Source organism: Simiduia sp. (genome assembly GCF_058345725.1).
On sequence record NZ_JBTUOC010000003.1, the window covers coordinates 1 to 57,671 of the forward strand.

At 53.4% G+C, this 57,671-nt stretch carries 53 protein-coding genes and 3 tRNA genes (1 of these 56 running past the window's edge); 44 read left to right on the plus strand and 12 right to left on the minus strand.

Annotated features, from left to right (window positions below; genetic code table 11):
• Nucleotides 1-319 precede the first annotated feature (319 nt).
• Nucleotides 320-1,246 (plus strand): tRNA 2-thiocytidine(32) synthetase TtcA, encoded by a 927-nt coding sequence (ttcA, locus tag ACW8F6_RS00360; protein WP_491573845.1) that lies wholly within the window; start codon nt 320-322, stop codon nt 1,244-1,246.
• Between the two features lie 23 nt (nt 1,247-1,269).
• Here the strand turns inward: ttcA and ACW8F6_RS00365 are convergent, their stop codons facing one another.
• Together ACW8F6_RS00365 and ACW8F6_RS00370 are read right to left on the minus strand one after the other, a co-directional pair.
• Nucleotides 1,270-1,692: a hypothetical protein gene (locus ACW8F6_RS00365; RefSeq protein ID WP_491573846.1), complete on the minus strand. Its 423-nt coding sequence runs from the start codon at nt 1,690-1,692 to the stop codon at nt 1,270-1,272.
• Nucleotides 1,693-1,987: 295 nt separating this feature from the next.
• Nucleotides 1,988-2,476, minus strand: coding sequence for an Lrp/AsnC ligand binding domain-containing protein (locus tag ACW8F6_RS00370; protein ID WP_183909953.1), 489 nt, complete (start codon nt 2,474-2,476; stop codon nt 1,988-1,990).
• A 205-nt stretch (nt 2,477-2,681) separates the two neighbouring features.
• Here ACW8F6_RS00370 and ald point away from each other — a divergent pair, with 205 nt between their 5' ends.
• On the plus strand, nt 2,682-3,800 hold the full coding sequence (ald, locus tag ACW8F6_RS00375; protein WP_491573847.1) for an alanine dehydrogenase: 1,119 nt from the start codon (nt 2,682-2,684) through the stop codon (nt 3,798-3,800).
• Between the two features lie 177 nt (nt 3,801-3,977).
• Complete coding sequence (locus tag ACW8F6_RS00380) at nt 3,978-6,416, plus strand: putative bifunctional diguanylate cyclase/phosphodiesterase (protein WP_491573848.1); 2,439 nt, start codon at nt 3,978-3,980, stop codon at nt 6,414-6,416.
• Here ACW8F6_RS00380 and ACW8F6_RS00385 read toward each other — a convergent pair.
• Nucleotides 6,406-7,134, minus strand: a complete 729-nt coding sequence (locus ACW8F6_RS00385) for a 16S rRNA (uracil(1498)-N(3))-methyltransferase (protein WP_491573849.1) — start codon at nt 7,132-7,134, stop codon at nt 6,406-6,408. The two genes, ACW8F6_RS00380 and ACW8F6_RS00385, sit on opposite strands and share 11 nt — an antisense overlap.
• Nucleotides 7,135-7,154: 20 nt before the next feature.
• Nucleotides 7,155-7,231: transfer RNA gene (locus tag ACW8F6_RS00390), tRNA-Arg, on the minus strand.
• A 68-nt stretch (nt 7,232-7,299) separates the two neighbouring features.
• Here ACW8F6_RS00390 and arsS point away from each other — a divergent pair.
• Genes arsS through ACW8F6_RS00405 form a run of 3 tightly spaced genes read left to right on the plus strand, consistent with a single transcriptional unit; the run spans nt 7,300 to nt 9,657 of the window.
• Complete coding sequence (gene arsS / locus ACW8F6_RS00395) at nt 7,300-8,301, plus strand: arsenosugar biosynthesis radical SAM (seleno)protein ArsS (RefSeq protein WP_491573850.1); 1,002 nt, start codon at nt 7,300-7,302, stop codon at nt 8,299-8,301.
• Nucleotides 8,294-9,028: a TIGR04283 family arsenosugar biosynthesis glycosyltransferase gene (locus tag ACW8F6_RS00400; protein WP_491573851.1), complete on the plus strand. Its 735-nt coding sequence runs from the start codon at nt 8,294-8,296 to the stop codon at nt 9,026-9,028. The genes arsS and ACW8F6_RS00400 overlap by 8 nt, the downstream gene beginning before the upstream one ends.
• 8 nt (nt 9,029-9,036) lie before the next feature.
• Nucleotides 9,037-9,657: a TIGR04282 family arsenosugar biosynthesis glycosyltransferase gene (locus tag ACW8F6_RS00405; protein ID WP_491573852.1), complete on the plus strand. Its 621-nt coding sequence runs from the start codon at nt 9,037-9,039 to the stop codon at nt 9,655-9,657.
• A 321-nt stretch (nt 9,658-9,978) separates the two neighbouring features.
• Here ACW8F6_RS00405 and ACW8F6_RS00410 read toward each other — a convergent pair whose 3' ends face one another.
• Nucleotides 9,979-10,440 (minus strand): flavodoxin family protein, encoded by a 462-nt coding sequence (locus tag ACW8F6_RS00410; protein ID WP_491573853.1) that lies wholly within the window; start codon nt 10,438-10,440, stop codon nt 9,979-9,981.
• A 77-nt stretch (nt 10,441-10,517) separates the two neighbouring features.
• On the opposite strand from ACW8F6_RS00410, the gene ACW8F6_RS00415 reads away from it, so the two are divergent.
• The 14 genes from ACW8F6_RS00415 to ACW8F6_RS00480 all read left to right on the plus strand — a co-directional run bounded on the left by ACW8F6_RS00415 (nt 10,518) and on the right by ACW8F6_RS00480 (nt 23,235).
• On the plus strand, nt 10,518-12,950 hold the full coding sequence (locus tag ACW8F6_RS00415; RefSeq protein ID WP_491573854.1) for a DNA internalization-related competence protein ComEC/Rec2: 2,433 nt from the start codon (nt 10,518-10,520) through the stop codon (nt 12,948-12,950).
• A 137-nt stretch (nt 12,951-13,087) separates the two neighbouring features.
• Nucleotides 13,088-13,681 carry a MotA/TolQ/ExbB proton channel family protein gene (locus ACW8F6_RS00420; RefSeq protein ID WP_491573898.1) on the plus strand — a complete coding sequence of 198 codons (594 nt, stop codon included), beginning with the start codon at nt 13,088-13,090 and terminating at the stop codon, nt 13,679-13,681.
• Entirely contained in the window at nt 13,682-14,119 is a 438-nt protein-coding gene (locus ACW8F6_RS00425; RefSeq protein WP_491573855.1) for an ExbD/TolR family protein, read from the plus strand. It begins immediately after the preceding gene.
• Between the two features lie 5 nt (nt 14,120-14,124).
• The gene (gene lpxK / locus ACW8F6_RS00430) at nt 14,125-15,177 is read left to right on the plus strand and encodes a tetraacyldisaccharide 4'-kinase (RefSeq protein WP_491573856.1); all 1,053 of its coding nucleotides are present in this window, start codon (nt 14,125-14,127) and stop codon (nt 15,175-15,177) included.
• A gap of 83 nt (nt 15,178-15,260) precedes the next feature.
• Nucleotides 15,261-16,031: a 3-deoxy-manno-octulosonate cytidylyltransferase gene (kdsB, locus tag ACW8F6_RS00435; protein ID WP_491573857.1), complete on the plus strand. Its 771-nt coding sequence runs from the start codon at nt 15,261-15,263 to the stop codon at nt 16,029-16,031.
• A gap of 1 nt (nt 16,032) precedes the next feature.
• Entirely contained in the window at nt 16,033-16,524 is a 492-nt protein-coding gene (locus ACW8F6_RS00440) for a low molecular weight protein-tyrosine-phosphatase (RefSeq protein ID WP_491573858.1), read from the plus strand.
• Nucleotides 16,521-17,546, plus strand: coding sequence for a UDP-N-acetylmuramate dehydrogenase (gene murB, locus ACW8F6_RS00445; RefSeq protein ID WP_491573859.1), 1,026 nt, complete (start codon nt 16,521-16,523; stop codon nt 17,544-17,546). Before ACW8F6_RS00440 ends, murB begins: the two co-directional genes overlap by 4 nt.
• On the plus strand, nt 17,524-18,147 hold the full coding sequence (locus ACW8F6_RS00450) for an alpha-ketoglutarate-dependent dioxygenase AlkB family protein (RefSeq protein WP_491573860.1): 624 nt from the start codon (nt 17,524-17,526) through the stop codon (nt 18,145-18,147). The genes murB and ACW8F6_RS00450 overlap by 23 nt, the downstream gene beginning before the upstream one ends.
• 179 nt (nt 18,148-18,326) lie before the next feature.
• Nucleotides 18,327-18,980, plus strand: coding sequence for a response regulator (locus tag ACW8F6_RS00455; protein WP_491573861.1), 654 nt, complete (start codon nt 18,327-18,329; stop codon nt 18,978-18,980).
• Nucleotides 18,981-19,061: 81 nt separating this feature from the next.
• A complete protein-coding gene (gene uvrC, locus ACW8F6_RS00460) occupies nt 19,062-20,957 on the plus strand; it encodes an excinuclease ABC subunit UvrC (protein ID WP_491573862.1) in 1,896 nt (631 codons plus the stop codon).
• 47 nt (nt 20,958-21,004) lie between these two features.
• Entirely contained in the window at nt 21,005-21,565 is a 561-nt protein-coding gene (gene pgsA / locus ACW8F6_RS00465; protein WP_491573863.1) for a CDP-diacylglycerol--glycerol-3-phosphate 3-phosphatidyltransferase, read from the plus strand.
• 156 nt (nt 21,566-21,721) lie between these two features.
• Nucleotides 21,722-21,795 (plus strand) — tRNA-Cys (locus ACW8F6_RS00470).
• Nucleotides 21,796-21,854: 59 nt separating this feature from the next.
• Nucleotides 21,855-21,941, plus strand: a tRNA-Leu gene (locus ACW8F6_RS00475).
• 412 nt (nt 21,942-22,353) lie between these two features.
• On the plus strand, nt 22,354-23,235 hold the full coding sequence (locus tag ACW8F6_RS00480; protein WP_491573864.1) for a hypothetical protein: 882 nt from the start codon (nt 22,354-22,356) through the stop codon (nt 23,233-23,235).
• A 259-nt stretch (nt 23,236-23,494) separates the two neighbouring features.
• On the opposite strand, the gene ACW8F6_RS00485 is transcribed toward ACW8F6_RS00480, so the two are convergent.
• The 6 genes from ACW8F6_RS00485 to flgA all read right to left on the minus strand — a co-directional run bounded on the left by ACW8F6_RS00485 (nt 23,495) and on the right by flgA (nt 28,324).
• Nucleotides 23,495-23,707: a hypothetical protein gene (locus tag ACW8F6_RS00485; protein WP_491573865.1), complete on the minus strand. Its 213-nt coding sequence runs from the start codon at nt 23,705-23,707 to the stop codon at nt 23,495-23,497.
• Nucleotides 23,708-24,555: 848 nt separating this feature from the next.
• Nucleotides 24,556-25,509, minus strand: a complete 954-nt coding sequence (locus tag ACW8F6_RS00490; protein ID WP_491573866.1) for a hypothetical protein — start codon at nt 25,507-25,509, stop codon at nt 24,556-24,558.
• A 308-nt stretch (nt 25,510-25,817) separates the two neighbouring features.
• The gene (locus tag ACW8F6_RS00495) at nt 25,818-26,552 is read right to left on the minus strand and encodes a flagellar brake protein (RefSeq protein ID WP_491573867.1); all 735 of its coding nucleotides are present in this window, start codon (nt 26,550-26,552) and stop codon (nt 25,818-25,820) included.
• Between the two features lie 4 nt (nt 26,553-26,556).
• A complete protein-coding gene (locus ACW8F6_RS00500) occupies nt 26,557-27,033 on the minus strand; it encodes a flagella synthesis protein FlgN (RefSeq protein ID WP_491573868.1) in 477 nt (158 codons plus the stop codon).
• A gap of 114 nt (nt 27,034-27,147) precedes the next feature.
• Nucleotides 27,148-27,444: a flagellar biosynthesis anti-sigma factor FlgM gene (gene flgM, locus ACW8F6_RS00505; protein ID WP_491573869.1), complete on the minus strand. Its 297-nt coding sequence runs from the start codon at nt 27,442-27,444 to the stop codon at nt 27,148-27,150.
• A gap of 181 nt (nt 27,445-27,625) precedes the next feature.
• Nucleotides 27,626-28,324, minus strand: coding sequence for a flagellar basal body P-ring formation chaperone FlgA (gene flgA, locus ACW8F6_RS00510; RefSeq protein ID WP_491573870.1), 699 nt, complete (start codon nt 28,322-28,324; stop codon nt 27,626-27,628).
• A gap of 213 nt (nt 28,325-28,537) precedes the next feature.
• Here flgA and ACW8F6_RS00515 point away from each other — a divergent pair, with 213 nt between their 5' ends.
• The 13 genes from ACW8F6_RS00515 to flgL all read left to right on the plus strand — a co-directional run bounded on the left by ACW8F6_RS00515 (nt 28,538) and on the right by flgL (nt 44,192).
• The gene (locus tag ACW8F6_RS00515; RefSeq protein WP_491573871.1) at nt 28,538-29,488 is read left to right on the plus strand and encodes a chemotaxis protein CheV; all 951 of its coding nucleotides are present in this window, start codon (nt 28,538-28,540) and stop codon (nt 29,486-29,488) included.
• Between the two features lie 66 nt (nt 29,489-29,554).
• Nucleotides 29,555-30,403 (plus strand): CheR family methyltransferase, encoded by an 849-nt coding sequence (locus ACW8F6_RS00520; RefSeq protein ID WP_491573872.1) that lies wholly within the window; start codon nt 29,555-29,557, stop codon nt 30,401-30,403.
• A gap of 297 nt (nt 30,404-30,700) precedes the next feature.
• Nucleotides 30,701-31,105, plus strand: coding sequence for a flagellar basal body rod protein FlgB (gene flgB, locus ACW8F6_RS00525; protein ID WP_491573873.1), 405 nt, complete (start codon nt 30,701-30,703; stop codon nt 31,103-31,105).
• 2 nt (nt 31,106-31,107) lie between these two features.
• Entirely contained in the window at nt 31,108-31,545 is a 438-nt protein-coding gene (gene flgC, locus ACW8F6_RS00530; protein ID WP_491573874.1) for a flagellar basal body rod protein FlgC, read from the plus strand.
• Nucleotides 31,546-31,557: 12 nt separating this feature from the next.
• Nucleotides 31,558-32,268 carry a flagellar hook assembly protein FlgD gene (locus ACW8F6_RS00535; protein WP_491573875.1) on the plus strand — a complete coding sequence of 237 codons (711 nt, stop codon included), beginning with the start codon at nt 31,558-31,560 and terminating at the stop codon, nt 32,266-32,268.
• A gap of 20 nt (nt 32,269-32,288) precedes the next feature.
• A complete protein-coding gene (locus ACW8F6_RS00540) occupies nt 32,289-34,751 on the plus strand; it encodes a flagellar hook-basal body complex protein (protein ID WP_491573876.1) in 2,463 nt (820 codons plus the stop codon).
• Nucleotides 34,752-34,886: 135 nt separating this feature from the next.
• The gene (flgF, locus tag ACW8F6_RS00545; protein WP_491573877.1) at nt 34,887-35,630 is read left to right on the plus strand and encodes a flagellar basal-body rod protein FlgF; all 744 of its coding nucleotides are present in this window, start codon (nt 34,887-34,889) and stop codon (nt 35,628-35,630) included.
• Between the two features lie 70 nt (nt 35,631-35,700).
• Nucleotides 35,701-36,486, plus strand: a complete 786-nt coding sequence (gene flgG / locus ACW8F6_RS00550) for a flagellar basal-body rod protein FlgG (RefSeq protein WP_491573878.1) — start codon at nt 35,701-35,703, stop codon at nt 36,484-36,486.
• Between the two features lie 13 nt (nt 36,487-36,499).
• Entirely contained in the window at nt 36,500-37,183 is a 684-nt protein-coding gene (gene flgH / locus ACW8F6_RS00555; RefSeq protein WP_491573879.1) for a flagellar basal body L-ring protein FlgH, read from the plus strand.
• Nucleotides 37,180-38,298 (plus strand): flagellar basal body P-ring protein FlgI, encoded by a 1,119-nt coding sequence (locus ACW8F6_RS00560; RefSeq protein WP_491573880.1) that lies wholly within the window; start codon nt 37,180-37,182, stop codon nt 38,296-38,298. The genes flgH and ACW8F6_RS00560 overlap by 4 nt, the downstream gene beginning before the upstream one ends.
• A gap of 2 nt (nt 38,299-38,300) precedes the next feature.
• A complete protein-coding gene (gene flgJ / locus ACW8F6_RS00565) occupies nt 38,301-39,326 on the plus strand; it encodes a flagellar assembly peptidoglycan hydrolase FlgJ (protein ID WP_491573881.1) in 1,026 nt (341 codons plus the stop codon).
• A gap of 81 nt (nt 39,327-39,407) precedes the next feature.
• A complete protein-coding gene (gene flgK / locus ACW8F6_RS00570) occupies nt 39,408-42,581 on the plus strand; it encodes a flagellar hook-associated protein FlgK (RefSeq protein ID WP_491573882.1) in 3,174 nt (1,057 codons plus the stop codon).
• 9 nt (nt 42,582-42,590) lie between these two features.
• Nucleotides 42,591-44,192 (plus strand): flagellar hook-associated protein FlgL, encoded by a 1,602-nt coding sequence (flgL, locus tag ACW8F6_RS00575; RefSeq protein WP_491573883.1) that lies wholly within the window; start codon nt 42,591-42,593, stop codon nt 44,190-44,192.
• A gap of 2 nt (nt 44,193-44,194) precedes the next feature.
• On the opposite strand, the gene ACW8F6_RS00580 is transcribed toward flgL, so the two are convergent.
• The gene (locus ACW8F6_RS00580) at nt 44,195-44,503 is read right to left on the minus strand and encodes a hypothetical protein (protein WP_491573884.1); all 309 of its coding nucleotides are present in this window, start codon (nt 44,501-44,503) and stop codon (nt 44,195-44,197) included.
• Between the two features lie 570 nt (nt 44,504-45,073).
• On the opposite strand from ACW8F6_RS00580, the gene ACW8F6_RS00585 reads away from it, so the two are divergent.
• The 11 genes from ACW8F6_RS00585 to ACW8F6_RS00635 all read left to right on the plus strand — a co-directional run.
• A complete protein-coding gene (locus ACW8F6_RS00585) occupies nt 45,074-47,209 on the plus strand; it encodes a flagellin N-terminal helical domain-containing protein (protein ID WP_491573885.1) in 2,136 nt (711 codons plus the stop codon).
• A 299-nt stretch (nt 47,210-47,508) separates the two neighbouring features.
• The gene (locus ACW8F6_RS00590) at nt 47,509-49,605 is read left to right on the plus strand and encodes a flagellin N-terminal helical domain-containing protein (protein ID WP_491573886.1); all 2,097 of its coding nucleotides are present in this window, start codon (nt 47,509-47,511) and stop codon (nt 49,603-49,605) included.
• A gap of 63 nt (nt 49,606-49,668) precedes the next feature.
• The gene (locus tag ACW8F6_RS00595; protein ID WP_491573887.1) at nt 49,669-50,049 is read left to right on the plus strand and encodes a flagellar protein FlaG; all 381 of its coding nucleotides are present in this window, start codon (nt 49,669-49,671) and stop codon (nt 50,047-50,049) included.
• Between the two features lie 90 nt (nt 50,050-50,139).
• Nucleotides 50,140-52,161: a flagellar filament capping protein FliD gene (gene fliD, locus ACW8F6_RS00600; protein WP_491573888.1), complete on the plus strand. Its 2,022-nt coding sequence runs from the start codon at nt 50,140-50,142 to the stop codon at nt 52,159-52,161.
• A 71-nt stretch (nt 52,162-52,232) separates the two neighbouring features.
• Nucleotides 52,233-52,628, plus strand: coding sequence for a flagellar export chaperone FliS (gene fliS / locus ACW8F6_RS00605; protein ID WP_491573889.1), 396 nt, complete (start codon nt 52,233-52,235; stop codon nt 52,626-52,628).
• A 128-nt stretch (nt 52,629-52,756) separates the two neighbouring features.
• A complete protein-coding gene (fliS, locus tag ACW8F6_RS00610; protein ID WP_491573890.1) occupies nt 52,757-53,128 on the plus strand; it encodes a flagellar export chaperone FliS in 372 nt (123 codons plus the stop codon).
• Nucleotides 53,129-53,291: 163 nt separating this feature from the next.
• Nucleotides 53,292-53,540 carry a hypothetical protein gene (locus ACW8F6_RS00615; RefSeq protein ID WP_491573891.1) on the plus strand — a complete coding sequence of 83 codons (249 nt, stop codon included), beginning with the start codon at nt 53,292-53,294 and terminating at the stop codon, nt 53,538-53,540.
• 32 nt (nt 53,541-53,572) lie between these two features.
• Nucleotides 53,573-53,965 carry a flagellar export chaperone FliS gene (fliS, locus tag ACW8F6_RS00620; RefSeq protein WP_491573892.1) on the plus strand — a complete coding sequence of 131 codons (393 nt, stop codon included), beginning with the start codon at nt 53,573-53,575 and terminating at the stop codon, nt 53,963-53,965.
• Between the two features lie 402 nt (nt 53,966-54,367).
• Nucleotides 54,368-55,804: a sigma-54 dependent transcriptional regulator gene (locus ACW8F6_RS00625; RefSeq protein ID WP_491573899.1), complete on the plus strand. Its 1,437-nt coding sequence runs from the start codon at nt 54,368-54,370 to the stop codon at nt 55,802-55,804.
• A 150-nt stretch (nt 55,805-55,954) separates the two neighbouring features.
• Nucleotides 55,955-57,196, plus strand: coding sequence for a sensor histidine kinase (locus ACW8F6_RS00630; RefSeq protein ID WP_491573893.1), 1,242 nt, complete (start codon nt 55,955-55,957; stop codon nt 57,194-57,196).
• Nucleotides 57,193-57,671 carry the start of a sigma-54-dependent transcriptional regulator gene (locus ACW8F6_RS00635; RefSeq protein WP_491573894.1) on the plus strand. Its footprint extends 946 nt past the window's final position, so only the first 479 of its 1,425 coding nucleotides appear in the window; the start codon lies at nt 57,193-57,195; the stop codon falls past the right edge of the window. Before ACW8F6_RS00630 ends, ACW8F6_RS00635 begins: the two co-directional genes overlap by 4 nt.

Sequence of the window (57,671 nt, forward strand, 5' to 3'; positions counted from 1 at the left end):
GGTCTTCTCGGTCACTATTGGGGACCTCGGGGGCGGGCAGCCCCTCTGGCAATCGGATTTTTTGCAAAACGGCGTGCAAAAGACTCATAAGTTCATCTCTACAGCTGGGCGGGTCGGACTTCGGCACATTGGCCGGTTATAGGCTTTAGAGCAAAGCCTATGCCAGCTTTTAACGGTGTGTTTTCAAAGGCTTAGCGCTGCTTGTAGGCGCTTCGAGCGGCAGCGGTTTGCCGCTTTGGGGCAGCGAGGCAGCAGCTGTTTCCCGCAGCGCTTAAAATCCGTACAATGGCGCCCCCAAAATCCCGGCAGGCCACTGACCATGCAAGATGTAGCGGAACGCAAAGACAAGTTGGAATTTAACAAGCTGCAAAAGCGACTGAGGCGGCAGGTGGGCTCTGCCGTTGTGGATTTCAACATGATTGAGGCGGGCGACAAAATCATGGTGTGCCTGTCGGGCGGCAAAGACTCCTACGCCATGCTCGACATCTTGATGAGCCTGCAAAAAACCGCCCCTATCCATTTCGAGTTGGTGGCCGTCAACCTGGATCAAAAACAGCCTGGTTTTCCCGAACACGTCTTGCCGGAATACCTGCGCGCTGTGGGCGTGCCTTTCCACATACTTGAAAAAGACACCTACTCGGTGGTTAAAGAAAAAATCCCCGAAGGTAAAACCACCTGCGGCCTTTGCTCGCGCTTGCGGCGCGGTACTTTGTACAGCTTCGCCGAGAAGATTGGCGCCACCAAAATCGCGCTGGGCCACCACCGCGACGACATGGTGGAAACCTTGTTTCTAAATATGTTCTACGGCGCCAAGCTGTCTGCCATGCCGCCTAAGTTGCGGGCCAGCGACGGGCGCAACATCGTGATTAGGCCCTTGGCCTATTGCAAAGAGTCAGACCTGTCGGCATTTGCCGAGGCAAAAGGATTTCCCATTATTCCCTGTAATTTATGTGGCTCTCAGGAGAATCTCCAGCGCCAGAATATTAAGCAGATGCTGAGCGATTGGGAACGCAGCCACCCGGGGCGTATCGAACAAATTTTTGGCGCCATGCAAAATATAGCGCCGTCACAGCTGGCCGATAGGGCGCTCTTTAATTTTACAGATCTCAGTATTGATCGCTCCGGTGAGCGTGCGGCCTATGCCTTTGACGATGCGTCTGTCACCGACTGGAGTGACGGCGAAATGCCTCAGACCAGCGCCAGCCCCACAACAGGGGTGCAGTTTATCGACGCGGTAAATCTGTAGCTCAGCGTTTAACGAGGCGTACGTCAGGCGGCGAGGTGGGCGGGCGAATTAAAGGCGGCTTGCAGCAATTGGGCGTCGGATCGCTGGGGGTTGTTAGCCACTTCGCGCGCAATAATCAACCAGGCAATGGCGGTGGAATAGCGCAGATTGGTAATCAACTCATCATCGGGGCCGCTCAAGAAAGCGCGCTGCGAGGCGAGCCCGCGAACGGTAGAGGCCAAATCCGGTTGGTGAACTAGGTGGGTATCCCAAATATCGCGATGTTGCGCCGAGGTAATACGGTACAGCCCCAGCCCGCTGGCGGGCTCTAGGCACAAGTGGTGGCCAAGATCAGAGGCCAGCGCCGCTTGCATCAACAAATTTTCTGCCCGCGGGCTCGGTTGCTGCAACAGCGCTAGTGTTGGCCTGATGATATGTGCCAGTAATTCTGGTTCGCAAATTCCCATGCTACATCTCCGGCGATTGTGACACGCCTAATTCATGGCTCTACCTGTCAAAGGTGTAGACCTGCTTGTCTGAAAAAGCCAGCGATTAGTCGTTCAGATCTGAAGTTAAATGAACAACTTGCCGGCGAAACCTCAAAATCCCTTTAGCAATGTGCCCAGTCGGTTTTTTTGACGCTTTGGCCTTAATTCGGGCATTTACAGAAAGTTGATCAAATTTTGTGCCAACAGCGCAGGGAAAAGTAGGGCGCTGAAAACCAGTGGATTTCACTGGCGGGGCGCTAAACGTCGGCGCGCATTAAGGGCGTTGGTAACGAACGGGAACCTCTAGCGTCTCCTTTACTTGCTCCATGACCACGTAGCTGGTGCACTCCTGAACGCCGGGCAGGGTCAGCAATGTTTCTCCGTAAAACTGCCGGTAGGCTGCCATGTCTGCCACGCGTGCTTTGATTAAGTAATCAAAATTGCCCGAAACCAAATAGCACTCCTGAATTTCCGGCAGGCTGGCTGCGGCTTTACGAAAGTCGTCAAAAATATCCTGGGAGGATCGCACCAGGCTGATCTGCACGAAGACCACCAGCGCAGCATCCAGAAATTCGGGATTCACCATAGCGGCATAACCTTGAATGACGCCGTCGCGCTCCAGCCGTTTCACCCGTTCCATACAGGGGGTGGCGCTTAAACCCACTTGCCGCGAGAGGTCTGCATAGGAGGTGCGGCCATTTTTCTGGAGTACGCGAATGATGTTTTTGTCGATAGTGCTAAGTTCTTTTGCGCGTTTTTTCATACTTTTTGTGCCCTTAAAGATATGGCCTGATAAGTAACCGATATATTAGATGAAAACACTAAAAATCATAATTTGGCAGTTTTATCCACTGCAAAGTATGAAAAATAGCCAAGGAATCACCTGTGTCGCCTGACTATACTTCGCGTCATCAATAACCACAACGGGCGCCGCACTCCGTCGCCCCGGCGAGAGACAGAGGTGATTTATGCTAATCGGTGTACCTAAAGAGATTAAAAACCACGAATACCGCATCGGTCTGACCCCAGCTGGCGTGAAAGAGCTGGTGATGAATGGCCATCAGGTGATGGTTGAAAACAACGGCGGTGCGGCCATCGGATTTGAAAACGATCAGTACCTGGCAGCCGGTGCCACTATCATCGATACCCCCGAAGAGATCTTTGCCAAGGCAGAGATGATCATCAAAGTTAAAGAACCTCAGCCCAACGAGTGCCGCATGCTCCGCCCGGGCCAACTGCTGTTCACCTACCTGCACTTGGCGCCCGATCCGCAGCAAACCGAACTACTGGTTGCCTCGGGCGCGACGGCCATTGCCTATGAAACCGTTACCGATGCGCGCGGCGGTTTACCGCTGTTGGCGCCAATGTCTGAAGTTGCCGGCCGCATGTCAATTCAAGCCGGTGCTCACCACCTGGAAAAAGCTCAGGGCGGCTTGGGCGCCTTGTTGGGCGGCGTACCCGGTGTAGCCCCCGCCAAGGTCTTGGTTATCGGCGGTGGCGTTGTGGGTACGCAGGCTGCACGCATGGCTGTGGGTATGGGTGCCGACGTGACAATCCTGGATCGCTCGCTGCCACGCCTGCGCCAGCTCGACACGGAATTCGACGGCCGTTTGCGCACTGTCTATTCCACCGCTGACGCCGTAGAGCAGTACGCAATTGAAGCTGATCTGGTCGTGGGTGCCGTACTGATTCCCGGCGCTGCAGCGCCTAAATTGCTGACCCGCGACATCATTAGCCGCATGAAGAAAGGTGCGGTAGTTGTGGACGTGGCCATCGACCAGGGCGGTTGCTTCGAAACCTCAAAAGCCACCACGCACCAAGAGCCGACCTATGTTGTGGACGATGTGGTGCACTACTGCGTGGCCAACATGCCCGGCGGCGTTGCGCGGACCTCCACCATTGCGCTTACCAATGCCACACTGCCTTTTGCTGTCGCGCTGGCGAACAAAGGCGCTAAGCAGGCGCTGCTCGACGATGCACACCTGATGAACGGATTAAACGTGCACGACGGTAAGATCACCTACAAGGCTGTGGCCGATGTGTTGGGCTACGCCTTTGTCGAGCCAAAAACTGCACTGGGTGCCTAGTTATTGAACAATCTGTGAGACCTTAGCGAACAATTTCGCGGCCGCTCTTTAAGGGCGGCTTTTTTTTGCCTCTAACATTGCGCTAGCCTTTGTCAGAGAAGGGCAAGACAGCTACTCTTATAAGCGCTGGATATAATGTCCGGCCTCTTTCAGCCTTGGAAAATAAGAACGCCTATTGTGAATACCCCACTGGCCGACCACTCTTTTAAAGGGATATCCTTTCGCCTAGCCAAAGTGGGGGTTGTGTTGGCGTTCATTCTTGGGCTATCCATGAGCTCCATACAGCTTTACCTCGATCTGAAAGGCAACGAAGAAGCCCTGGAAAACCTGATCAACCGGGTGATTGAGGTAACCACACCACCCGCTGCGCGCGCGGTACACACTCTCGACGACGACCTGTCGCTCGAAGTCGTCAACGGCTTGTTGGCGTACGATTTTATCTACGAAGTGACCATTTCCGATGAATTGGGCAGCGTGCTGGCCTCGGGCAGCGAACCCCGTCCGGAAACCTCCACCCGCTGGTTGACGCGCTTTATCGCCGAGGACAGCCGCAGCTATGTGGCGCGCTTAACCATACCCGGTTACGGTGATTCGGTGGCGGGCACTATTCGATTCACGGTGGACGTGGACGTGGCATTGGCGCCATTTTTTGAGCGCTCTGGCCTGATTTTAGGTGCGGGCATGCTGCGCAATGCCATTCTGGTCATACTGTTGTTTTTTGCCTTTCACATCATGCTCACCCGGCCATTGATTCGTTTGGTGCGGCAAATGAGCAACATAGACCTGGATAAACCCGGAGCTTCTCGCATTGATTACGTGGCCGATCACCGCGATGACGAGTTGGGGCAACTGGTATCTACGACCAACAAATTACTGGATTTAATGGAACTGTCGCTGGCTAAGCGCCGAGCGGTGGAGCTGGCACTGAGGCGCAGCGAAGAGCACATTCGTCAGATTATCGACAATTTGCCGGTGATGGTGGGCGCGCGCAATCGCGACGGCAACTACATATTTGCCAATAAGGCACTGGCCGCTTTTGTGGGGAAAAGTACCGGCGAAATGCAAAATTGCCATGTGAGTGACTTGCTGCCGTTTTATCTCAATGATGTCGCGCGCTTAACGGAGATAGATCGCCACGTCATTGAAGGCGAAGTGGCCAGCGAGGTAATGGAGGAAAACTTCCGCAGTGCCGATGGCAAGCAGGTATTTTTGCAAACACATATCATGCCGATGGATTTCTACGATGAACGGGTTGCCCTGATCGTATCCACCGACATATCCGAGCGCAAGCAGGCCCAGTTTAAAATGGAATTTATGGCCTACCACGACGCGCTAACCAATTTACCCAACCGCGTGCACCTGGTTGAGCGCCTCGAGCACGAATTGCGCCGCGCCCGACGCCACGGCTACCACGGTGCGCTACTGTTTATTGATCTCGACCATTTTAAAACCATTAACGATTCGCTTGGGCACCCGGTGGGTGACGAAGTTTTAATCCAAGTATCTGAGCGGCTGCTAAAGTCTGTGCGCGAAGAGGACTTGGTGGCACGCCTGAGCGGTGATGAATTTGTGGTCGTACTCACCGTGCTCGATCAGGATATTTCATTGGCGGCGCTCAAGGCCGCAGAGGTGGGAGAAAAAATTCGCCAGCGCATTTCAGAACCTTATATTTATGATGAGATGGAGCTGCGTTTGAGCGGCAGCGTTGGTATTGTGGTCTATCCGGAAAATGAAAGCAGCGTGCACGAGTTGATACGCTACGCAGATACCGCCATGTATCAGGTTAAAGAGCGCGGCCGCGATGCCATTGAGTTTTTCAATGCCGATATGGCAGACAAAGTTAGCCAGCAATTGTTGATGGAGGGGGATTTACACCGCGCGTTGGAGCTGGGCCAGTTTGAGCTTTACTACCAACCCAAAATCGACTGCAATACCTTGGCCACAACGGGCGCTGAGGCGCTGCTGCGCTGGAGTCATCCCGAAAAAGGTTTTATTTCGCCGGCCGATTTCATTCCGGTGTTGGAGACGTCGGGGCTGATTGTAGGTGTGGGCGAGTGGGTGCTGGAAGAGGCCTGTAAAAGCCTGGTGGCCTGGCAGGCTGCGGGCTTGTGGCGAGCGGGTATGCGATTGAGTGTAAATATTAGCCCGCGTCAGTTCCGGCGCAAAACTTTTGTACAAGATGTTTTAGGCATTTTATCCAAATACGAATTGCCCGAAGAATCCCTGGATATGGAAATTACCGAGGGCGTTGTCATTCAAAATATTGATGAAACCATTACTACTATGGGTAAGCTGGCCAATGCCGGGGTGAGCTTTTCATTAGATGATTTTGGTACCGGCTACTCTTCAATCAGCTACTTAAAGTCGCTACCGGTTAATACGCTGAAAATCGACCGAAGTTTTGTGCGCGATATTGTCGACGATAAAAATGATCGAGTACTGGTTGAAACGATCGTTACCATGGGCTGTTTACTGGGTATGGATGTGGTAGCCGAGGGGGTTGAAGAAGAACCCCAGTTGGATTTGCTTAAAAAATACGGATGCCATTTTTATCAGGGCTACCTGACTAGTCCGGCCATTCCCTTCGCCAAGTTTGAAAACTGGCTTAAGAAATAATGGGGTAAAGTTTGGCCAGCAGTACAGGCAGGGCCGTTTCGACGCGTAAAATTCTCGGGCCTAGACCAATGGCGTTAAAACCTATCTCCTGCAACTTTTCCACTTCGTAAGGCACGTAGCCGCCCTCCGGACCAATGGCCAGATAGCAGTGCTGATTGAGGCTTATCTCCCTGGGGCAGGGCGGAGCCTGGTAGGGATGGGCTACATAGTTTTGCGTCGTTTTTACACGCTCTGCCAGTTCGTCTTCCACAAACGGTTTGAAACGCTTGGCAATTTCGATGGAAGGCATGTGCGTGTCTTTGGCCTGTTCCAGTCCAAGAATCAATTGTTCGCGGACATTGTCTGGAGCCAAAAAAGGCGACTGCCAAAAGCTTTTTTCAACTCTGGCGCTATTCACCAAAATAATGTGCTTTACCCCCATGGTTGCGGCAGTTTGAAAAATTCTGCGCAACATTTTCGGACGTGGAAGTGAAAGCACAAGTGTTAATGGCAGGGCAGGGGGCGGATTGTCGGTTAGGCAAATTTCCGCCAAGGCTATGCGGTCTGGGGTTACCTCTGTAACAATAGCTGTTCCCATTCGTCCATTGATTTGACCCACACGCAGGCAGTCGCCGGGTGCAACCTGTTGAATGGTGCGCAAGTGTGCCGCGCGACGACCCTGCAGCAAGGCGCGCTCGGGAGTGATAAAGTCCTCGGTGTGGAGCAACAACAGATTCATGGCAGGTCAAGGCAGTAAAATGGCGTCCCCGAGACGATTTGAACGTCCGACCTGCCGCTTAGGAGGCGGCTGCTCTATCCAGCTGAGCTACGGGGACCTGGGCGCCAATTGTAATGAATTTCATCTAGGGTGCAATCGATAAGCACGCCAAACAAGGTATATCCGATGTTAGATACCAAGCATTTACTCACCCCCACAGACTTTCCCTCCATTGTGCGTGGCAAGTTGCATACTCTGCAGGTGAATTTGGGGTATCTCTGCAACCTGAGCTGTACCCATTGTCACGTCAATGCGGGACCTAAGCGGACTGAGCTAATGTCGCGCGAGACAGTGGATTTGATTTTGGCTTTCACTGAGCAGAATGCCATTGGCTGCGTTGATTTGACCGGCGGAGCGCCCGAAATGAATCCGCATTTTCGCTACTTGGTGGCGGCGCTACGTGCGCGCGACGTGCAGGTGATCGATCGGTGCAATCTCACTATATTGCGCGAGCCAGGCTATGAGGATATGGCGCAATTTCTGGCTAACCAGGGTGTCCACATTGTGGCCAGCTTGCCCTGTTACGAGGCCAAAAATGTGGCGCAACAGCGCGGCAAAGGCGTGTACGAGCTATCCATAGAGGCGCTTCAAGCGTTAAATACGCTGGGCTATGGCAAGGGTGGCCCTCTTAAACTCGACCTGGTGTACAACCCTAACGGCGCTTTTTTGCCGCCGCCGCAGGGTGCACTACAGGCCGACTACAAGCGGGCCCTGGGCGACAAATACGGCATTGTGTTCGACGAACTGTTAACCATCACTAATATGCCCATCAGTCGCTTTGGCAGCCAGCTGCAATCAAAGGGCACCTTTGGTGAATACTTGAAGTTGCTTAAAGATAATTTCAGCGCAACAAATTTAGACAACGTGATGTGCAAGGGGTTAATCAGTATTGATTGGCAGGGGCATGTGTACGACTGCGATTTTAATCAAATGCTGGAAATGCCTATGCTGCCGCACGGTCAGCAGCCGGGAGGTCGTGATTCAGCCCACATAGCGTCCGATAGGCCGCTGTTACACCTGCAGGATTTGCTGGCGATGTCGTTAGAGGGCGCGCCCATCGTGGTTGCCGAACACTGTTACGGTTGTACGGCGGGGCAGGGCAGCAGTTGCGGGGGCGCGCTTGGTTAAGCTGAGTATTGTTCTTCCCGTGTATCGCGAGGGCGCCACGCTCATCAATCTGTTAACGCGCCTGCAAACATTGCGTGCACAGGCGGTGGAGATCATTGTAGTGGACGGCCACGGCGCCGATGCCAAGCTGACAGAAGTGCAGGCGCTATGTGATCAATTGCTGGTGACGGAGGCGGGCAGAGCGCACCAAATGAACGCCGGCGCGCGCGTTAGTCGCGGCCGGTGGTTGCTGTTTTTGCACGCCGACAGCCTCTGCTCGCCCGACCTATTTGCGCCCTTTTTGACTGGCGCACCTGGGCAGTGGGGTTTTTTTTCGGTGGCGATTACGCCGCGCAGCCTGCCACTGGATTTGGTGGCCTTGATGATGAACTGGCGCTCTCGATTGACCCGTATTGGCACGGGCGATCAGGGATTGTGGGTGACGCGCGCATTGTTCGAGCAGGTTGAGGGGTTTCCGGTTCAGTGGCTCATGGAGGATATTGCCCTGTGTAGCCTGCTAAAGCGTCGTGCGGCACCTTCGTGGTTGCCCGGCAAATTGCAAACTTCAGCAAGGCGGTGGGAACAACAGGGCTGGCTGCGTACCGTGTTATTCATGTGGTGGTTGCGCGCTCTGTATGCGTTGGGAGTGCACCCTAATCGACTGGCCGCTAGCTATTATCCTCAGCGGACGTTTCATGCTGCTACGATTTGCACCGACAACTCTCGCGGGGCGGCCGGTAAGCCATGAAGGGCTGTGTGATTCAATTTGCGAAGGCGCCGGTGGCAGGCAGGGTCAAAACCCGGTTACAGCCCACCTTAAACATTGAGCAGTCGGCCCAATTGCACCGCCAATTGGTGTTGCACTGTCACGCTCAGCTAGCGTCTTGGTGTGAGCGAGGGAATGCCGCACAGGTGCTCGCGATCACGCCCGAGCCACACCCTTTTTGGCGGGAATTCCCCAATACCCTTTTGTGGTCGCAACCCGAAGGTGATTTGGGGCAGCGTATGCGGGCGGCAGTGACCTGGGGGCTGACCTGGGTCGATTGGGTTATTTTAGTGGGCAGCGATTGTCCAGCGCTGGATGAAGACTATATGCAGCAGGCCGCACAGGCGCTAGCGGCTGGCGCACCGCTGGTAGTTGGCCCAGCCGATGATGGCGGTTATGTGCTTATCGGCATGTCCCGCCTTCAACCCCTGTTTGACGGCGTTGATTGGGGGGGCGATCGGGTGTTGGCACAGACGCTGCGGCACGCATCGGCAGTGGGCGTTTCGCCGATGCTCTTGCCGACCTTACCCGATATCGACCGACCAGAAGATTTGCATCGCTTGGCAAAGTGGTCGCACTTGGCGGGTTGGGCACGATTTGACCAGATATAGGCCGTTACTTTTATGCACACGGTATGTTTTTGGTTACTTTCTGCGCGCGGCGCTCGTTTTGCGCGCACAATGCACTAAATAAAGTCATCTAACTTATTGATTTATAAGAATTACTGGCGTGGGCTAAAAAATCGTCAAGTTGTAACCGAGCCAGTAATTGCGGTGTCTGGCGCTATCTGCTCAAGCATTACCCCCAGAGTTATCCACAGATATTGGGGAAAAACTCTCTGCACCTTGCTCAATCCTGATCGGCTGCTCAGCTTTGTTACCAGCCAATGCGCATGCAATTAACGGTAATTCAAACCATTGAGGGTGAGCACTTCAGAAAATGCCGAAAGCCAGCCCCGTGGCAAGTGTTTGCCCCAATGTGCGTGCCGCTTCCAGGTGCTGAGCAGTGATTTCGCCGCGGCAAATAACGGGCTCTGCTACGGGCAGTAGCGGGTAGCCTTTCGCGATGCGCTGGATTTCCCGCACTGCGCCGGTGCCGTCATTGCCCGCAGAAATAAAGATGCCGTAGGGTTTGTTGAGCGCATAGGGCTCTGCGGGATAATAGGTTCGGTCGAAAAAGTCCTTAAGTGCGCCACTCATATACCCGAAGTTTTCCGGCGTGCCAAACAGTAGGCCATCGGCCCACAGCAAGTCCTCCAGATGTGCATCAAAGGCGCGCACGAGGCGTGTAGAACATTCGCTTTCTGACTGAGCACCACTCAGTACGGCCTGTGCCAGTTGGCCAGTGTTACCCGATTGGGTGTGGTAAACGATCAGTAGTTTTTTAGTGCTCATGGGGTGGGCTTTCGGTGCGCGGGTGAGGGCGTTATAGTTGAGGTTACTCGTGACTATGCGTTGAAACAAGGACGGTTATGCGCATAAATCTCCTGATAGTCTGCTCTGTGCTGGCGAGCTTAGCGCTCTGGCCTAAGTTGCTACCTTTGCCGGTGCTGTTAGTTTGTGTTGCGCTGCTCGCCTGGCTCGCCATAGGGCAGGCAAGGCGACCGCTACCGCTAAGCCACTGGCGCACTCGAACCAGTGCGTTGTTATTGGGGTTGCTGCTCGCCCATTGGCACGGCGAGCGCCACTTGGTAAACCTCATCTCCAGCGACTGCGCGGGGCAGAATCTGGCGCTCGAAGGTTCGATCATCGACCTACCTCACACACGAGAATCCCCCAGAGGCGTGGTTACGGGCCTTGCGTTCTACATTGAGGCCGCCTCGCTTCGCAGCGCGACAAATAACCGATGTCATCCAGCTGATCTGATCGGACGCCGCGTGCGCTTGACCTGGTATGGGGCGCCCTCCGTTGCGGCCGGCGAACGCTGGCACTTGATTGCAAAACTTCGGCGTCCCCGCGGGCTCGTCAATCCACAGGGTGCCGATTATCAGCTGCGGCTAATGCGCCAGGGTTGGTCTGCCACTGGCAGTGTTCAGTCGGGACAGCGCCTGTTGGGTGCGCCGGTAAGTTTTGATCGCCTGCGCGATCAGTGGCGTACTTTTGTGAGGGCTCAGCTCTCCGACCCAGACCAAATCGCCATGTTGACGGCTTTATCAGTGGGTGAGCGACGCGGAATTTCTGATGCAGTGCAGCAGCTATTGCGGGTCACCGGCACGGCACATTTATTGGCCATTTCCGGTCTGCACGTGGGCATGTTGGCGCTTGCGGGGTTTTTACTGGGGCGTGTATTTCTCAGTGTGGGCGTGTTAGTCATTCCCCCAACTTGGCGGCCCTACGTCAGTGGCCGGGGATTGGCTGTGTGCCTGTCGTTACTTTGCGCGGCCAGTTACGCTGCCCTAAGCGGATTTGCGCTGTCTACCCAGCGCGCGCTGTTGATGGTGGTGTTGTTGCACTTGGCACGCTGTTTATGGTGGCGCTGGAGCCTCTGGGATGTGTGGCTCATGAGCTTGGTGGCTGTCTTGGTGGTCGATCCGCTGCACGCAACTGATCCGGGGTTTTATCTGACGTTTGGTGCGGTTGCCGTCTTGCTGCTGGCCCTCGGTGGGCGCCGTTACCTGGGGGCTCGGTGGCAGCGTCGATTGCGCCAGACGTGGATGCCTCAATGGTGGGTATTTGTGGGTTTGCTGCCGCTCAGTGTGGTGTTGTTCGGCGGCGTTAGTTTGGTGTCGGTGCTGGCCAATAGCCTGGCAATCCCCTGGGTTACGCTCACCATCGTGCCGCCCTTACTGCTTGCGTTTGCATTGGTGTCGGTAGCGCCTGTGCTGGCCGCTGGTCTAGTAAAGTTGGCGGCGCAGAGCACGGAATTACTGTTGCGCGGGTTGGCGAGCCTCAGTGGCAGCGGTGCAGATCAGGGGTGGTGGACAGTGGCGGCGACGCCGTTTCAGGGGGTGTTATTGGTCGGCGCCTGTTTGCTGCTGTTGTTGCCTGCGTCCATAAAACTGCGCGTCATTGGCCTGGGAAGTATTGGCGCGATGGCGCTGCTGTACGGACTCATGCTAAGTCACAGTTACCCGCCGGCGCGGCAAATCACACTGTTTGACGTGGGGCAGGGCTTGGCGCTGTTGGTGGAGGTAGACGGCAAGCGGCTGCTTTACGATACCGGGCCGCCATTGAGTCAGCGTTTGGCCGCCGCCGATACAGCGATACTGCCGTATTTGAAAGCCGAAGGCGTCAATCGGTTGGAGGTGCTGGTGATCAGCCACAACGATGCAGATCACGCCGGCGGTTTGGGCGCGCTGTTAAACACGGTGGTCGTGGAGGAAGTCTACGCCGGCGAGGCCCCGGCGCTGCGCGCACGCCTACATGGGGCCGCCGCTAGCGGGGCCAATGCAGTGGCAACAGCCGCTGATCGCATCCGCAATTGCCATTCCCGGACGCGCCCCCGCCTCTTGGCGCGGGGGGTGGCCTTTTACTTTTTGCCGGCGGGCGCGGCGTTAGCGGGTAACAACGCATCCTGTGTGATGGTGCTGGATTTTCCCGACTTGCGGCTGGTGGTGCCGGGCGATATAGATCTCGCCCGCGAATTGGCGCTGGTACCTGCGCTTCGTCAGCTTGCTAGCAATGCCAGGCACACGCTTTTGGTCGCTCCTCATCACGGCAGCCAGTCTTCGTCCAGCTACGGTTTATTGGGGGCTTTAAATTGGCCGGTCGTATGGGTCAGTGCGGGCTATGGCAGCCGCTATGGTCATCCTCACCCAGCGGTGCTGAACAAGTACCGGAATCTGGGCTTGGCGGTGCAAAATACGGCACGCGCCGGTGCCATACAGCTTTATTGGAAGCCGGGCCAGCCGGTACAGGTTCGCACCTGGCGCAATTATGGGAAGCGCTTCTGGTTTGAGCGCTAAACAGCCCCAAAGCCTTGTGGTAGAGTGTCGACCAATTTGAGCGCGCGTCGCACTTTTGTATCAATCATTAATCTCTGTATGGGTATAGAGCTTAGGAGCGTGAAGTGATAGAGATTTTCCTTTCCGGTGGCTGGCTGATGTGGCCAATTCTCTTTTGTTCTATGGCGGTTGTGGGCATTAGCCTTGAACGTTTCTGGACCTTGGACGCTAAGAAAATCGCGCCGCGCCATTTATTGGCACAGGTTTGGGGTTGGATAAAAAACAACCAGCTCGATGCCCCAAAAATCAAAGAGCTGAAACAGTCTTCCGAACTGGGAAAAATTTTGGCCGCAGGCCTTAGCAACTCGCGCCACGGCCGCGACATTATGCGCGACACCATTCAAGAGGCCGCCGGTGAAGTGGTGCACAATTTAGAGCAGTATTTGGGCGCGCTAGGAACCATAGCGGCGGTGGCGCCACTGTTAGGTTTGCTGGGTACCGTGCTCGGGATGATCGATGTATTTACCACTATTACCCTGCAGGGCACCGGCAATGCTGGCGCGCTGGCGGGTGGAATTTCGCAGGCGCTGATTACCACTGCCGCGGGCTTATGCGTAGCCATTCCCGCCATGATTGCGCACCGCTATTTTATTCGAAAGGTGGATTCACTGGTGGTTATCATGGAGCAAGAGTCCATCAAATTAGTGGATGCGTTGCACAGCGATCGCCGCGTTGAAGGCAAGGGACATTAAATGAGCAGCGCTGTTCAATTCCGTCGCTCTAAGCGGGAAGAGGATTCGGTCAATTTAACACCGTTGATTGACGTGGTTTTTTTGCTGCTGATTTTTTTCATGGTATCGACCACTTTCACCAAAGAAACGCACTTATCGATCGATCTGCCCGAGGCGAAAGGGGAGTCGGCTGAATCTTTGCCCGAGCAAATTGAAATTCTTATTCACTCCGATGGCAGCTACGCGATTAACGGTGTGACCTTAGTGGATAAAAAATTGCCCACGCTATTGCGCGCACTGCAGAGCGCCGGTGAAGGTAAAACCGATACGCCTTTAATTATCACCGCCGATGCGGCAACACCGCACCAGGCAGTGGTTACCGCCATGGATGCCGCAGGTCAACTCGGTTTTGTACACCTGAGCCTGACCACCAGGCGCCCAGAAAGCCCCGCTGAGTAATTGTCGTGCAGGCTTTTCTGCAGCGGGCCTGGTACCAGGGGGATAAGCGGTGGTGGCTATTGCTACCGCTACTTTGGCCGCTCAGTTTAATGGTGGCAGGGCTCGCTAGGTTGCGTCGCTGGAGGCTTCAGGCTGCGCAACGCCAGGCGGCAGGTGCTGCAGGCCCAAAAATTCCGCTAGTAGTTGTAGGCAATATCTCCCTGGGCGGTACGGGCAAGACCCCGTTGATCATTGCCTTGGTAGACGCCCTGCAGGCGGCTGGCTGGCGCGTTGGCATTATCAGCCGGGGCTATGGTGGTAATGCCCGCCAATTTCCACTTCCGGTCTCAGGGGACACAGCCGCTGAGGTCTGTGGCGATGAACCTAAATTACTCGCGCAGCGTACCCAGGTGCCGCTTGTGGTTGATCCAGATCGAGTGCGTGCAAAAAATTACCTGCTTGCGCAGTACGACTGCAACTTAGTGCTGAGCGACGATGGCCTGCAGCATTACCGTTTGCCGCGCGATCTTGAAATAATTGTGATTGATGGCGCGCGCGGATTGGGCAACGGTTTGCGCTTTCCGGCTGGTCCCCTGCGCGAATCGGCCGACCGATTGGCAGAGGCGGATTTTTGCGTCGTAAATTGCGCCGGCCCGCTGCACTCGAGCTTGACGCAGGGCGCGGTACAAGAAATCTGCGCACAAGCTGCCAATATGATCTTGGCGCCGGTGGCATTGGTGAACCTGGCAACGGGCGAAGAGCGGCGCGATTTCTCGCTATTGCAAGCGGAACAATGGCAGGCGGTGTGCGGTATCGGTAATCCGTCGCGATTTTTTTTCACTTTGGATCAATTGCATTGCCAGTATTTGCCTCACAGCTTTCCCGATCACCACGCCTTTGTGCCATCGGACTTTGCGGCCTGGGGTGATGCACCGGTGCTGATGACCGAAAAAGATGCCGTAAAATGTAAAGCCTTTGCGCGGCCGAACTGGTGGTATGTGCGGGTGGCGCCACAATTATCCGCTGGTTTTACGGATCAATTGTTAGCGCGTTTGCAGCCATATTCTGCCGGTACTTAAACAATTTTTGGCGCCCAGTAGGCTGGGCGTCGTCGATAGATATTGGATAGATTGATCGCGGATTTTCCGCGCCAGGACACACTATGAGCTTTACTGTCATTATTCCCGCGCGTTACGCCTCCACCCGCCTGCCCGGTAAACCTCTGGCGGATATCGCCGGGCAATCCATGATCAAGCGCGTTGTGGGGCAGGCGCGCCTATGTGGTGCCGCTCAAGTGGTTGTAGCCACCGACGATGCCAGAATACAGCAGCACCTAGCCGATTTTGGCGTGCAGGTGTGCATGACCCGGGCCGATCATGTGTCGGGTACCGACCGCCTGCAAGAGGTCGCGCAACAATTGGCCCTGGCCGATGATGCCATCGTGGTGAATGTTCAGGGCGATGAGCCGCTGATTCCGCCGGCCGTTATCGACCAGGTGGCGGCCAATCTGGCCGCCAACACGCAAGCCTCCGTGGCCACCTTGTGCGAGCCAATCCACCAAGCCAAAGACTTGTTTAATCCCAATGTCGTAAAGGTCGTGGCAGACCACGCGGGGTTGGCGCTGTATTTTAGTCGCGCGCCCATGCCGTGGGCGCGCGATGCCTTTGCCGGTGTAGAGGTCGCCTACGCCGGGGCGCTACCGGCTGGGGCTGCCTTTGCCAGGCATGTGGGAATCTACGCCTACCGCGTGGGGCTATTAAACCAATTTGTTGGGTGGCCCCAGGCGCCGCTAGAGCAGTTGGAGTCGCTAGAACAGTTGCGCGTGCTTCACTATGGTCACCGCATCCATGTGGCCGAGGCCTGTGAATCAGTACCTGGTGGCGTGGATACGCCAGAGGATTTGGCCCGGCTGTCGGCCCTGCTAGGAGGTTGAAATGAAAGTGCGCGTGTTGATGGTGTGTCTGGGCAATATTTGTCGTTCGCCCACGGCCGAAGGTGCCTTGCGCGCAGCGCTTGCAGAGCAGCAATTGGATCACTGTGTCGAAGTGGACTCGGCTGGCACAGCGGCGTGGCACGTCGGCAAGGCGCCGGATGCCCGCAGCCTGGCGCACGCCCGCGCGCGCGGTTTAGAGTTGTCGCACCTGCGCGCTCGACAGGTTAATGTCGCTGACTTTGAACACTTTGATTACCTGCTTGCCATGGACAAGCAAAATTTGGCAGACCTGCAAGCGCTGAAGCCTGCGGGCAGCAAGGCCAAGCTGGCGCTGTTGCTGAGTTTTGCCAACGCCGCACAGAGTCTGGAAGTACCGGACCCCTATTACGGTGGTGCAGAGGGGTTCGACGCCGTGCTAGATCTGGTCACCGACGCCGCGCAGGGATTTATTCAGCACCTTAAACAACACGAATTGCGGCTGCATACTCTGTGAAAATTCTCCAAAACGTCGACCTTCAAAGCCGCTGCACCATGGCTACGCCAGCCTTGGCGGAACATTTTGCCGAGGTGACCGATTCCGAGCAGGTACCGGCGTTGCTGGCCCATGCGCGGGAACGGGGCTGGCCTTTGTACGTGTTGGGCGGCGGCAGTAATACCGTATTGCGGGGCAATCTGCCCGGCCTAGTACTGCAGGTGGCAATGAAAGGTATTCACGCAAGGCCGGTATTTGCAGGTGTCCAGGTAACTGCCGCTGCGGGTGAGTCCTGGCAGTCGCTGGTGGATTATTGTGTGGCCGCAGGTTATTGGGGGGTTGAAAACCTGAACCTCATTCCCGGCACGGTAGGTGCGGCGCCCATCCAGAATATTGGCGCCTATGGCGTCGAGCTGGCAGACAGGTTTGTGTCGCTTTCGGCCCTGCGCGTGCGCGATGGCACCCTGTGTCAGTTTAATCGCGATGACTGCCAGTTTGCCTACCGGCAGAGCCGCTTTAAAAACACCGACGAAAGCTACCTGATTACCGAGGTGACGTTGCAGTTAAGCGTGGCACCCCAGCCGGTGCTTAGCTACCCCGGCTTGCGCGATGCTTTGTCGTTGTCGGACGGTGCAGATCCTCGCGACACCTTGACGCCAGCCAGTGTGGCACAGGCCGTGGCCGCGCTCAGACGGGCTAAGTTGCCAGATCCCGCACATGTGCCTAATAGCGGCAGTTTCTTTCACAACCCTGTCATTGAAGCCGAGCAAGCCGATCGATTGCAGGCGGAACATCCTGCGCTGATTCGATACCCCCTGGCCGATGGCCGGGTTAAGTTGGCCGCCGGCTGGTTAATTGAACAGGCGGGATTTAAAGGTGTCGCGCGCCAAGGCGTGGGCGTGCACAGTGGGCAGGCGTTGGTATTGGTGAATCCGGGCCGTAAACCCGGTGCCGAGGTCCTGGCGCTGGCCCAGGAGGTTGCCGAAGGAGTGTTTCAGAAATTTGGCGTCAGGCTTACCATTGAACCACAAATCCTGCCCTGAACAGCGCGCACTGCTGGGGGGCACTTTGCAGTATTGGCCCAGCTATCTCGCACAAGATCAGGCCGCGAGCCTATTCATCGAACTGCGCGACCGATTGCCCTGGGAGCAGCCCCGTATTCGCGTGTACGGCAAGTGGCATTTGGTGCCACGGCTGAGCCTTTGGATGGGCGATCCGTCGGCCAGCTATCGCTATTCGGGGCAGGTGTTTATGCCGCATCCCTGGCTGCCTGCACTCTGGTCTCTGTGCGACGGCCTCAATGCGCAGCTAGCGGCAGGCTTCAACAGCGTATTACTAAATTATTACCGCAGTGGTACGGATGTCATGGGTTTTCACGCCGACAACGAGCCCGAGCTGGGGCCAGATCCGACCATTGCCTGCATCAGCTTAGGTGCCGCGCGCGAATTGCGGTTTCGCCACCTCGCGCGCCAGGCGCCCAGCTTTAACCAGTTATTGCACAGTGGTTCGCTCCTGGTCATGGGGCCGGGCGTGCAGCGACAGTGGTTGCACGGGCTGCCAAAGCGGGCCAACACCGGGCCGAGAATCAGTCTGACCTTTCGTCGGGTTGTAACATCCATCGATCATATTGGCGGTTCAGCGTAAGTGAACCACTTCACATTGACTGGTCAATTTTGGGCGTCAGTGGTACATTATTCTGTCTGGTAAGCGGGAAAGCCCTTAAAATTGTGTAACGGCGAGTGTGTTACGGAAGTAAGCGGCGAGTCAGTAGGGATAAGAAAAACAGGCACACGTCAGGTGTGCGAGTCTTTGGGGACTAACTCTTGATCAAAATACTGGTAGTCGATGACCATGATTTGGTGCGCACCGGGATTGTACGCATGTTGTCTGATGTTGAAGGCATTCAGGTGGTGGGCGAAGCCGAAAGTGGCGAAGCTGCCATCACGCTCACAAAAGCACTGTCGCCGCACGTTATTTTGATGGATGTGAAAATGCCAGGCATGGGTGGTCTAGAGGCCACTAAAAAGCTGCTCCACTGGCATCCCGAGGTGCGCATTGTGGCTGTGACGGCCTGCGATGACGACTTGTACCCGCAGCGCTTGCTGCAGGCCGGCGCTGCCGGATATATCACCAAAGGTGCAGACCTAAAAGAAATGATTGAAGCGGTGCACACAGTGACCCGCGGCGAAATTTACATGAGCAATAATATTGCCCGTCAGCTCGCCATGAAAAATTTTGGTGGTCGCAAAGGCGAGCAGTCGCCCTTTGAACTACTTTCCGAGCGCGAGCTGCAAACGGCTTTGATGATTGCAAACGGCCAAAAGCCAACCGACATCGCCGTAACCTTTAATGTCAGCCCGAAAACGGTGAATACCTATCGCTATCGGATATTTGAGAAGTTGAACATCAGCAGCGATGTCGAGTTAACCTTAATGGCGGTGAAACACCACGTTCTGGACCCTGAGTCGGTTTTGTAAACGCGGATTTTTATGCAACGCCCGGGCAGGTTCCCGGGCGTTTTAGTTTTTGAATCCTATATGCTGGAAAATGCACCTGTTGTGAATACCGAAAATCCAACGCCAGAGGTCGCCACCAACACACCTGCCAATCCGCAACAAGCTGCACTTGCGGATACGCCCAATGGCGAATCTTTTGACGCAAAAACCTTCGTAAAAACACTGCCAAAAACGCCCGGCGTCTATCAGATGTACGATGGGGCAGGGCACATTCTCTATGTTGGCAAGGCAAAAAATCTGAAAAGCCGTGTGGCGAGTTATTTTCGCGCACAGGGCTTGTCGCCAAAAACCGAAGCGCTGGTGGCCCGCATTGGTTCTATGCAAGTGACGTTAACAGAGACGGAAGTCGAGGCGCTGCTGCTGGAGCAAAGCCTGATCAAGGCCCAGCGGCCGCCGTATAATATCTTGTTGCGCGACGATAAGTCCTACCCCTATATTTTTATTTCCAGCAAAGACACCTACCCGCGCCTGGGTATTCACCGCGGCGCCAAACGCAAGCGGGGCGACTACTTTGGTCCATTTCCCGGTGCCAGCGCCGTGCACGACAGCATTAATTTTCTACAGAAGGCGTTTAAGCTCCGAACCTGCGAGGACTCGGTATTCTCTAACCGCTCGCGCCCCTGTTTGCAGCACCAGATTGAGCGCTGTTCTGCGCCCTGTGTCGAACTGATATCGCCTGAAGACTACCGTGCAGATTTGGCCCACGCCGAGCAATTTCTGCGCGGGAAAAGTAATGAAGTAATTACGGCATTGGCGGATCAGATGGAGCAGGCCTCGCTGGCGCTGAACTTTGAGCGCGCGGCCCAGTTGCGCGACCAGATTGCCGCCTTGCGCAGTGTGCAAACGGAATCCTCTGTTGACAATCAATCGGGCGACGTGGATGTGATTGGCCTGGCAGCCGAAGCCGAACGCGTTTGCGTGCATTCTCTCTTTGTACGGCAGGGGCGAATCCAGGGCAGTAAAAGTTATTACCTGAAGTACCACCTGGGCGAATCCGAAAGCGACTTGCTCATGTCTTTTTTGTCCCAGTGGTATTTGGCGGGCGGCGACCGGGACTTCCCGCGGGAAATTATTGTCCCTCAGGCACTGACCGGCGCAGAGCTGCTGACCGACGCCATAGGTAAGGCGGCTGGTCGCAAAATTACTATCACGTGGCAAGTGCGCGCCTATCGTCAAAATTGGCAAAATTTAGCCCAATCGGCGGCGCGTCAGAATCTGGCCTCGGATATGGCGGCAAAATCCAGCATGGTGCAGCGCTATGAGGCATTGCAGCAGGTGCTGGGGTTGGAGTCACTGCCCGAGCGACTGGAGTGCTTTGATATCAGCCACAGCAGCGGTGAAAAAACCGTGGCCTCGTGTGTGGTGTTTAACCAGGAGGGGCCGCTGAAATCCGATTACCGGCGTTTCAATATCGAAGGCCACACACCCGGTGACGACTACGCCGCCATGGCCCAGGCACTCAGCCGGCGCTACACACGCGTGCAGAACGAGGGCGCTAAACTACCCGAACTGCTCATTGTGGACGGCGGCAAAGGGCAGCTGAGCATTGCACGCACCATCATGGCGGAGCTGGGCTTGTCGGATGTGCGCCTGTTGGGTGTGGCTAAGGGCACCACCCGAAAAGCGGGCTTTGAGACCTTGATAGATGGCCAGCGTGAGTTCACGCTCGATGGCCAACACAGTGCCTTGCACCTTATTCAAGCAATCCGCGACGAGGCCCATCGCTTTGCCATCACCGGCCACAAGCAGCGCCGCGATAAGGCCCGCAAAGTCTCTAAACTGGAAGAAATTCCAGGGGTGGGCCCACGGCGGCGGCGCGAGCTGTTGCGGCACTTTGGTGGCTTTCAGGAAATTGCCCGCGCCTCGGCGGCAGATCTTGCACGGGTGCCCGGAATCAGTAAAAAACTGGCCGACGATATTTACACTGCCCTGCATTGAGGGTACCTTGCCCGATTGATTTTCACTGGAAGTATCAGCCGCACCTTATGACATTGGCCAATCAGCTCACGCTTGCTCGTATCGCACTCATCCCACTATTTGTTGTGGTGTTCTATTTGCCCTATAAATGGAGTTACCCTGCGGCCGCGATCATCTTTTCACTGGCGGCAATCACCGATTGGTTAGACGGCTACATCGCCCGTCGTTACCAGCAAGCCACAGAGTTCGGCGCCTTTCTCGACCCAGTTGCCGACAAGCTCATGGTGGCGGTGGCGCTGGTATTACTTGTTGGCGTGCATGAGAGCCCGTTGCTGGCCATTGCGTCGGCCGTGATCATCGGCCGTGAAATCGTCATTTCTGCGCTGCGCGAGTGGATGGCCGAGCTGGGTAAGCGCTCCAGCGTGGCGGTGTCATTTCTGGGCAAGATAAAAACCGCCGCCCAAATGGTGGCGCTGATCATCCTGCTGGCCTTTGAGCCAGAAAGCCACCCTCAGGCACAGCTGGCAGGTTACTTTTTGATCTACCTGGCGGCAGGCCTTACGCTTTGGTCGATGTTTATCTACCTTAAAGCCGCCTGGCCACTGATGAATATGAGCCGCAAGGCGTAATTGCTTGACACCACCAGCCTGCGCAATAGAATAGCGCGCTCCCAAGGCCAAGCGGCGGCGGGTAGGGTGCTAGGTAGTAATTAATCAGTTTTAATTAACCTAAGTATCAGAAAATATTGCATTTTTTATGAATGCTCGGCTACAATGCCGGCCCTTGGCGCGATAGCAAAGCGGTTATGCCACGGATTGCAAATCCGTTGAGCCCGGTTCGACTCCGGGTCGCGCCTCCATTTTTCGCTTCAATCAACCCTGGTTGCAGCCCCCGCAGGCAAGCACTTGCCCGCCCACTGCCCGAGTGGTGAAATTGGTATACACAGGAGACTTAAAATCTCCCGACCTCACGGTCGTGCCGGTTCAAGTCCGGCCTCGGGCACCATTTATACTTCGCAAACACTTCCGCAGTTAAACCTCAATCAGTGCACTGTTGTCCCCGGGGACTTGAACCGGTGAGGTTCATTAAATGCGACCAGCATTTAGAACAAGGAGCGCCAGCGACGCGGCCCGCAGGGCGCTAATAGCCCTTAGGTTATTAGCGTTAACCCGGCCTCGGGCACCACTTACTAGGCAGCAGTTTCGAGCTAATCGCTGCTCTTAGACATCAGTCCCCAACCGCCTGACTGCCTCAATCCCCAAGAAACTGGCGGTGCCGCTACCGCTGGCGTGACAATTTTCCTGAACCAGTATATAAACCTTTCTGGCTAGTTTAGGCAGTGATACGACGTTGGCAGCAAATCGAGAAGCTGCCTAGTGGACGTGAATTTCGATAGACACACCGTAGGAATACAGCGATGAAAGGGATGTGGCGTTGGTTGACCGGCTGTTTGAGGTTTTTACTATTCGGCAAATCTACTGGCTATTCTTTATCCAAGAATGTCACATTCATTAGAATTGTTGTTGCTGGAGTGTCTTTATCTGCCGCGTCCTTTTTGGCCATCCTGGTCTCGCATGGCAATTACAATGTCTGCTTTGAGTCTGAGTGCTTTAATGAATTTCGAGAGCGTTTTTCATTTTCGTTCTGGGTCGCAGCGTCCTTCTCTGCGATAGCAGTAATCTGGATAGCTGTTGTAAAAAGCTCGCAGGCAGATGCCGCCTTGACTTCAAGTAATTTTTACGCCCACCGAAAGTTCTTTGACGAAGTGTTGCGTGAAGAGCTGAAGGAGAATAATCTCGAAGTTAAAAGCGTAGACTTCTTATATCAAATATGTTTTCCGAACAATAGCGTCAATTATGTGGTTTATGAGGCGGAGTCTAGTCGTAGAGGTTCGAATGACTTTACTCATGTACTTAATCGGCTCCGCGAATTAAACCAATTGATATCCGAACAAAGATTTTTTAGTAGGCCAGCTAATCGAGGTTCAGAGGCTGAAAGCTTTAAGTCGACCAGCCCGATTGAAGATATTAGTAGGCGTACGCGGAGCCTTAGTCACTTTCTTGGTTTGGTGGAATATGAGGAAGAATGCGTCATAGACCTTGATAAGCCGCAGGCAGCCAGCGTTAAAATTCGGGAGTTGGCTCAAAATATTCATAACGTAGGTTTGCTCGCATCTATATTGCTATTTAGGTACCAGGTACAGAATGAACTGAGCCAGATAGATTTCGATTACATCGTAGCGAGAGTGGAAACCATTAAAGCTCAATTAGAGGATATACAGTACTATTCTGCGCAATGAGTGGCGGCGCAACGTGTACCTGCCTTGTTTCTACATTACTGAATAACGCCGTATGGATCCCCTATAGGCTTACACACAGAGAATAAACTGGATATCCATAACAAAAAGTCAATCGGTAAGTTTTCCATAATCTTGTTTCGAAAAGAGTTTAAATCTTGGTTATGTCTATCAATAAGATTTTAAGCGTCAAAAAACAATACTTGAGGCATTGGTGTGTCCTGCCGGTGGCAGTTAAAGAAATTAACAGCGGATGAGCGGTTTAACTCAGCAGTCGGCAGCTGTCCAGGCCTGATGTACGTTGATAACCCAGTTTTTCACAGGTTTGCTTGACTTTGTACACCCCGCCCGCAAAACCTTTGAACCGGCTTTCAAATTGCGTGGTGCTGTAGAGCCAGTGCTTTGGGTCTATAGCGAGTCGCTCCAGAATAGGGGGCAATTCCACCGAGATGGCCCCGCGTTTATTGGTGCGCACCTGTTTTTCCGTCTAATCCAGTAGCTCTAGATAATCCACTAAGTAGTTGCTGGGACATCCACGCCAAGCAACTGCTGGGTTGTACGGCAGTACTTTATGTGCGGTCAAAATTGATTTTTCTCGCCGATATACTTGTCTCCCTATTAAAATCTGCTCGCAATAAGCCTGATGCTTAATAGTTGAGGTTTGCGTGCGTTATGCGGTGATTGCAATCCTTTTATTCAGGACACCTATACCAATCGTTGTAGATAAATGGAGTGTAGTTCTATGGAGTTGGAGAAGGACGTCCCCTACGCATTGCAGACGTCCCTAGATAGGGCGATGAATGGGTACAAGAAACGTTTAGCAGGGAATCAAAAGTTAAAAGAAGATCCTGAGCGCTAGCGAAAATTTGTACAGCAAGAACGAGGGTGCTTGCAAAAGGTCTCACTTGGAGTAATTTTGAGATGCCAAATCTGGAGGCGTCAACGGAAACATAAGACCGTGTTCACTTTATGCGATCAGCTTCTGGTGCAGCATAAGCTTGCACCTGCAGGGCAGTGAAGTTGTCTCGACACGCTGATTGCTTATCTGTAGCTGGGAATATCTGTAAAGCAGGGTCATGCCTTATTTGCAGGCGATGGAAGCCTGGTCAGTGTTCAGTCTTAGGGTTGGCACATTGTTGGATGGATTTTTCTAAGCTTATTCTGTGGCGGCGTTTGAATTGTAATATTTCGAACTGGCGACTACGGCTTACCTAGCCTTACAAGGAGGGTGTGTCGTAAAGTGGTGTGAAAAACGGGTAGGGCAGATTGCGCTATTTACTGCGAAGCACGCGCGAGCGCTCGATGCGCTCGCGCTTACAGACGTTAGTCGAGCAGGGATTTATTGAAAATAGAAAACTCGTCTTTACGCTTATCGCGGGTGTCGTAAAGCACCACAAAGGTGTGGCCGTTTTCTTCTTCGGGCACTGTGACAGAGAAGGTGCGCGAGCGCACTTTGATTTTGTGCCTGCCTTCGGCCAGGGTAATTTCCGCGTAGTACTGGTGGTTGCCCAAAAACTCAAATTCAATGAGCTCTCCCCGATTAACGCGCAGGCTTAGGTTGTCGTATTTGCGCCAGCCTTCTTTGTCCGCTCCTTTGATGCGAGCGTTTAACTCATCCATTTTCATTTGAGCGTGGCGTTGGCGCGGTGTTGGCTCGGGTTCTGCGTCGGGTTCCGGCGTAGTGTTTGCGGGCTGCGGGCTAGCAACTGCAATAACAGGCTGTGTGGCTGCTTGGGCCAATTGGGGTTCGGCCATTTGCGAAACAGGCTGGGGCGCAACTTGCACTGCTGCGGCTGCGGGCGCTTTTTTGGCGGCAATGGCCGCAGCTTGCGCTTGTTGCTGCTTTTGGATGATCAATGCGGTAAGGGCCGCAATGTCTGATTCAACGGTTTGCTTTTCGACCAATAGCGCGCTGTATTTTTCGCGCGCGCTGTTCAAACGGCTTTGACGGCTTTCCAGTGCGTTGTTGGCAAGGTCAACTTTTTTGGCGGCTAGGGCCTGTTGGGTCGCAGATTCTGGGCTGTTGCTCTGGCGGGCTGTCTCCAGCTCGCGCGTGGCCTCGGCAAGGTCTTGCAATGCTTCTTGCAGCTTTTCCTCGGCATCTGTTTGGCGCTGGCTGTAGCTGTGAATTCGACTGTCCAACGTCGAAAGGGCGGACTCCTTTTTGGCTAGGGAGGATTGCAGGCTGCTAACAGATTGAGCGCTGGCCAGGGGCGATAGGCTAAACGCCAGAAGGGTCATAGCCATCGCCAGTGTTGAGCGTAGGGTTGGCAACATCTTGTACATCTCCGCTGCGTGAATTTCGGTTGGGCGCGGATTCTACATCAATGGCGTGTAGGTTGTTAGTTTTGGCCAGATTCCCCAGTGAGAGATTGTTTTGCGCTTTTTGTCGCCTTTGGAGGCTAATAAATTGCTTAAAACTACCTTTTCGTTATTGTTTGTGCTGCTGCGCTGGTACTCATGCTGCAGCTCTGCGGCGTGAGTGCGACAAAGTGTCGATTTGGCGCGCTCGGAGCTTGGGTATTTGGGTAATTTGCTGCGGTATTTCGGTCAAAAATTAATAATAAAGTTGTAGAGGGGCGGCTCTAGGGGCGCGGGTGGCCTAAGCGGTGATTTTTACGCTGTTGGCGTTGTAAGTTAATTACCCACTGATTGACGGCTTTTTCTTCCGCCAAATTGAGCTGATGAAAACTAAAACCGCAGCGGTATTTGTCGTTCATTTTGTCGTAATTTGGGTGTTTGGCCGTAAGTGCAATGTTCCACTGCTGGCCGTTGGCTTCAAATTGCACCGTCTCAAAAAACTCGCCTGGCTCGATGGGTGGGTGTACAAATTTTGGGAAGACTACGCCCAGGCCCTCGGCTGAGACATCGGTGATTTCGCCCTCGATAGCTTCTCGGTTATTGTTGGCCAGCGTGATTGGAACGGGTGCTGCGGTGATAAGTGCCCGGTAGGCGGCACGTCTTTGCCGGTGTAATACCTTTTCGGGAAAGGCCAGGCTGATGGTGCCGCCCTGATCGTTGTGATCAACAGTCACCACGCGCGCTTCACCACTGACCTGCACCCCGCCATAGGCCGCGCGAAATACCAGGGTGGCACCTGTATGAAGCTTATCGTGCAACAGTGGCTCGTTGAGCTGGTCGATGACAAAGCTGCGCTGATCCAGGTCTGCACCCAGGACCAGGCTGGCTGCCACGCCTTTAATTTGGGGTAAGGTCACGGTGATAAAGCTGCGGTTTAGCTCCAATGACTTGATGACCCTAAAGATATCTTCCGCCTCTGTGAGCCGCTGGGTGGCTTGTAATTCGTGGTCGACGGTCACTGTATCAGGCCTGGGCGTAGGTTAAGGTGCGCTTGCTGGCGTTGTGATTACCTTTTTGATTGTAGAGCGATGTGTCGGCTGACTGCCCCTTGAGCACTGCCGTTAAGCGGTTCACAACCCGCTGGCTGCGGGCTAAAAGCTTGCCGTTGGTTTCGTTTTCTTTCTTACACAGCTTGATATTGTCTTCTAGTTGCTGCCACTGAGCGATCAACCGCTCATCTCGGCAACGGGTTAACAATTGGCGCCAATGTTTGTCGTCTGCGGGAAGCTTTTGGTTTGTCATCAGCTGCTTGCGCTGTTTGGATGCTTGATCCAGGTTAACGAGCTCCTGGCTTTTGCGCTCAATAATATGACCGAGCTGGTCGGCGTTGCGCTGGCTGAGCGCATCGGATTCCTGCTGCAGGAGTTGCAGTAAGTTGGTGGCAGCCTGCAGTTCTTGATCAATTATTTTGGCAATTTGAAAAGCGATAGGGGTTGCCATGGTGTTCTCCGGTCACAGGTTTCACAGACGTTGGGTAAAGTAAGCAAAGCAAGTAATGTGCCGGAGTGGCAGGTGGGGGCGGGCGCTTGAGGCTGGCGCCCGGCAGCGGTGCGGTTAGATGCCTTCGCTAGTGAGGATTTTATCGGCCAGGCGCTCAGCGTTGATCTGATAGCTGCCGTCGGCAATGGCGGCCTTTAGGGCGGCAACGCGATCTTCGTTGACACTAGGAGCCTTGGCGATGTTTTCTTCGAGGCGCTGCATGCTTTGTGCCTGGTCGCTCAGCTGCACGCTATCGCCCTGGGGCTTGTCAGCCTTGTCGGCGGCGCGCTGCTCGGGCGCCGGTTTTTGTGCCGACCGCTGGCTCTGCTGCGTATTCAGGCTGTTTAAGCCTGATTTTGGGTCGATAATCATAGACACCTCTTAATTCACCTTTCACCCTGGGGTGAGCCCTTTGTGGATTCGTCTTCGCGCTGGCCTTGCCACCCGTGGGTGAACAATTGATCGCTGCGCTGGGCTCCTAAAATAGCTGTTACAGCCGGTTATCGGCCGTGTTAAAGCAAACTTTAGCGCTTTTTTAATTAATTTGCCGCCGTTACAGGGGCACTTCTACCTGGCCTTCAGCAATGACCTTAGCACGTACTTTTCGGTCCGAGCGATCATTGCTGATGGCGATTTGCTGCCCGATACGCCCATTGGCCAAGGCGGTTCCCGGCATAATAACTCTTAAACCGCCTAAACGTGCCGCGATTTGTACTCGATCACCGCGCTTGATGACCATGGGCTCTTCTAAATCTCTTATCCGCAGCGGTGTGGCGGCGGCCAGGGTGCGACGCAACTCCATGCCGATAGCCTCTTCGGCGTTGTAGAGCGTGCCATTGCGAGTTTCTGCCAGGTTAACCCGCTGCAGGCGCAAGTCGGCCTTCGATAGTAGGCTGCCGCGCTTGAGCGCCTGCGCCGTGACGACGATGTCAGTCCAGACTGCGATATTCATTTTTAGATACATGGACCATTGCTTGGCGCCTTCGCACTTTACTTGAGCAGACAAGTTTCCGCCGTTTTCGGGCGGCACACCTAAATCGTACGTCAATTTATTGGCACATTCTGGGAGCTTTAATCGTGGGTCGGGCGCGTCAACATCGACAATTATGTCTGCAGTGGGGTAGCGCTGCTGGTAGTAGTTGTAGGCCACTTGGCTAGCGCCTTCCATCACCGCTGGCCAAGGCTGCCAGCGGGCTTGAGCGCTGGTGGCATACAAGAGCAAGCAGAATATGAAAAGGTACCTACAGGTCATGGGTTATAGCCTATGCTTTCGTTATTACTCAAGGTTGCAGTACACGGGCCGATAACGGGGTATCCGGTTAGCCGGCCAGTGTGTTGCTTTGGCAATTTGCTTTCGCCTGTTGTACTTGTGCACTGCAACATGCATGCCGTCAGGCGAAGCCCAGCAATGTGGGCTATGTTTAGGGCAGGCAAACTATTTGTGTGAATCTGGATGGGGGCCGCAATGGCAGGTGTTTTAGACAGTGTTAACCAGCGTACCCAACTGGTAGGGCAAAACCGCTTGGAATTGCTGCTATTTCGGTTGGCTGGCAAGCAGTTGTACGGCATAAACGTGTTTAAAGTGAAAGAAGTGTTGCAGTGCCCCCCACTGAATGAAATCCCCAAGCGCAACCCCGTTGTGCGCGGTGTCGCCCACATACGCGGTGGCACGATTTCTATTATGGATATGAACCTGGCGACGGGCCACGGGGCACTAAAAGACATCGGCAATTGCTTTGTTATCATCACTGAGTACAACCGTTCTACCCAGGGCTTTTTGGTGAAAAAAGTAGAGCGTATTGTCAACATGAATTGGGAAGATATTCATCCACCACCAAAGGGGTCTGGGAAGGAAAACTACCTCACCGCCGTCACTGAGGTAGAGGGCCAGCTGGTGGAAATCATTGATGTGGAGAAAATACTTGCAGAAGTGTCTCCCATTAGTGAAGAGATATCGGCCGGCGTTATAGAAGACGGCATTGCAGAGCGTGTGGTGCAGAAACATGTGCTAATAGCCGATGACTCCACCATTGCCCGCAAACAGATTCAACGTGTAATTGAATCGATGGGGCTGAAAACAACGCTGTGCAAAGATGGACGCGAGGCATTGGATTTTCTGAACAGCCTGGTGGCTGAAGGTAAGAGTGTTACCGAAGAGCTGCTGTTGGTGATATCAGATATCGAAATGCCCGAGATGGATGGCTATACCTTTACTGCTGAGGTGCGAGCAACGCCAGCACTTAAAGATTTGCACATTATTTTGCATACCTCGCTGAGTGGCGTGTTTAATCAGGCCATGGTGAAAAAAGTGGGTGCAAATGACTTTCTGGCTAAGTTTCATCCCGATGATCTTGCCCGGCGAGTGAATGAGCGGGTTAAATCTATGTGTGGCGAGAGTATGCTCGACGAAGAATGAATCAGCATTTTAGGAGTTTGTTGATTGCAACGGAACAATGCCACTCAGTCTCGGAGCGAGGCTAGCATGTCGTTTTCCTCTGACCAGCAACAGGCGGGCTTAAGGCCCGCCCAGTTTTCTGCATTCCGCGACTTTCTGGAAAAGGCCTGTGGTATATATCTGGCCGAAAATAAACAGTACTTGGTGACCACCCGCATAATTCCGCTGTTAAGCCATCACGGCTTGAAGGACTTGGGGGAGTTGGTGGATCAGCTGAACTCGAATCGCTATAGCGCATTGCGCGATATCGTTATCGATGCCATGACCACCAATGAAACTTTTTGGTTTCGCGATACCTACCCCTTTGATGTCTTGAAGTCGGAGCTGCTGCCAGAACTGGCAAAATCGCAGGGTTCCATTCAAATTTGGTCGGCAGCCTGTAGCTCTGGCCAGGAGCCCCTGTCTATCAGCATGGCGGTAGAGGAGTCGGGCCGTGCCATGGGCGAGCGATTGGGTGTGAATGTCAGTATTCTAGGTACGGATCTATCGCCCAGCATGTTGAAAGTAGCGCGATCAGCCACCTATGATCGCGCGTCGGTCATGCGGGGGCTGTCCGTTGAGCGGTTAAATACCTATTTCGATCAACTACCTGACAACCTCTGGCGGGCTAAACCGCAAATTAGTCAGCGCATTCAGTACCGCGCATTAAACTTGCAAGAGAGCTTTGGCGGCTTGGGCAAGTTTGATGTGGTGTTTTGTCGCAATGTCTTGATCTACTTCAATAATGACCTGAAGCTAGATATTTTGTCGCGAATTCACAGGGCCCTGAAACCCAACGGCGTGTTGTTTTTGGGCGCCTCGGAAGGCTTGGGCGGCGCGTCTGAGCTTTTTGAAATGATCCACTGCAACCCCGGCATACTCTACCGCGCACGCTAACCCAAGCGCGTTCCCGCAAAAACTTATCCCAGCCTTTATTGAACCGTTCTGTTGCCATAGCGTGAGCGCCAGCGATTTCGCACTGCCGCAAAGACGGAAAGCACCGGACAAAGATTGCCGCTCGGGCGGCAAGTTGATCGTTTTAAGTGGTGATCCACCTTAATAATAGTCTTATAAATCAATGTGTTGCATGATTTTATCTATCTGGCACAGCAATTGCTCTATTGAATCCATAGCAAGTTTATCCAGGCGATCTGCAGAAAGTGTGCAGGTAGTGATTCGAGTGAAGGTGTCAGCATGGCCATCAGTTTTGATCAAGCAACAGGCTTTTTTGAGAAAACATTGGATTTGCGCGCGCGGCGTGCGGAAGTGCTCGCCAATAATTTGGCCAACGCTGATACCCCGCACTACAAGGCGCGCGATATAGATTTTAAGGCTGCGCTGGCGCGCCAATTGGGCCAGGAGCAGCGCCAATCCTTTGAAATGCAGCGCACTCGCTCGGATCATTTGCAAGGCCAGTCGTCCACTACGCTTGAAGACCTGCTTTACCGCACGCCGCAGCAGCCCTCGGTGGATGGCAACACAGTAGAAGAGCAAATAGAGCACAGCGCCTATATGCGTAATGCGCTGGCTTTTCAGGCGAGTTTTACGTTTTTGAATGGCCGTTTTAAGGGCCTGATGACTGCGGTGAAAGGAGAGTAATCATGTCTTTGGATGCCATATTTGACATCGCCGGCAGCGGCTTGAACGCCCAAAGTTTGCGGCTGAATACCACCGCCAGCAATATGGCGAACGCCCAGTCGGCCAGCTCGAGTACCGACGATGTGTATCGTGCGCGCCACCCCGTGTTTAGCACCGCACTCAATAATGCCCGCGGTGGTATGTTGCCCTTGTCTATGGCCGAAGCATCACAAGCCGGCGTACAGGTTCTGGGTGTAGTGGAAAGCGATGCGCCCTTACAGCAGCGCTATGAGCCCAATCATCCATTGGCAAATGCGGATGGCTACGTATTTTATCCCAATGTGAACGTGGTGGAAGAAATGACCAATATGATTTCTGCCTCGCGCAGTTTCCAGACCAACGTTGAAGTCATGAACGCGGCTAAGCAAATGGTGCAGCGCGTTTTAACCATCGGACAATAGTGAGGATTGGCTATGTCGGGCTTAGGTAATATTGGCGGCGTTCTGGATCACCTGGATATTGGGGTTAAGAACAAAGATAGGCCAAAAAGTAATGAGCTGGGGCAGACCGAATTCCTGGAGTTGCTGATGGTTAAAATGCAAAACCAAGATCCGCTCAACCCCCAGGAAGACACCGCTTTCATTGCCGAGCTGGCGCAGTTCAGCGAACTGGAGGAAATTGAAAAGCTCAACAGCAATTTTTCCAGCTTTTCAAATGTGATGATGTCTAACCAGGCGTTGCAGGCCTCGTCTCTAGTGGGTCGCTCTGTAACTGTACCCACAGAAGTCGCTCACCTGGCCGCCGGTAATGTCGTCAGCGGTAGCGTGACACTGCCCGCCAGCACCAATGACGTGAAAGTGAGTATTTATAGCGAGGGCGGGGCATTGTTGGAATCTGTGCCACTTGGGCCGCAACAAAAAGGCGAGTTGGTATTCCGTTGGGACGGCATGTACATGGAAGCAAATGGCGAGCTGCTGGATTGGCAAAGTAACCTGCCAGAGGGTGCCGCTCCCGGACAGTACAAATTTGTGGTCACCGCCAGTCTCGATGGCGAACCCACCGAATTAGACACTGCATTGAGCGCTAACGTGAATAGCGTAACGATTGGTGCAAGTGGAAAGTTGACGTTGAATCTGGCGGGAATCGGGCCGGTCTCCATGTCAGATGTGAAGCAGTTTAACTAGCGTAAAAGCAGGGGATTACAATGCCATTCAATACAGCGTTAAGCGGCATTCGTGCAGCAAATTCCGACCTAAAAATCACTGGCAATAATATTGCCAATGCCAGCACCACCGGCTTTAAGAGTTCGCGGGCAGAATTTGGCGATGTTTATGCCACCACAATTTTGGGCTCTGGTGTCAATACCATTGGCGGCGGAGTGCGTTTGCAAGCGGTGTCGCAACAGTTTAGTCAGGGCAATATCAGCTTTACCGAGAACGAGCTGGATCTGGCGATCAGTGGCGCAGGATTTTTCATTTTAAATCAGGGTGGCGATGCGTTTTATACCCGCGCGGGCACCTTTGGCGTCGATAAAGACGGCTACATAGTCAACAATACCAATGGTCGGTTACAGGGTTTTGGCGCCGATATCAATGGTGTAATTGGCGGTGTGATCAGCGACATGCAAATTCAAACGGGCAACCAACCACCACGGCAAACAACACTGGTGGAGTCGGCGCTGAATTTGAATGCCAATGCGCCGGTTTTGCAGCGCTCTGGCACCACGCTTACAACCGACGGTAACGCCATTGCTGTGACGCAGGTGGGGCTGCAAAATGCGACAACATCTACGGCCAGTTCCGCGAACTTTACCCTGCCGGGTGCAGGTTTTGACTTTAATGCCAACACCATTACATTTGACGTCCAGCTATCGGGCGCCAGCTCTGGTAACAACGGCACTGTCTCTATTACGCTGAATACGGCCAATGGTGTGCCAGCTAATATCAATAACTTTAACGATTTGCGGACCCTGGAAGGTGTTATTAACGGTCAGATATTTTCGCCGACACTTCCGCAGACTCCTCTGGATGTACTGGCCGTGGCGGTGGATGACGGCGGCGGTAATTTCCACATAGAATTTCAGGCGTTGCAAGATGGCGAGCCGTCCCAAGTGACGGTCACAAATGCCAGCGCGAATGCCGGCACTTTAGGGCTGGGCGCAGCTATTGGTGCCGGAACAATCCAGGACAACTCGGGTACGGCAGCGGTAGATAACGGCTATCCGCTCCAGTCCATTGATATTGTTGGCCCCAATCAAACTGTTACTTACACCAGTGCCGCCGGGCAGACGGCCTCTGAGATCGCCTCGGAAATGAATGGGCTTGCCGGCGTGAGCGCAACGGCAACCACGCAAGCGCGTTTAATTGCTGGAGGTTATGTGAACGCGTCGGGCAACATGGTGTTGTCGCTCAATAATGTCGCCTTGAATGCCAATGATCTGGCGTCACTGGCGACGGAAATTAACAATCTGTCCACGTCCACCTTGCCCGGTATTTCTGCCTCGCTGGATACCACAACGGGCGACTTGCTAATCACCAGCAACATTGGTGACGATTTGTTATTTACCATGACTTCGACGGATGATGGCGACACGGTAGAAGTGCAGGGCAATACCGCTGTACCGTCGCAAACCCTGGAGGCCGACCCCGCAAACGATGGTATTGGCGCCGGTAATTCACTGGCCTCGGTAAATGGCATTATTGTGGGTGGCGCTATTGATCTAGTCTTGGATGAGGGCTACACATTAAATAATCCCAACCCGCCTGCAATTGGGATATACAGCCCGTTTACGCCGACGTCCTTCCAGCCGTTTGTTATTAATCAATTTGATCCCTCCGATCAGGGCACCTATAACCATTCGACATCGGTAACGGTTTACGACTCCTTGGGCAATAACCATATTATGACGCAGTACTTCGTGCGGCAGGGGTTTGATCCGAATGATCCCACCACCGCGCCAAATCATTGGTTAATGTACGTGCAAATTGATGGTGAAGACGTGGGAGATCCGGACACAACCTTGCCGCCACCCGGCAATGTCCTGCCGACCCGCGCGTCCTACAATTTGCGTTTTAATTCCAATGGCGCGCTAGATCCCTTGCTAAGCGATGATATCTTGATTTCTAACTGGGTGCCGCTTGACCAGAACGGCTCGCCAAATGGTGCGCAGGGCCCACAGAACCGCCTGCAGGGTGGTGCGCTACCCATTGTTACGCCTCCGACTAATTCTAATTTTGAAATATCAATGGATGGCACATCGCAGTTTGGCAGTGCCTTTGCGGTAAATAACGTCGACCAGAATGGCTATGCCACCGGCCGTCTATCCGGAATTGACCTGGACAACGAAGGTGTACTATTCGCGCGCTTTACCAACGGCGAAGCTCAGGTATTGGGGCAGCTCGCGATTGCGGATTTTGCCAATGTACAGGGGTTACAGCCCGCAGGTGACACTATGTGGGCGGAAAACTTCGAATCGGGCATTCCGCAAATTGGTACACCGGGTACCGCTGCGTTGGGTGTAATTAATGCCGGTGCACTGGAGGATTCCAATGTGGATTTGTCGGAGCAGCTGGTGAACCTCATTATTGCTCAGCGCAATTTCCAGGCAAGTGCCAAAACCATCGAAACTGCAGATGCAGTCACGCAAACCATCATCAACCTGCGCTAAGTTTTCCTGACTTGACCAATGGGGCGGCCTTGGCCGCCCCTTTTTGTGCCCATTATTTGAGGCTGGCATCTATTTTGCTCTGTTTATAGATATGAATCCGAGTGCACGGAAAATTGTCGCCAAGAGGAAGTATCCATGGACAAAGCGCTTTACGTATCGATGACCGCCGCCAAGCACAATATGCGCGCGCAAACGGCGCACTCCAACAATTTGGCCAATATCAACTCCCAGGGTTTTAAGGCTGATTTTGCGCAGGCCCGGGCCATGCCTGTTTACTACGGCGAGGGTCATCCAACACGGGCCTATGCGCTGACGGAGTCGCCTGCCACGGATTTCAGCCATGGCGCATTCATGGAGACGGGCCGCGAGCTGGATGTGGCCATTAATGGTGATGGTTTTTTGGCGGTGCAAATGCCAGATGGACGAGAGGTCTATACCCGTGCTGGCAACCTGCAAATTGACGCGGCCGGGATCTTACGCAATAGCGAAGGCTTAGCGGTATTGGGCGATGGCGGCCCCATCGCGTTGCCGCCCCAGGAAAAAATAGAGATTGGCCTGGATGGCAGTATATCGGTGATCAATGCGGGCGAAGGGCCACAGACGCCGGCACAAATTGATCGGCTCAAGCTGGTAAATCCGAATATGGACAACCTGGAAAAAGATGAAAGTGGCTACTTTGTCACGCGCGATGGCGCGGTATTGGCACCGGATGCGGCTGTACAGGTTACGTCCGGTTTTTTAGAGGCCAGCAACGTAAATGCCATGCACGAGTTCACGTCGGTGTTGACCTTGGCGCGGCAATACGAATTGCACGTCAAGATGATGAGCACCGTGCAGCAAAATTCCGAGGCATCTGCGCGCCTGTTGCAGATTAGCTAACAACATGAATCGACCAGCCTCGAATGCGCTGGTTGAGCGTAAAGGCTCCTAAGAGCCGTAGGAGAAAAACATGCACGCAGCACTTTATGTCAGCAAAACCGGTCTGAGCGCACACGACAAGCAGCTGACCACCATTTCCAATAATTTGTCGAATGCCTCCACGGTGGGCTATAAACGCGATAGGGCTGTGTTCGAAGATCTACTGTACCAGGTGCAGCGGCAGCCCGGTGCGCAAACCACCCAAGATACCCAGCTCCCGTCTGGTCTACAGCTTGGTACCGGTGTGCGCGTGGTGGGTACGCACAAAGAGTTTCCAACTGGCAGCTTGCAAGTAACGGATCAATCCCTGGATGTGGCTATTAATGGGCGCGGCTTTATGCAGGTGTTACAGCCCGATGGCACCATCTCGTACACCCGCAATGGTCAGCTTCACTTAAATTCCGATGGGCAGATAGTGAATGCCAATGGGTTGTTGTTGGAGCCGGCGATTACCATTCCCGAAGATGCCAATCGCATCACCATTGGCACAGATGGCGTCGTAAATGTATTCATACCGGGTGATCCCAACCCGCAACAGGTGGGCGATATTCAATTAGTGGACTTTATCAACCCTGCAGGTTTAGAGGCTATTGGTGGCAACTTATTCTTGGAAACCGCTGCCAGTGGCAATCCTCAGGCCGGTACACCAGGCGAGAACGGCTTGGGCGCGGTCTTACAGGGCACCCTTGAAAATTCCAATGTCGATATTGTGGAAGAGATGGTGAATATGATCACTACTCAACGCGCTTACGAGATGAATTCAAAGGTGGTGTCAACTGCCGATCAAATGCTCCAGTTTATTACTCAAAACCTGTAATAGGAGGTCGATGATGCAGCGCCTGCTTGCAGTTTTTAGTGTCGGTCTTTGTGGCCTGATAGGGCTCAGTGGCTGCGTGGTTTCTCAGCCGCCATCCCCGAATGATCCTTACTATGCGCCGGTACTGGGTAACACTCCTATGGCGCCAACCCCCACCGATGGCTCGCTCTACCGAGGCGACTACAGCATGTCGTTCTTCGACGACCGCAAGGCAACGCGCGTAGGCGACATTATTACCATCGTACTGTCCGAGCGCACAGTGAGCAGCAAAAAATCGGGTGTGAGCGTCAAGAAAGAGTCAGACAATAATTTTAGTGGCAGTATTTTGGGTGTCACACCACGATTGGGCGAGTATTCTTTGGATACCAATACCCAGGCCGACCGGGATTTTGTGGGTGAATCGGATGCGGATCAAAGTAACAGCCTGCAGGGCAATATTACCGCCACTGTGACCGATGTACTGCCCAACGGCAACCTGGTTATTCGCGGGGAAAAGTGGATCACGCTTAATAAAGGCGAGGAATTTATTCGCGTTAGTGGCATGGTGAGGCGCGAAGACATTGGACTGGATAACAGCGTTCTGTCGACACGGCTTGCCAATGCGCGCCTGAGTTACGCCGGTAAAGGCGCACTTGCGGACGCGGGTGAAATGGGGTGGTTGTCGCAGTTCTTCAACTCACCGGTGTGGCCATTATGATCGCGCTTCGTTCACTTATTCAGATTGGCGCGCTATTAACACTTAGTGGCTTTTTCGCGCAGCCTGTACAGGCTGAGCGCGTCAAAGACATCGCCAGCGTGGCCGGCGTGCGTAGTAACCAATTAGTGGGTTATGGCCTGGTGGTGGGCTTGAACGGAACTGGTGACCAAACCAACCAGACGCCGTTTACGGTGCAGTCCTTTATGAATATGTTGAATCAATTCGGCATTGCGCTACCGCCTGGCATTAAGCTCCAGTTGAAGAACATTGCAGCGGTAACTGTGCACGCGGAGATGCCTGCATTCGCCAAGCCGGGTCAGTCGTTAGATATTACTGTTTCCTCTATTGGTAATGCCAAAAGTCTGCGCGGGGGTAGCTTGATTATGACGCCCCTGAAAGGCATAGATGGCAAGGTGTACGCTATTGCCCAGGGCAATTTAGTGGTGGGTGGCTTTGGCGGCGAAGGCAATGACGGCTCGCGCGTGACGGTGAATGTGCCGAGTGTAGGGCGCGTACCTTCAGGGGCCTTGGTCGAACGCGAGATTGCGACCCGGTTTGACGAGGGGCGCTCCATTGTTTTCAATTTGCACCGGCCGGATTTCACCACTGCCAAACGCTTGGCAGAGAGTATTAACAACCTGCTAGGCCCCGATGTCGCAGCGCCCATAGATGCCGTGTCGGTCACTGTACAGGCGCCGGTTAATCCCGCGCAGCGCGTCAACTATCTATCGCTGCTGGAAAATATAGATGTGCAGCCTGGACGCGAGCCGGCGCGCGTGGTCATTAACTCCCGCACGGGTACGATTGTGGTGGGCCAGGATGTACGCGTGTCGCCGGTGGCGGTCACCCACGGTAGTCTGACGGTGACCATTTCAGAAGCGTTACAGGTGAGTCAGCCCAACCCTCTGGGCGAGGGGCAAACTGTGGTGGTGCCACAAAGTAATGTGGGTGTTGAGGAAGAAATTAATCCCATGTTTAAATTTGATACGGGCACGAGTCTCGATGACATCGTCAGGGCTGTGAATCAAGTGGGTGCGGCCCCCGGTGACCTGATGGCCATACTGGAGGCGTTAAAGCAGTCGGGCGCCTTGAAAGCCGAATTGATAGTGATTTAATCATGCCCGACTTCAGCTTTCCGCCACGCCAGCAGTATGTCGATAATTTCACCGACCTGAATTCACTTGATGCCGTCAAAAAAATGGGCCGCGCAGGTGACGAGCAATCGCTGCGTGAAGTGGCGCGTCAGTTTGAGGCGATGTTCGTACAGCAATTGTTGAAAACCATGCGCGCCACGGAAGATGTATTTGCCGAAGGCAATTACACCCAGTCCAGTGAAATGAAGTTTCATCGCGATTTACTAGATCAGCAAATGTCCTTGTCGCTCACCAAAAACAAAGGACTTGGACTGGCTGAGGCGCTGTTTGCACAAATGCGCGAGCAGTACGGCAAGTATTTACCGCAACAACAGCAAGACCTTGCCGCCGATACGGTACCACAGGCGAATGCAGTCTCGGCACTCGCAACCCAAAGCGGTAATGTAAAGTTGGCAGTAGCGCCAGTGAGCTCAGCTGATTTTTCGAGCGAACCTTTAACCGAGACAAATGCCAATGCCCACCGAGTACCGATTGCTGATATTGCCGCGCTTGAGCTGGAGCCGGAGGAAAAAATGTCGTCCTTTGTGGATGCCGTGTTTGAATTAGCACAAGGCGCGGCGCGTAAACTTGGCGTTGCGGTTGAGGCAATTGTGGCGCAGGCGGCCCTGGAAACGGGCTGGGGCCAGCATGTGCTGGCAGATACCGAAGGCGAAAGTAGCTATAACCTCTTTAATATCAAGGCTGATCAGCGCTGGCAGGGCGACACGGTGAGCCGGCGGGTGCTGGAGTACGATGCGGGAACTCCCGTGCAGATGTTGTCAAAGTTCCGGCGTTATAACAGCTTGTCGGATGCCTTTAACGATTTTACCGATTTCCTGAAAAGTTCCCCTCGCTACCAGTCGTCATTGAGTACCAGTACTGTTGGAGACTACGCAAAAGCCTTGCAAGCAGGTGGCTATGCCACCGACCCCAAATACGCAGAAAAAATAGAGCGAATTGCCAATAGTCCGCTGTTAAAAAACCTTATTTCTAAAAAGATGGCGCAATAATTGCTCAAGCTTTAGGTAACCCTATCATCCGCTAGCGCCAACGTTGCGGATAGATCAGAAATCCTATGCAGGTGAGTGTCAATGGCAGATTTATTAGGCATTAGCATCAGTGGCTTAAAGTTCAGTCAATCTGCACTTAAGACCACCAGTCATAACATCTCCAATGCCGATACCGCAGGTTATTCGCGTCAGCGCGCGCTGGCGGGGACTAATGCGGCGACATTTTTAGGGGGAAGTTACGCTGGCAATGGGGTTCATCTCCAAACCATTGAGCGCATTGCCAGCCAGTTCGCTATCGATCAGCTGCGCTCTGATACCACCCTGTACAATCAGTTGGAAACCTTTAACGACAATATTCGCCAGGTTGATTCGCTGCTGTCAGACCCCGCAACTGGCGTGGCGGCTGCCATGCAGAGCTTTTTCGCGTCCATGCAAAACGGTGCGAATGACCCCACATCCGTACCCGCACGGCAGTTGATTATCAGTGAATCGCAAAATCTAGCGACCCGGTTTAACACGCTTTACGACCGCTTTGATGCCTTAAATGCCGGTGTAACACAGCAATTAAACACCGCAGTCGCTCAAATCAATTCATTGGCCAGTGTCATTGCCAACCTCAATGAGAAAATTGCGCAGGCCTTTGGTGAAGGGCAGGGCGCTGAGCCAAATGATTTACTGGATCAGCGCGATGAGGCCATGCGGCAACTCTCTGAATTCGTGTCTGTCAGCACCTTTGATCAAGGCGATAATCAGATAAACGTACTTATCGGCAACGGCCAGCCCCTGGTTGTTGGGGGCGATGCGCGAAAACTGCGTATAGAGGGCGGGTTACTCGATGCCTCTAAATCAGACATTATTTTCGATTCAGCCAAAGGCCCACAGCGCATTACCGATTTGATTAATGGAGGAAAAGTTGGTGGTCTGCTGGATTTTCGGGACGATGTGTTGGACCCGGCAATCAATGAGATCGGTCGTTTAGCGATAGCGCTGGGAGAGTCCTTCAACGAGGTGCATACACAAGGGCTAGATTTGAAGGGGAATTTTGGCGCCGCCTTTTTCAGTAGTGCTAATGATCCAGATATTGCGCGTTCGCGAGTAAAAGGCAGTAGCAATAATGCTTTGCCCGACGACCGGAACCTGTCACTTCTGATTACCGATAGCCGTGAGATTACTGCATCCGACTATGAATTGGATATCGGTGCCAGTGGCATTTACACCATTACACGGGTGTCTGACGGCGCCATAGCTGCCAAGGGTATTATGGCAAGTAGCTTTCCCTTTGAGGTTGAATTTGACGGTTTGTCCCTGAGCTTTGAGGGTGGCTCGTTTACCCGTGGCGATAAGTTTTTACTGCAGCCGACGCGCCTGGGTGCCCGCGCTTTCAGTGCCGCGATTTCCCGCACCGATGAGATTGCCTTTGCATCGCCCCTGTTGACCGATGCCAGTTTGGCCAATCAGGGTAGTGGCAATATCAGTGCGGGCGAGGTCCTATCTGTATTGAATGACAGTGGCGATCGGCTGCCGCTCTTTTCTGCAGACGGCAAATTTTCACCGCCGCTGATTGTCAAATTCAACACGCCCACGAGTTATGACATCTTAGATAACTCCAATCCTGGTAATCCAGTTCAATTGACGCCGCCCATTCGCAATCAGATTTTTGTGCCAGGTCTATCAAATAAATTATTCTCCGAGGATCCTGGTGCTACACAGGTAAGTGCTAATGGACGGGCAGTGGGCCTGCCGCAAGGTAGTAGGCCGTTGCTGCAGGCTGCGCTGAAGCCTACGGGCGCGGTAGCGCCGAACTATGGCGTTACGGACTTTTCCGGGACTGCGAATCAGTTCGCTTTTGATGTCGTGGTTAGCAATACACTAAACGGCACCAATGACGGTACTTTCACCGTCACCATCAACAGCCCGGGTATCGTGGATGATGCAACGCTGCTAGCGGATATTAATGACGATCTGGCGGGCGCCAACGTACAGGCGTACATGGATGAAAATGGCGAGCTGGCTTTTCGCATGCTGTCGCTAGGTTACGGCGATATTACGCTGCAAAATTACAATAACGACCCGGATGGTGGGCTGGATACAGCACCCGTCGGTCAAGCCAACAATTTGTTGGGGTTCAACGTGGAGGGCGCCAGTTTTACCACCGTGGGCGGAACCAGTGGCCTGTCGGGAGAGGGTGTAGTCGGGAATCGTTACCCCGCAGAAATTGTCCGGATCAGCCATATTAATCCAGCCACCGGCCAGCCCGTCACCCAGTCGGTTACCAGTAGCCCAAACGGCAGCGCGCGCCTACTGGCCAGCACGCTATCCAATTTGGAGGGCGTGAGCGCCAAGGCCTACACCACCGCAAAATTGGACAACTTCAATCTTACGCGCACGGAACCGTTACAGTTGACCGTAAATGGCGAGCAACTATTGGCCTATGAGATCAACCCCCTGACCGGTGTGAACGAGCTGTCGTCGGAAGTGCCGGACCCGGCGGCTGATTTTGAAGCCTTTGTCAATTACGTTGCCCAGCGTATTAATGAGAACGCTAGCCTGAAAAATGGCGGTATTTACGCATCTGTGTATGTGGACTCTGCAACAGGCCGAACCAGTATTTCAGTAACCTCTAATCTGGGTGATGATCTGGATGTGCGATTGAGCGCCCAACCGGGTGAAACCCTGGATGTGGGCGACACAATCAATCCTCAAATTCGACTGGCGGCCAATGGCCCCGGCGTACAGTCGGGTGCAGTGATAGGTGGGCGGGTGGATGTCACCCTGGCTGAAGGCTATTCAATGGCGACCTTACCTAGCACCAGCCAAATATTTGGCAATAGTCAGGCTGCTAACTACCAGCAAAATAAATTTATAGGAATTCAGGCTGCCATTGATGGCCACCCAGATGTAGGGGATACCTTCACGCTGAATTTCAATAGCGATGCTTCAGCCGATAATCGAAATGCGCTGCGAATGGTTGATCTGGAGTTGGCAAAGGTGGTGGATGGCGGCGAGAACACCTTTTCCAGCAGTTATGGAAAAGTGGTTGAAGAGGTGGGCACAAAGACGGCGGCCTCCCAAATAAACCGCGACGCCTCAGAAAAAATACTGGCGCAAAGCCAAACCTTGAGGGATTCCATTTCCGGTGTAAACCTTGAAGAGGAGGCCGCAAGTCTGATTCGATTTGAGCAGCTGTACAATGCCAACGCACAGGCGATCTCCGTGGCACGGGATTTATTTGATCGACTGTTGAACAGTTTTTAGAGGTAAGCCATGAGAGTCTCAACCAGTGAAATGTTCAATGTGGCCAACCGTGGCATCAAGGATGCCAATGTTGCTATTGTTAAAACACAGCAACAATTGAGCACGGGATTGCGCGTACTGTCGCCCTCCGATGATCCGGTCGCGGCCACAAAGATTATGCAACTCAATGAAAGTATTGCGCGTATTGGGCAGTTCGGAAAAAACATCAATTCCGCAGAAAACGATTTACAGCTGGAAGAAACCACCCTTAACGGGGCATTGTCCTTAATTCAGCGCATCCAGGAAATCAGTGTTCAAGCGGGAAATACCGCCATTCTAACGCCGTCAGACTATTTGGCCTTAGCCAGTGAGGTGGACGCCCGCCTAGAGGAAATGTTGAACCTTGTTAATACGCGAAATGCCAATGGCGACTACATTTTTTCTGGCTACAAAGGCTCAACCCAACCCTTTGAGCGCTTAGGTGAGGGGCAGTTCGAGTACCGTGGCGACGAAGGTCAGAAGTTTGTAAAGATATCTGAAAGCGTAAAAATTGCGGTTAGCGACAGTGGTAAGGCCTTATTTATGGACCTTCCCTCGGCTAAGCCGACTATTAGAACGAGTATCAGTGCCTCTAATCAAAGCAATCCACCCATTGCAATAAGTGTGGGTCAAGTGATTGACCAGGAGGCTTACAACAATTTCTATCCCGCTGATATGGTGGTGACCTTTAACGCAGATTCTGCTGTGACACCGGCTGCTAAGAATTTCACCATTACTAATCGAGCCACAGGTCAAGTGTTGCTGGCAAACCAGCCCTTTGTTAGTGGGCATAGCATTGAGGCCGCCGGTGTGTCCTTTTCTATAATCGGCGAGCCAAAGTCCGGCTTGCCGGCAATCCCCGCTACCCGCCCATTTGGTGTTGATGCGCCTTTGGTTTTTCCCTTTGATTTCACTGCGCCCAATAATGAAACCTTTGAGATCGATGTCGGTGGGCGAGTAGAATCCTTTGTGCTGGATGCCAACGTCACCAGTACCGCGGATTTAGCCGCTATTCTAAACAGTGTTGGCAACGGTAACGCAGCCAAGTTGGCCAATCTGGGAATCAGTGTCAACGCTGCGGGCTTTGCCATGCCGGCGGGCGTAAATTTTACCGTCCAATCGGGTTCGGTGAATATCGACGGCGTGATGGGTATTAATACAGTGACAGGCAGTAGCGCAACCAATGGTGTGCGAGCCAAGGCCGGCGACCAAGCATTCATTGAGGCCGCCGATAATCAAGATATCCTACTGACCTTGGCGCGCCTGTCCGATGCGATGAAAAATGTCACCGACAGTGCTGAAAGCAAACAGCTGTTGAAACAGGTGGTTGATAACACGCTGGTCAACTTATCGAACTCTCAGACGCGTATTCTTGAAAAAACCAGCCAGCTAGGTGCGCGTTTTAATACGATTGAGTCAACCCGAGACCTACACCTCGACACAGAGCTGGTGAGTAAGGAGGTATTGTCTGAATTGCAGGACTTAGACTACGCCGAAGCGGCCAGCCGTTTGTCGAAACAGGAGCTTATACTACAAGCCGCCCAATCTACTTTTGTGAGAATCAGCCAGCTCAGTTTGTTTGATCGCCTCTAGCGCTATCTGCCGTATTTTTCGTCGATTTTGCGGCGCGCTTTTGCCTGAACTTTTGGCGATTCTTGATGATGCCGTGCGGCAAGTGTTGCGCTAAGGCTGCGCAGTTGGTCGTCCATGGACTTAATGGCATGAGCGAGTGACTCGGTATCTGGATGTGTGATGTCCTGCCACGCTATGGCCTTTGCAAGCTGGTCACGCGTTATCGCCAGTTCGCGCGCTTGGTCAACGTCGTCATTTAAAAGGGCATCCAATAACCGCTTAGAAACCGCTATCAATGCCTGTAACTCTCTGATTTGGTTCGATCTATTCATGGTGGCCTGGCTGCCTCGTGCAATGACCTACATTTATTCATGGTTCGCAAATGGACGCAGTGTCCGTCGCTGCACCCTGTGTTTGCGAATAGTGCCGCTATTGTGGTTTTAGCACAACCGATAGCGAGCCGTTTCCTATTTTTATCGAGCGTCGTGTTTTTCTTCATGGCCAGCTGTCAATCGGCTGCGTCCACAGTATTCGGCCCGTGGGCATGGCAGGTGGTTGCCAGGTTGATGCGTAGCCATCCACTTTCAAATTGTCATTCAATCAGTTACTGATTACCGCGCGATGCTGTTGATCTCTTGAAAGTTCAGCGGCTTGGTTAATTTATGGCGGCAATCGATTGCCGCCTTCGCTTTTTATATAGCGACAAAAACTTGCCGCCGCATATATTTACGCGGAAGTATGACTAACCTAATTCATTTTTTATAAGGCAAAACAAGGTCTTATAAATATTTTTTGAAGTTGGCATAGCAGTTGCTCTGATACACATGAGTTCTATGTGGCTAGTCGAAACCAGTGTTTTGACAAGCTGGTCTGGCAAATACTCTGGGTAGAGGAGAAACAAGATGCCATTAGTCATTAATACCAATGTGCAGTCGCTAAACGCACAGCGACAATTGGTGAAGTCTGGCGATGATATGAGCCAGGCTATGGAGCGACTTTCATCTGGCAAGCGTATCAATACCGCCGCCGACGATGCCGCTGGTTTATCAATTTCCAATCGAATGACCTCGCAAATTCGCGGATTGAATCAAGCGATTCGTAATGCCAGCGATGGTATTTCGTTGATTCAAACTGCCGAGGGTGCGCTGGATGAAACCACCAATATCCTGCAGCGAATCAGAGAGCTGTCCATTCAGTCTTCTAACGGCATCTACGACGACAGCAACCGCAAGACGCTGGATGCCGAAGTTCAACAGCTCAAGTCTGAACTAGACCGCATTTCCGAAACGACGTCGTTTAACGGCCAGAAGCTATTGAATGGCAGTTTAGGTGCGGTGGCACTGCAAGTGGGTGCTCAGGCCGGTGAGTTTATCGACCTCCAGGTGGGCGAATTGAGCTCGAGCACGCTGGGCTCTGCTCAGGATGCGGGGCTCAGCAATACCAGCCGTTACTACGACACGCCAACCGCGGGTACTCTCGGCATTACCGTGGGCGATCTCACCATTAACGGGGTCGCCATTAGTGGTACTAGCTCGGCGGACGATACGGCGTCTACATCCAATGCCAATGCCAGTTCGATTGCATTGGCAGCGGCCATCAACAGTGTGGCCGATCTAAGTGGCGTTAAAGCTACAGTCAACAGTACCGTAATGGCCGGGGCGTCCATGACGCCAGTGGCGGGTCAAACCGGTACCTTTACCATTAACGGTGTGACCACGGCGTCGGTGACCACCACCGCCGATGGCGCCACTACGCGATCGGCCATTGTGGCGGCCATTAATGCGGTGTCTGCTCAAACAGGCGTAACCGCCATTGACTCAGGGGAGGATGCCACGGGGATCAATTTGGTGGCCGAAGATGGCCGCAATATCTCGGTGACCTCTTCGGCTGCCGCACTAACGGCAGCAAATACCGGCCTGCGCCTGGCGGCTGTATCCACTGCTGAAGCGCTGCAAATCGGCAGTGTATCGCTGCTCTCGGTGAACGGTGGTGAAGTCGTCATTGGCGGTGATAGCAGTTTGACGCCACAGTCTGGATTTGTGGCAGGTAGCTTCTCTGGGGTCTTAGCGCAAGCTACCAGTGCCTCCCACGAAGGCGCCGATGTGGTCGCTACCCAGTTGCAGGCGGGCGACCTGGTTATCAACGGCATTCAAATTGGTGGCGCTAAAGCCACTGACGACACCGCCAGTACCGTCGGTAAAACGGGCAGTGCCATCGCCATTGCCAAAGCCATTAATAACGTATCTGAAGCCACGGGCGTAACGGCCAGTGTGACGGGTACAGCGGTGGTGGGGCAGTCCTCGGTTGCGCCCGCCGGCGTGGGCGATACCTTTACCACCACCATTAATGGCATCACCCTAGCAACGGTTACCAGTGTGGGCGAGGTGAGTGCAGATCGAGCGGCCACGGTCGACGCGATCAATAAAATCTCTGGGCAAACCGGGGTAACCGCTCGCGACACAGGTAGCGGAATTGAACTGCTGGCCATCGATGGGCGCAATATTACCCTGGGTGCGGCGGGCGGTACCGGTACTCCAGAAGAATTTGGCTTGGGTAACGCGGCCGGTACTGCGGCGAGCACCGCCTTTGGTCAGACAACCTTTGGTGCAGTGACGTTGTCCTCGGGTTCCCAGATAGAAATTTCTGCAGGCGCTAATGGTATTGCCGGTCTTGAAGGCGTCGGTTTCAGAGCGGGCACCTTTGGTGCCACCGAAAGCGGCCAGTTACTGAAAGACCTAAGTATTGCCACGTTGAAGGGCGCCCAGAATGCCATACAGGCAGTCGATAACGCCCTAGAGAAAATCAATGCCGTACGTGCAGATTTAGGTGCTATCAACAACCGGCTCGACTTCACCATTTCAAACTTGATGAACGTCACTGAGAATACGGCGGCAGCCAGATCGCGCATCATGGATGCCGACTTCGCTGCGGAAACGGCAAATTTGAGTCGCGCGCAAGTGCTGCAGCAGGCCTCTCAGGCAATGCTGGCTCAGGCCAACGCCTCGACCCAGCAGGTATTGCAGCTGTTGAATCAGTAACACTCTAAGACGCTAACTCTGGCCCTTTATAAGTATTGGGCCTTTTTTTATGGCTGATTAAGCGCAATTGATATAAGAAGCGCTTAGGCAGCCGTAGTTGTAGCCGACTAAAAATGGCAACAAAAACATAGTGTTATGCTCGCCACACCGCTAAGCGGCAAGATGTTGCCGCTTTGTGCTAAAGGTTTTCCTATCCTTGTCGATAACCCAGTCAGAAGCGCTTCGACCTGTTCGGGCCTTTTCATCAGGCTGGTTCAAACCGGTCCTACTTAATGTGGAACTCGTGATAGGAGGCAATCATGCCCTTAGTCATAAACACCAACGTACAATCGCTGAATTCTCAGCGGCAACTGGTGAAGTCCGGTGCAGACATGTCGCAAGCCATGGAGCGCCTCTCGTCCGGTATGCGTATTAACAAGGCGGCCGATGACGCGGCGGGTCTTGCCATTGCCAACCGTATGACTTCTCAAATTCGGGGCCTCGATCAGGCCGTGCGAAACGCGAACGACGGCGTTTCCATGATTCAAACCGCTGAAGGTGGCTTAAACGAAATTACCAACATGCTGCAGCGTATGCGCGAGCTGTCGATTCAGTCTGCTAACGGAATTTACTCCGATGCCGACCGCGGTACGCTAAACGCCGAGGTGCAACAGTTAAAATCTGAAGTGCAGCGTATCGCTGATACCACTTCGTTTAACGGTCAGTCTTTGTTAGACGGCTCGCTGGGTAATGTATTGCTGCAAATTGGCGCCGAGTCCAATCAGACTATTGGTGTAAATATTGCCGCTATCAGCAATCAAACACTCGGTGTTGCCGCAACGGCGGGCGCGAGTTCTTACTCGCAAACTGATTTAACAACTAACTTGAATGGGTTAGGAACTGGTGATTTAACGATTAATGGTGTCGCTATTGACGCAGCAAAAAGCGCCAATGATACCGCGTCATCACACAACAAAACCTCCAGTGCGTTGTCAATAGCGGCAGCTATTAATGAAAAAACAGATCTAACTGGCGTGGAAGCCACTGTTGGCCAAACCACCCTGGGTGGCGCGGCAATGACAGTCGGTGCCGTCAGTACGACCTTGTCTATTAACGGCGTTTCCTTCGGCACCCTAAATATGGTGGCCACAGATGATTTAGCGGCTAAGCGTGCAGAAACCGTCAATCTGATTAACTCAAAATCGGATCTTACCGGTGTGACTGCCGTAGATACCGGTTCCGATAACGGCGGTATTACGTTGGTTGCCGCAGATGGCAGAAATATCGCTGTTTCAGCCGGCACAGCTGCTGCCGCTGATAATTTTGGTATTGCCTTTGGTCAGGCTGATGGCACGGTAGAAGTAACCACGGGTGCTGTATCGCTTCGCTCAACTACTGGTACAGATATCGTTATCGGTCAGGGAGCTACGGGTAATGCAGAAGATGCCGGTTTCTCAGTTGGGACCTACAGCGGTGTTCAGTCTCAAGTTTCCAGTGACCTGAATAACTCGACTACCGCAATGGCCGCCGGTGACGTCAAAATCAACGGTGTGATTATTGGTGCATCGCTCTCCTCTTACGACACCGCGTCGAGTGCTAACAACGATGCGAGTGCAATTTCCAAGGCCGCGGCAATCAACCTGGTTTCTGATAAGACCGGTGTGACCGCCGAAGTGCGCGAAAACGTGGCCACAAACACCGGTGTTCAGGTTTTCGCTGGTGCGGCGGTAAGCGGCACGATTAATGGCGTTGCCATTACTGGCTTCACCTCGACGGCAGGTGCCGCTAACGCAGCATTGAACCGTCAGGCGATGGTAGATGCGGTAAATGCGATTTCCGCTCAAACGGGTGTACGAGCCGTAGACACCGGTGAGAACGGTACCGCCAACGGTGGTGGTGTCATTTTAATTGCCGATGATGGCCGTAACATCGTAACCAACTTTACTAATGGTGAAGAGGGTGGTGTGCTGTCTGGTGCGCAAACCTTTACAGGTGAGTTCACTCTGGTTTCCGATAAAGAAATTGTGGTCGAGCGCGGTACCACCGCTAACATCACTAACTCTGGTCTCAAAGTCGGCACTTACGGTAACGCCAAAGACGGACAGTCAGTGGCAAATGTGGATATCTCCACGGCTGCTGGTGCACAAGCTGCAATTAAAGGCCTGGATAACGCCATCGACACTATCAACAGTGTTCGAGCCGATCTGGGTGCGGTGAATAACCGCTTGGACTTTGCGGTAGCGAGCTTGCAAAATACCTCTGAAAATACTTCCGCTGCGCGGTCGCGAATTCAGGATGCGGATTTTGCGGCTGAAACTGCGGCGCTGAGTCGCGCACAGGTACTCCAGCAAGCCTCAACGGCAATGCTGGCTCAGGCCAACGCGCAACCACAGCAGGTTCTGTCACTGCTCCAGTAATGGCGCAGTTACGGATAACTGGAAGCGGGCGGGGTAACTCGCCCTTAGCTGAGAGGTGAACCCATGAATGAAGTTAGAGCAACGCAAGCGGCTATGACGATAGCTGCCGGGTCTGCTTCATCAAAAGGGGCTGCTGGCGCACCAAGCAGGGAAACCGGCAAGCCTTTGCCGGTGGAACAACCCGAGCAACCGCAAAAGCCGCAAAAAGTGCAGAATGCTACGGCGATTCAAGATGCTGTAGCCGAAATGAATGACTACATTCAATCAGTTCAGCGCGATTTACACTTTGCGGTCGATGAAGATCTCGATCAAACAGTCATTAAAGTGGTGGATCGAGATACTGGCGAGCTTATTCGCCAGATACCTGAAGAGGTTTTCTTAGACCTGGCACGAAAAATGAAGGCTCAACAAGAGCCCTTTCATTTAGTCAATGCCCAGGGGTAAGTAAACCGAGCGGTGACAGGGGTGTGCTTAGCGCACCCTTTGTCACATTTAGATGTTCAGCCAGACAGTCAAGTTGATGCAGAGGTAGCTATGATCGATTCGAATATTCCCAATTTGCTGGGTGCAGGATCAGGTATCGACTCCAAAAAACTGGTTGAGCAATTAGTTGCGATCGATAAATCCGCCAAGCAAGGGCAAATTGATTCCAAGCGCGAAGGCTTGGAGACCAAACTCTCTGATTACGGCCTGTTCAAAAGTGCATTATCGACATTGCAGGGTGCGTTGAGCACACTTAAAAATCCAGATACTTTTACCGCTAAGTCGGTGTCCTTTCCCGACAGCGAAGTGGTCATACCTACGGCCATTGAGGCGGGCGCCCAGAGCGGCACATTTTCATTGGAAGTCACCAATATCGCGCGCTCCCAGAGCCTGAGCTCGGGGGTGTTTGCCAATGTGAGCGACGCCGTTGGCAAAGGCACCTTGACCTTCAGTTTTGGCGACTGGGATGCGCCACCCACAACATTCACTGCCAATACCGAAAAAACGGCCAAAACCATCACCATCGATGACAGCAATAACAGTCTGGAAGGGCTGCGCGATGCTATCAATGGCGCCAACATGGGCGTGCAGGCCAGTATCGTTAATGATGGTAGCGGCTATCGCCTCTTGATGAAAGCGGAGTCGGGAGAGAATAATCAGCTGCATATTGCGGCTGCCGAAGACGGCGGTACCCCGACTAACAATGATGCGAGTGGTTTGTCGCGCTTTACCTTTAACGAAACCGCACTGCAGCTCACGCAGCAACAGGCCGGACAGGACGCCAATTTAATCATGAACGGTTTGGCCGTGACGCGGACAACCAATGAGATTACCGATTTGATCGAAGGCTTCAGTTTCACCATCGCAAAGGACGCGCCCGGTGAGCTGGTCAATATATCCATTCTGGATGATAAGCTCACGGCAGAAGATGCAATTCGCAACTTTGTAGATGTTTACAATGAGTTTTTACAGGTCATCAAACCATTAACGGGCTTTAGCGAAGAAACGGGTGAATACGGTAGCTTGTCCCGGGATGCGTTGGCAAAGTCGATGCAAAGCAAAATACGCCAGACGATCACCGAGCCTGTGGCGGGTGTGCAGTCGGGCTTAAGTGCACTGACTAACTTGGGCATTCGCACTGAACTTGATGGCTCAATGAAGATCGACGAAACCGCCTTCAAGGCAGCCTTTGCCAATAACTATTCACAAATTTCACAGGTTTTTGCGCCGCAAACGGCTTCCAGTGCCGATAAAATCAAAGTGACGGGGTTTGGCAAAGACACAGTTGCTGGCAGTTATGACGTGGTCATCACTACTGAGCCGTCTAAGGGCAGTTTGATTGCCGGTGCGAGTCTCGGCTTTCCCATAGACACTACCGGTAAGGATTACAGCTTTACCTTTGAGGTTAATGGTATTGCGTCGGCATCGCTAGCACTGCCAGACGGTGTGGTTTATAACACCAGTGCGGAGCTCGGTGACGCGCTAAAATTGTTGATAAACAGCGATGCAACACTGGCAGCGGCGGGCGCCAAGGTGGATGTCAGTTACGACACCGATCATTTTGTATTTACTTCCACAAGTTTTGGCTCTAGTTCTCAGGTGTCGATCACATCCGTGGGTGCCGATGCAGGCGATTTAGGTTTTTCCGTGGCTACCGGCACCGCCGGTACTAATGTGGCCGGTACGATTAACGGCGAAGAGGGGTTTGGCTTGGGCGATGTGTTGTTGCCGGCTATCGGCTCCAATGCCTATGGTTTAAAACTTAAAGTATTGCCCGGGGCAACCAGTGCGACGGTAGATTTCTCGCGTGGTGTCGGCAGCGGCCTGGATCGTCTGGTATCTGATTTCTTAAGCAGCCAGGGACCAGTAAAAACCCGTGAGAAAGGTTTGAATGAAGGACTTGATGCCCTCGATGAAGATCAGTTAAAACTGGATCGACGCAGCGAGGCATACCAAGCGAGGCTGCAAGCGCAATTTATTGCCATGGAAGCCATTGTGGATCAGCTCAATTCTACCCGTGATTACCTTGGAAGTGTTTTGGACAACCTGCCATTTACTGCTAAACGTAATTAAAGTGAAAGGCAGCTGTGCCGATAACCTGGTAGTGCACATACAGTGCTTCAGACATCAGCCAGGGGTTACCAATGAGTTTTCGCACCAGTGTCAGCGCCTACACCAAAGTAGGTAATGAAACCTCCGTAGAAGCGGCCGACTCCCACCGATTGATAGAGCTGCTATACGAGGGCGCCTTATCGCGCATCGCGCAGGCTAAAGGCGCCCTTAACCAGGGGCGTATCGATATTCGCGGTGCGAAGGTGTCTCATGCCATTAATATCGTCATGGGCTTACGCGATGCCTTAAACCCCGCCCAAGGCGTAGAGCTGGCTGGCAATCTCGATGCCTTGTACGACTATATTCAGCGGTTACTCATGGCGGCGCACCGAGAGGGTTCTACAGAAAAATTAGATGAGGCCGCCAAGCTGCTCGGTGAATTGGCGTCGGCCTGGAAAGAAATAGGTCGCCGGCAGCCGGCAGCCTAGACCGACGTCGCAGATTCCACATTAGCTAGGTAATCTTTACTGCGTTTAAGTAAAGTTGGCATTATCTTCGCATTAAATGTATTAGCAATCGTAGCTGATCATTTTTTGACGTTTTAGAGGATAGTGCAATGACAGTAGCCGCTACACGGGCAGCCCAGCAAATGGCGGCTGCACCCCAAGATCTATCACCCCATACCGTAATCACTTTGTTGCTCGATGGCGCACTGGAGCGCATCGGTCAGGCAAAACAGTGTCTCTCGGAAAGCAAGGCCCAGGAATTTGACATACTGGTATTGAAAACCGTCGGGATCATCAATGGCCTGCGGGCCAGTCTGGACTTTGAGCAGGGCGGGGAAATCGCCAACAATCTGGATGCAGTGTACGACTATGTCTCGACAAGGTTGACGAAGAAGAAAGACGCTTCGGCCTTGGATGAAGCCGCAAAGTTACTGTCTGAAATCAAAGGGGGATGGGACGCAATTGCGCCTGAACAAGACTAGCGCGGCGTAGACCGCACAGATCGCGCGCGAACAACATCGGGCGCCGCGACAATTGTCTGGCGGTGCTTATCGCTTTCTGCCTTGGTGGTGAAACTTGTACTTAAGTTGCATCGCTAGCTGCCGATAACCTGGGGAAGACAATGAGCCCCTCAGGAGTAGTAGCATGGCACTTGTTCCCCACTCGCAATTACGCTTGGCCCGTGTGCGTAAGTCCCTTGAGTCTGCTCTCGCGGCCCAAGATTGGAAAAATTTGCGCGACTTAGACCTGGCCTTAATGGAAGCGCTGGACGACGCCAGCGATGATCCCAATCGCGATCCCGCTACACTTTTATCTGAGCTGACTGCTATTGTTGATTTGTATAAAGATTTGGTGTTGAGTACAGAGCTTCATCGCCAAACCCATTCGCTATAACCATGTCTTCTGGCTACCCAAAGGTTACTGCCATGGCAACGCACAAAGGCGGCAAAGTGTATGCACAAATGCAGCTTGAGTCCAAAGTGGCCGGTGCCAGCCCGCACGAATTGATTTCTTTGCTATTTAGCCACACCCGCGCCCAGCTTAAGGCGGCCCTTGTGGCGCATCAAGCCAATCAATTGACGGTTCGGAGGGAGGCGTTGACCAAGGCAATCGGCTGCTTGGGCGGCCTGGCCACCTCGCTCAATTTTGATGTGGATTCCGAGCTGCCCTACAACTTGCAAAATCTCTATTTGTATATGCAGAAAACGCTGGTCATTAATCAGCGCGAGTTTTCGGAAGCCAAAATAAATGAAGTGACTAGCCTGCTCGAAACATTGGCCGATGCTTGGGCGCAAATAAAAAGCGAACCTCACACTTAAGGCGTCGCCGCCAAGGGCTATCAGCCGGCCCCTTGTACATTTTTTATCCCGATTTTCGCTGGAATGCAGCTACCCCTTTCTCAACGCTATCCAGTAATTACGTCGCCTCCGGGCATACACGGGCCTGCGCTGGCGCCCATTCTACGGCCTCAGTTTGGCGTCCTGCCCCATGTTAGAACTGAACACCACTAACACTTTGATTATCTAGATGAAATTGTTCCAAGGTTAAACCGCCAACAATTTGACCGGTGGCAATCTTTTGACTATTACTTCATCTGTCGAGGCGTTTTATTGACTGGTGTCACAAAACGCAACGGCCAAAAAATATTTGGGGCACCCTTCGCGGTGATATTTGCCATCGGATTGCAGTAATCCTTAGGTGTACATTAGGAAATCCACATGCTGTTAGAACCCATCAAAATTCTGGTTGTTGACGACAATGCCGACCGCCGACGTGACCTTAAGGTCATCCTAGACTTCATGGGCGAATCTGCCCTGAGTGTCGATACCAGTCATTGGGAAGAGGAAGCCGACTTGGCCGATGCCGCCCATCGCTACAGCGCCGTATTTCTGGGTGAAAACAAGGATAACCCCGCCTTGATCGCCAGGCTTCAACGGGTCCATAACTGGGATCAGGGGTTGCCGGTCATTCTGGTGGGGCAGGAGCCCGAGTTACCAGAGGATACCAACCCCTATTTACGCCATAAGATTGTCGGCGTTGTGCCCGAGCAACCCAGCTACAACCAATTGTTGGATTTGCTGCACCGCGCCCAGCGTTTTCGCAGTACCTTAAGCCGTAACGCCCGTGTCGGCGTCAAGGGGACCCCTCACTTATTTCGCAGCCTGGTGGGCGCTACGCCAGCCATGGAGCGGATGCGCGAGATGATGTCGCGGGTGGCGGACAAAGATGTCACTGTGCTCATTACCGGCGAGTCTGGTACGGGTAAAGAGGTGGTGGCGCGCAACCTGCACCACCATTCAGACCGCCGCGATAAGCCCTTTGTACCCGTCAATTGCGGCGCAATTCCCGCAGAACTGCTGGAGAGCGAATTGTTTGGCCACGAAAAAGGCGCCTTTACCGGGGCTATTGGCTCGCGCGCCGGTCGTTTTGAAATGGCTGAGGGGGGCACCTTATTTCTGGACGAAATTGGCGATATGCCGCTGAACATGCAAGTGAAAATATTGCGGGTTTTGCAGGAAAAATGCTTCGAGCGGGTGGGCAGCAATAAAACCCAGCCCACCAATGTGCGCATTATTGCCGCCACCCACCGGAACTTGGAGCACATGATAGAAAATGGCGGCTTTCGAGAGGATTTATTTTATCGACTAAACGTATTTCCCATCGAAGTGCCCGCATTGCGCGAGCGGGCCGAAGATATCCCCGTGCTGATTTCGGAGCTGGTGTCACGTATGGAGGCAGAAAAGCGCGGCAGCGTTAGATTCAATTCCAATGCGATCTTGTCGCTCACCAAGCACGAGTGGCAAGGCAATGTGCGCGAGTTGGCCAATCTGGTGGAGCGCATGGCCATTATGCATCCGGGCAGTGTGGTGGGCGCTCAGGACTTGCCGCCAAAATACCGGCATGTCGAGCTGGAGGATCAAACCGAGTTTGACATGTTGGCAGAGCAGGGCACACAAGCGGTCATTAAAGTGGGTGAGAACCCGCTACTTCCGGCCAATGGCATAGATCTAAAAGAGTATTTGACCCATCTCGAATGCAGCCTGATACAGCAAGCCTTGGATGACACTGGCGGTGTGGTCGCGCGCGCTGCCGACCGGCTTACCATTCGACGCACGACGCTGGTAGAAAAAATGCGCAAATACGGGCTGAACCGTTAACGGCATCTAGCGTTTTCACCAGATTCTCAAGGGGGCCATTCGGCCTCCTTTTTGTATCCCGCACCGATTTTCTGGCTGATTGATTGACTGATTAAGAATCAGCGCATTTATGGCACTGCCTTTGCAATACCCTGTTACATATGAGTTTTCGTGGTTTTTTTGACACTAAAAGGGTTTGAGATGGGGCAACTTGCCAGTGCACAGAGTGATAATTCTGCGTTGCCAGACCCAGAGGGTCTGAAGTCCGCCTTTGAGCTATTCAATGAAATGTCGGCGCAACTGGCCGACTCTTACGATGCGTTGCAAAGTCGGGTGACGCAACTTAATCAGGAGCTCTCGGCGGTTTCCGCACAGCGTTATCAGGAATTGGCCAAAAAGGAAGAGCTGGCCAACCGACTGGAAACCCTGTTAAACGTGCTGCCTGGCGGAGTCATTGTGCTGGATGCCAAAGGGTTGGTGACTCAGGCGAATCCCGCCAGTAAAGAAATGCTGTTGGAGCCCTTGATTGGTTGCGAGTGGCGCCAAATTATTGAGCGCAACTTTGCCCCAAAGGCCGACGACGGTCATGAAGTTTCCACGCTAGACGGTCGCCGCTATTCCATTTCAACCCGCTCGCTCGACGACGACGGCCAAATCATTCTTTTGACCGACCAAACCCAAACACGCCAATTACAAGCCCAGCTCAGTCGCCACGAACGCCTTTCGTCGATGGGTAAGATGGTGGCCGCGCTAGCCCACCAAATTCGAACCCCATTATCGGCGGCACTGCTGTATTGCAGTCATCTCGCGCAAACGGCGGGCCATCGTGCCAATACCGAGCGCTGTGCCAGTAAAATTCACGGCCGGTTAATGCACATGGAGCGACAAGTAAAAGATATGTTGTTTTTTGTGCGCGGTGAATTACCGCTCACGGATTTGACACAAGTAGGGTGTTTTCGTGGCGCTTTGGGCGAAGCATTGGAGGGGTCCTTGAAGGCGGCCGGTGTGGTCTGCCAATGGATAGTGAGCGACGAGCAAAAGACCCTGAAGATTAATCAAGAAGCGCTGATCGGTGCGATCCAAAATCTGGTGGACAATGCTATCCAGGCGCAGCCAGAGGGCCTGGAGCTAAAAATTACCCTGGAAACCTTTGTTAATAATGCGCTGGCGATCAGTGTCAGCGACAACGGCCCAGGTTTGCCGGAGCCTATCGCGGATTCCGTGTGCGATATTTTTGTCACCAGTAAGCCGCAGGGCACCGGCTTGGGCTTGGCCGTAGTTCAGCAAGTGGCAAAAGCGCACGGCGGCAAATTTATTATTCGCTCGATGGCAGGCAAGGGCACTCGCGCCACCTTGTTACTGCCTATTTATGAAACCTCCCCAGCGATCACCCCCTTGGAGAAAACCGCATGAGTTCAGTACAGGCAATCACTACGTCAGGGGCGTGCGCAACGGCAGGCCAGATTCTGGTGGTTGAAGATGATCCCGCGCTGCGGGAGGCTATTACCGACACCCTGTGTTTTGCGGGTTTTAGCACCGAATCCGTGGCCTCTGCCGAGGCTGCTATCGCCTATCTTGCGGCGGGAAATTCGGTCTCGATGATAGTGTCGGATATCAATATGGGCAATTTATCGGGGCACGATTTGTTGCGCCATGTGCGTCAACATTTTCCGCAGGTACCGGTGCTACTGGTTACCGCCTATGGCAGCATCGCCGACTCCGTAGAGGCCATGCGCAATGGCGCCGTCGACTACCTAGTTAAGCCCTTTGAATCGCGCGATCTGGTGCAACTGGTGCAAACCCATGCCGGTTTGCAGGCACCTGTGGGGGATGCCCCGGTGGCGGTGTCGGAGGCCAGCCGGCAGTTGTTGCAATTGGCTGATCGCGT

What these genes read in the sequence shown, in the direction of transcription:
- ACW8F6_RS00500 (WP_491573868.1), bottom strand. Translation starts at nt 27,033, where the DNA reads ATGGCAACCCCTATCGCTTTTCAAATTGCCAAAATAATTGATCAAGAA.
- ACW8F6_RS00490 (WP_491573866.1), bottom strand. Translation starts at nt 25,509, where the DNA reads ATGTTGCCAACCCTACGCTCAACACTGGCGATGGCTATGACCCTTCTG.
- ACW8F6_RS00590 (WP_491573886.1), top strand. Translation starts at nt 47,509, where the DNA reads ATGCCCTTAGTCATAAACACCAACGTACAATCGCTGAATTCTCAGCGG.
- flgH (WP_491573879.1), top strand. Translation starts at nt 36,500, where the DNA reads ATGCAGCGCCTGCTTGCAGTTTTTAGTGTCGGTCTTTGTGGCCTGATA.
- ACW8F6_RS00560 (WP_491573880.1), top strand. Translation starts at nt 37,180, where the DNA reads ATGATCGCGCTTCGTTCACTTATTCAGATTGGCGCGCTATTAACACTT.
- flgM (WP_491573869.1), bottom strand. Translation starts at nt 27,444, where the DNA reads ATGATTATCGACCCAAAATCAGGCTTAAACAGCCTGAATACGCAGCAG.
- ACW8F6_RS00515 (WP_491573871.1), top strand. Translation starts at nt 28,538, where the DNA reads ATGGCAGGTGTTTTAGACAGTGTTAACCAGCGTACCCAACTGGTAGGG.
- ACW8F6_RS00615 (WP_491573891.1), top strand. Translation starts at nt 53,292, where the DNA reads ATGGCACTTGTTCCCCACTCGCAATTACGCTTGGCCCGTGTGCGTAAG.
- flgL (WP_491573883.1), top strand. Translation starts at nt 42,591, where the DNA reads ATGAGAGTCTCAACCAGTGAAATGTTCAATGTGGCCAACCGTGGCATC.
- fliS (WP_491573889.1), top strand. Translation starts at nt 52,233, where the DNA reads ATGAGTTTTCGCACCAGTGTCAGCGCCTACACCAAAGTAGGTAATGAA.
- ACW8F6_RS00480 (WP_491573864.1), top strand. Translation starts at nt 22,354, where the DNA reads ATGAAAGGGATGTGGCGTTGGTTGACCGGCTGTTTGAGGTTTTTACTA.
- flgJ (WP_491573881.1), top strand. Translation starts at nt 38,301, where the DNA reads ATGCCCGACTTCAGCTTTCCGCCACGCCAGCAGTATGTCGATAATTTC.
- ACW8F6_RS00520 (WP_491573872.1), top strand. Translation starts at nt 29,555, where the DNA reads ATGTCGTTTTCCTCTGACCAGCAACAGGCGGGCTTAAGGCCCGCCCAG.
- ACW8F6_RS00580 (WP_491573884.1), bottom strand. Translation starts at nt 44,503, where the DNA reads ATGAATAGATCGAACCAAATCAGAGAGTTACAGGCATTGATAGCGGTT.
- ACW8F6_RS00585 (WP_491573885.1), top strand. Translation starts at nt 45,074, where the DNA reads ATGCCATTAGTCATTAATACCAATGTGCAGTCGCTAAACGCACAGCGA.
- kdsB (WP_491573857.1), top strand. Translation starts at nt 15,261, where the DNA reads ATGAGCTTTACTGTCATTATTCCCGCGCGTTACGCCTCCACCCGCCTG.
- pgsA (WP_491573863.1), top strand. Translation starts at nt 21,005, where the DNA reads ATGACATTGGCCAATCAGCTCACGCTTGCTCGTATCGCACTCATCCCA.
- flgK (WP_491573882.1), top strand. Translation starts at nt 39,408, where the DNA reads ATGGCAGATTTATTAGGCATTAGCATCAGTGGCTTAAAGTTCAGTCAA.
- flgA (WP_491573870.1), bottom strand. Translation starts at nt 28,324, where the DNA reads ATGACCTGTAGGTACCTTTTCATATTCTGCTTGCTCTTGTATGCCACC.
- ACW8F6_RS00415 (WP_491573854.1), top strand. Translation starts at nt 10,518, where the DNA reads ATGCGCATAAATCTCCTGATAGTCTGCTCTGTGCTGGCGAGCTTAGCG.
- ttcA (WP_491573845.1), top strand. Translation starts at nt 320, where the DNA reads ATGCAAGATGTAGCGGAACGCAAAGACAAGTTGGAATTTAACAAGCTG.
- fliD (WP_491573888.1), top strand. Translation starts at nt 50,140, where the DNA reads ATGATCGATTCGAATATTCCCAATTTGCTGGGTGCAGGATCAGGTATC.
- ACW8F6_RS00595 (WP_491573887.1), top strand. Translation starts at nt 49,669, where the DNA reads ATGAATGAAGTTAGAGCAACGCAAGCGGCTATGACGATAGCTGCCGGG.
- fliS (WP_491573890.1), top strand. Translation starts at nt 52,757, where the DNA reads ATGACAGTAGCCGCTACACGGGCAGCCCAGCAAATGGCGGCTGCACCC.
- ACW8F6_RS00370 (WP_183909953.1), bottom strand. Translation starts at nt 2,476, where the DNA reads ATGAAAAAACGCGCAAAAGAACTTAGCACTATCGACAAAAACATCATT.
- ACW8F6_RS00410 (WP_491573853.1), bottom strand. Translation starts at nt 10,440, where the DNA reads ATGAGCACTAAAAAACTACTGATCGTTTACCACACCCAATCGGGTAAC.
- flgB (WP_491573873.1), top strand. Translation starts at nt 30,701, where the DNA reads ATGGCCATCAGTTTTGATCAAGCAACAGGCTTTTTTGAGAAAACATTG.
- ACW8F6_RS00420 (WP_491573898.1), top strand. Translation starts at nt 13,088, where the DNA reads ATGTGGCCAATTCTCTTTTGTTCTATGGCGGTTGTGGGCATTAGCCTT.
- ACW8F6_RS00425 (WP_491573855.1), top strand. Translation starts at nt 13,682, where the DNA reads ATGAGCAGCGCTGTTCAATTCCGTCGCTCTAAGCGGGAAGAGGATTCG.
- ACW8F6_RS00535 (WP_491573875.1), top strand. Translation starts at nt 31,558, where the DNA reads ATGTCGGGCTTAGGTAATATTGGCGGCGTTCTGGATCACCTGGATATT.
- ACW8F6_RS00440 (WP_491573858.1), top strand. Translation starts at nt 16,033, where the DNA reads ATGAAAGTGCGCGTGTTGATGGTGTGTCTGGGCAATATTTGTCGTTCG.
- arsS (WP_491573850.1), top strand. Translation starts at nt 7,300, where the DNA reads ATGTTAGATACCAAGCATTTACTCACCCCCACAGACTTTCCCTCCATT.
- ACW8F6_RS00385 (WP_491573849.1), bottom strand. Translation starts at nt 7,134, where the DNA reads ATGAATCTGTTGTTGCTCCACACCGAGGACTTTATCACTCCCGAGCGC.
- ACW8F6_RS00365 (WP_491573846.1), bottom strand. Translation starts at nt 1,692, where the DNA reads ATGGGAATTTGCGAACCAGAATTACTGGCACATATCATCAGGCCAACA.
- fliS (WP_491573892.1), top strand. Translation starts at nt 53,573, where the DNA reads ATGGCAACGCACAAAGGCGGCAAAGTGTATGCACAAATGCAGCTTGAG.
- flgF (WP_491573877.1), top strand. Translation starts at nt 34,887, where the DNA reads ATGGACAAAGCGCTTTACGTATCGATGACCGCCGCCAAGCACAATATG.
- flgC (WP_491573874.1), top strand. Translation starts at nt 31,108, where the DNA reads ATGTCTTTGGATGCCATATTTGACATCGCCGGCAGCGGCTTGAACGCC.
- ald (WP_491573847.1), top strand. Translation starts at nt 2,682, where the DNA reads ATGCTAATCGGTGTACCTAAAGAGATTAAAAACCACGAATACCGCATC.
- flgG (WP_491573878.1), top strand. Translation starts at nt 35,701, where the DNA reads ATGCACGCAGCACTTTATGTCAGCAAAACCGGTCTGAGCGCACACGAC.
- ACW8F6_RS00540 (WP_491573876.1), top strand. Translation starts at nt 32,289, where the DNA reads ATGCCATTCAATACAGCGTTAAGCGGCATTCGTGCAGCAAATTCCGAC.